Here is a 54,368-nt window from a genome sequence, read left to right on the forward strand (position 1 = left end):
GCTGTCGCGTGCGCCACCGCCCAGGTGAGCGCGTAGTCCGCGATCTCCTCCCAGCCGTCCTGGCTGACGAGGCGGTGGGTGCGGCCGGCGTACTCCTTGTACTCGACGACGGCGGGGCTGCCCGATGAGCGGTACTTCTTGACGATCGCGCGGCCGATGGCCGGCGGCACGACGTGGTCGATCTCGCCCGTGATCACGAGGAGCGGAGCGCGGTCGGCGCGTGCGTAATCGACGTGGGTGACGCCGCCCTTCTCGTTGAGCACCGAGGTCACGCCCTCGAAGAAGACCCTGTTGTAGGAGTTCACGGCGTATTCCTCCCAGAGGGCGTCGGATGCTGCACGCGAGAGGTCGTTGCCGAACGTGAAGTGGAAGTGGCGCTTCGACAGCGGCTTGGCGCCGTTGCGTCCGAAGGGGTGCGAGAGGATCGGCGTTCCCGTCCACAGGGTCGAGAGGGGGAGTGCGGTGACGCCGGCGGTCTGCCCGGGGGCGACCCCGACATAGGCGGCGCCGAGGCCGCGGTCGGCGAGCATCTGCGTGAGAACGCCGCCGAACGAGTGGCCCATGACGATCGGCTTCACCGGAAGCGCGCGGATGATGCGCTCGTAGTTGTCGGCGATCTGCGTCAGGCCGATGCCTTCGAGGGCGGACGGATCGCGGCGGATGTCATCGACCGAGCGATCGTCGATTCCGGGCCACCCCGGGATGATCACCTCGTGGCCCTGTGCGCGGAAGCGCTCGGCCCAGGTGTCCCAGCTCTTCGGGGTCATCCAGAGTCCGTGGATCAGGACGATCGGGGTCTTCTCGGTGCTGTTCATTTTCTCTTCTCCTGTCTCTGCTCCCGCTTAGTGCGGATGCGTTACGCTGATAGTAGACCGAACGTTCTATCTACCGCAACCTATTCCCGAAAGTCGCTTTCGGGTGACACGATGAGAGGGATCACCATGAAGACCATGACTCCTACCCCGGCCCCGACGACGACTCCGAAGCGGCCGAGTGCCGCGCGCACCCGACTCATCGACAGCGCCACCAGGCTCTTCTACGAGGAGGGGATCCATGCGGTGGGCGTCGACCGCATCATCGACGAGGCCGCGGTCACCAGGGCGACGCTCTACAAGCAGTTCGGCGGCAAGGAGAACCTGGTCCTCGCGTACCTGCGCAACGAAGACGAGATGCTGCGCGCGATGTTCGCCGACGCCGCAGAAGCGGTGACCGAGCCGTCGCAGCTGGTCGACGCCGTGATCGAGGGCATCACCGCCGACATCCGGCTCAGGCACACGCGCGGCTGCCCGTTCATCAACGCGGCGGCGGAGTATCCGGATGCCGACGGCGCCGTGCGACGGCTCATCGACGAGCACCGCGAGTGGTTCCGCTCCACCCTGCAGGCCGTCGCCGAGCAGGCTGGTCTCGAGCATCCTGCCGATGTCGCGGCATCCCTCGTCCTGCTGCGCGACGCAGCCCTCGTCGGCGGCTACCTCGACGGAGACGAGCGCGTCACCCCGGCGTTCGCGCGCACTGCGCGCTCGGTCGTCGGATCGCACCGCCCGCGCTGACCCGAGCAGCCCTCTCCCTGCCCGCATCCCCTTCCCTGCCCGCATCCCTCTCCCTGCCCGCATCCCCTTCCCTGCCCGCATCCCCGGGGAGGAAGACTGCGCCTTGGGAGGACCGAATCCGCAGATCTCTCCTCCCGAGGCGCAGTTCTCCTCCCGAGGCGCAGCGCGATGCAGAGGCGCAGCGCGATGCAGAGGCGCAGCGCGATGCAGAGGCGAGGCGCAGCGCGATCCCGGGCGAGGCGCAGCGCGATGCAGAGGCGAGGCGCAGCGTGATCCCGGGCGACGCGCAGCGTGATCCCGGGCGGGGCGCCGCGCGAGCGTGGAACGGCGGCGCTCAGCCGTCTGACAAGGCACCACAGGGGTCACATTCGTCACTTCTGCACCACGACACGCCGCCGAATACCCCAAAACCCGCGAAATGACGCGGAAATGTGGGTGGCGGTTGGTACATTCAAGGCGGTCACTCGACCAACGGAGGGCAGTCGCCCTTCGAACACCAACGATGCGACGGGAACCTCGTCGCTGGAGGATGACATGGCTGACAAGTCCATCACCAAGACCGAGCTCGTCGCGAGCATCGCTTCTGCCACCGGCCAGAGCCAGGCCACCGTCTCGGGTGTCCTCGACGCGCTGTTCTCCTCGGTCTCCGACGCTGTTGCCAAGGGCAGCAAGGTCTCGATCCCGGGCTGGATCTCGTTCGAGCAGGTCGCAACCGCAGCTCGCACGGGCCGCAACCCGCAGACCGGCGCCGAGATCAAGATCCCGGCCGGCCACCGCGTCAAGGTGACCGCTGGTTCCAAGCTCAAGGCTGCCGTCAAGTAAGACCGCACCTCTTCGAAGGCCGCTCCCGATCCGTCGGGGGCGGCCTTCGTGCTCCCTCCCCGGTTGCGCGGCTTAGGCTTGAGGGGTGAGTGCCCGCGCCGTGCAGACCCCGAACCGCTCCGCGTATCGCGCGGCCGGAGTCGGAATCCTGCTCGCGACCGGCTTGATCGGCGTGCTCCTCGCCCTCGTGATCGGCGGAGGGGCGGCGCCACTGCTGCTGCAGGATCCGGGTCCGTTCGTACGCTGGGCCACCCCGATCGTCAAGCTCGTGATGAACATCGCGGCTGCGGCGATGCTGGGTTCACTCGTGCTGGCGCTGTTCGCGCTGCGCAGCGAGGAGAAGTCGTTCGACACGGCCCTCAACACGGCCTCAGCGGGTGCGGCGGTCTTCACGGTCACCGCGGGCATCAGCGGATTCTTCACCTTCATGGCCGCCTTCAATCCGCAGCTGAGTGCCGAGCGCGAATTCGGCGAGCAGCTCGGACGATTCCTCTTGCAGCTGCCGCTCGGTCAATCGTGGCTGATCACCACGATCATGGGCTCGGTGATCACCGTGCTCGCGTTCGCGTGGCGCACGTGGACACCCACCCTGATCACGGCGATCCTCGCCGCGGCATCCTTCCTCCCGCTGGCGACCCAGGGCCACTCCGGCGAGCTCGCCGGGCACAACATCGCCGTGAACTCGATCCTGCTGCACACGATCGGCGCGGCGGTGTGGCTCGGCGGTCTGCTGCTCGTCGTGATCCTGCGCGACCGCTCGGGCGTGGGCACCGCCCGGCTGGTCAGCCGCTACTCGAGCCTCGCGATCGCCGCGTTCGCGGTCGTCGCCATCTCGGGCCTGGCGCGTTCCATCGTCTCCTTCGGTGACATCTCGCAGCTCTGGACGCCCTACGGCACGATCCTGCTCGCCAAGGTCGTGCTCCTGGTGGGCATGGGTCTGCTCGGCGCCTGGTATCGCCTCCGCCTGATCCCCCGTCTCGAAGGGGCTGGAGCGGCCCGCTGGTTCTGGATGCTGGTGCTCTGCGAGGTCGCGCTGATGGGCCTCGCCTCGGGTGCCGCCGCCGCGCTCGCGCGCACGCCTCCGCCGACCGGCGAGGAAGCCGCGTTCGTGCAGACACCGGCCGAGAACCTCACCCGTTCACCGCTGCCTCCCGAGTTCACGATCGACCGCTGGTTCACGGCGTGGGACATCGACGTGCTCTGGTTGGTGGCCGCCGGATTCGGCCTCTTCCTCTACCTCGCGGGGGTGCGCCGTCTGCGCCTGCGGGGCGACCGCTGGCCGATCCATCGCACCGCCTTCTGGGTCCTGGGCATGCTGATGCTGCTGTGGGTCACCGGCGGCCCGATCAACGCCTACCAGGAGTATCTCTTCAGTGTGCACATGCTGGGGCACATGATGCTGTCGATGGCGATCCCGCTGCTGCTGGTCTCCGGGGCGCCGGTCACGCTGGCCCTCCGCGCGATCCACAAGCGCGACGACGGCACCCGTGGCGGCCGCGAATGGATCATGTGGGCGGTGCACTCGCCGTTCTCGAAGGTCGTCACCCACCCGTTCGTCGCGGCGGGCATCTTCATCCTGTCGCTGTGGGCCTTCTACTTCACCGACCTCGTGCGCTGGTCGATGTTCGAGCACCTCGGTCACGAGTGGATGGTCGCCCACTTCCTCATCTCCGGATACCTGTTCGTGCTGAGCCTGATCGGCGCCGATCCCGTGCCGTACCGCCTGCCCTACCCCGGACGCCTCATCACACTGATCGCGATCATGGCCATGCACGCCTTCTTCGGTGTCGCCATCATGATGCAGGAGGGGCTCATGGTCGCCGACTGGTTCGGGTCGATGGGGCGCACGTGGGGTCCCTCGCCGATGGAAGACCAGTACATCGGCGGCGGCATCGCGTGGTCGATCGGTGAGATCCCGACCCTGATCCTCGCGATCACGGTGGCGATCCAGTGGAGTCGCAGCGACACGAAGCTGCAGAAGCGCCGCGATCGGCATGCCGACCGCACGGGCGAGGCGGAGCTCGAGGAGTACAACGAGAAGCTCGCGGCCCTCGCCGAGCGCGACCTCCGTCAGGCTCAGCGCGAAGCGCGCTGAACCCTGCAACAGGCGATCAGCCCGTCGACTCCTCGTCCGGAGAGCCGACGCGGATCGACACCTTTCCGTCGGGCAGGATCGTGATCGACCCGTTGACCTGGAACGGGACGTCTTCCGAGACCTCTTGCACGGATCCGTCGAACAGCGACCTGATCTCCACGTCGACGTGTGCGACCGCATCCGTCGGGGGAATCCTCCAGTGCCCGCCGTCAGGGGCCACGGTCACCTGGGGCTGAGCCGTGATCGACCACTTCGGCAGCGAGGCGAGACGGTTGGAGACCTCGATGCCGAACGGGCACGCTGTCGGCTGCAGCACCTCCTGTGTGGTGCACGCCGTGAGGAACTCCTCGACTCGCTGCTGCACCACGGCGACGAAGTCGGGGGTGGGCTCGGTCTGCACGTCGACGGGCGTGGTGGCGAGCGGTGTGTCTGCCAGGACGCCGACACCGTCGGAGTCGGCGATCGCCGTGTCGACGGTGACCGAGTACAGCCCCGGCGTGAAGACCAGCAGCGGCAGCGGATCGAGGGGAGCGGCCTGCGCACCCGCCGCCGACACCTGGCGGCGGTCCATCTCGAAGCCGTTGACGGCGAACTGATCGGCGCCCCGCAGCGTGAGCTCGACCACGGCCAGAGGGCTCGTCGTGAAGCGCCAGTTCGGGGTGACGCCCGCCCAGCCGTCCTGCTCGACGGTGAACGTGGTCGTGCCGGCATAACCGCTCGCCGTGTACGAGACGGTCACCTCGGTCTTGCCGGCGTCGTCGAGCTCCTCCGACATCACCTCGACGTCGGAGAGCGGGGCGAGGGCCGCGTGGCGCAGCAGAGCCTCCGACGCCGTGGCTCCGATGCCCGCGACCTCGAGCGTCTCCCGATCGATCGCGACACCCGGCACGCGAAGGGCATCGGCCGCTCGGCCTTCGGCGAGCAGATCGAGGTACCGCACGACGAAGGCCGATGGACCGTAGAACTGCTGATAGAGGGTGGCCCCGCCTGCGCCGAGAGCGGCGACGAGCACGAGGCCGACCACTGCGAGCATCGCGAGGTCGGCAGCGAGGCGCGAGCGCCGGGGCGCCTTCGTCTCGACCTGCTGCATGGCGCCAGTCTAGAAGCGCGGCCTGGGACGATGCCGTGCGCGGGCCTCCATGCGTCGACCACGATCGCTGTGTCCCTCGGATGCCGGGTGTGCGCCGCCACGTAGCATGGGGAGGCACGATCTCAACGTGCACTCCCGCCCCCAGCCGTGTGAGAGAACCGTGTCGCTTCCCGCCCTGTCCGAAGAGCAGCAAGAGCTGTTCCGGCTGATCGAGGACACCAGCGAGCACGTCTTCATCACCGGCCGCGCCGGCACCGGCAAGTCGACCCTGTTGCAGTACTTCTCGTGGAACACGAAGAAGCAGATCGCGATCTGCGCACCCACCGGTGTCGCCGCGCTGAACGTCGAGGGGCAGACGATCCACTCGCTGTTCCGGCTGCCGATCGGTCTGATCGGTGATTCGGACATCGATCAGAACGACAACACACGACGGATCCTCAACGCGATCGAGACGCTTGTGATCGACGAGATCTCGATGGTCAACGCCGACCTGATGGACGCGATCGACCGTTCGCTCCGTCAGGCGCGGGGCAAGCGCGGCATCCCGTTCGGCGGGGTGCAGATCGTGATGTTCGGCGATCCGTACCAGCTGGCTCCCGTGCCGCCACGCGGCGACGAGCTGCGCTACGTGAAGGACCACTACCGCTCGTTCTGGTTCTTCGACGCCAAGGTCTGGGCCGGCGCCGCCGGCGGCGAGGCGCCGGAAGAGGAAGAGGGGCTCTTCGCCGTCGACACCCGTGCCGAGCTGCACGTGCGCGAGCTCGTGCAGATCCACCGGCAGTCGGATGACGGCTTCAAGGCCATGCTGAACGCGGTGCGGTACGGCCGGGTCACCGCCGAGGTCGCCGGGGTGCTCAACACGCAAGGCGCGCGCACGCCCCCCGACCCGGAGCCGGGCGAGGTTCCGATGATCACGCTCGCCACGCGCAACGACATCGTGAACACCATCAACAGTCGACACCTCGCGGCGCTTGCGGGCAAGGAGCAGACCGCGAAGGCCGAGGTCAGCGGAGAGTTCGGCAGGGGCGAGGCATCGCTGCCCGCAGAGTCGGAGCTCAAGCTGAAGATCGGCGCGCAGGTGATGTTCCTCCGCAACGACACCTCGATGTCGGGTGAGCCGCCGCGGTGGGTGAACGGCACGATCGGCACGGTCGTGCGCATCCTCGGCGAGACCGTACGCGTCGAGATCGACGGAGACGAGGTCGACGTCGAGCCCGCGGTGTGGGAGCGGTTCCGCTATTCCTACGAGCCCAGCACCAAGAAGCTGTCGCGTGACGTCGTCGCGGAGTTCACGCAGTTCCCGCTGCGTCTCGCGTGGGCCGTCACGATCCACAAGTCCCAGGGCAAGACCTACGACCGCGCCATCATCGACCTCGGATCCGGCGCGTTCGCACCGGGACAGACCTACGTCGCGCTCTCACGGCTCACGTCCCTCGACGGGCTCTACCTCTCGAGGGCGCTGCGCCCGAGCGACATCCGCGTCGACGAGGATGTGCGCCGCTTCATGCGCGACGCGTGGCTCGCGGCGTCCACGCCCGAGGTGGGCAAGGGCTGAGCCTGCTGGTCGTCAGGCGGCGACGCGTGCGCGGTCGAGGTCCTCGAACAGCTCGGTGTTGAAGCGGTAGGCGAGGAGCACCTCGTCGATCACGCGCTCGCGCTCGGCGTCGTCCCACGGCGCCGCGTCCAGCTGCTCGCGGTAGACGTCCTTGAACGCGGACGGGTCGGCGATGTCGTCGAACAGGTAGAAGCCGATGCCGTTGGTCTCGAAGCCGAAGCGGCGGGCCATCACTCGTCCGATGAAGATGCCACCGGACAGGTCGCCGAGGTAGCGCGTGTAGTGGTGCGCGACGAAGCCGCCGACCCAGGTCGCGCCCACCTGACGGATGCGCTCGACGTAGCGCTGCGTGGTGGGCAGCGCGACGATCTCGTCGCGCCAGCCGGGGCCGAGCAGGAACTCGAGGTCGGCCTCCAGTGCAGGAAGACGGGTCAGCTTGTCGCTGATGAAGACGGATGCCACGGGGTCGCGGCGCATGCGCTCGCCCGCGCCTTCGAGGGCCTCGTAGATGAAGTAGTGCTGCGCGACGAGCGCGATGTAGTCCTCGCGCGAGCCCTCGCCCTTGAGCAGGTCTGACATGAAGCCGGCACCCTCACTGCGCGAGTGCGAACCGGAGGAGCGCTCACGGAGGGCTGCGGAGAAGGAGAGGATCTCGGACATGTGCCAAGTGTAAGGGTGACCTAACCTGAAGTGGAAGCCCGATATCTCAGGGAGTCACGCGTGCGGACGCGGCTCGACCCCGAGCTTCTCGCACGCGAGATCGTAGAGCGCGACGACTTCGCGGCGCACGGCGGGCCGCTCGTCGATGGGGCCGGAGGGCCAGGCGATGCGCATCTCGGAGGGGATGCCTGCGCGCGTGACCTTCCAGACGCCGCCGTCGCCGTCGAGGTCCGTCATCACGGCATCCGTGATCTCGTCGTCCTCGACGGCTGAGAAGGCTCGCGTGATGAGCAGGTTGTCGTCGGTGTGGTCGCCGTTCATGTGGCGCAGAATGGCGGAGACGACGTCGGCCTCGAAGATGTGGGGCATGCTGATCACCCTAAAGGGGCCCCGGCGATGCCTTCTTTCAGGAACGGCGTTCTAGACTCGGGAGACACGTCTTCCGGGGGTCCCCTTTCATGCAGCTTCTCTCGTCGCGCACGTTCCGCGCAGCAGCGGCCGGCGTCGCCGCGCTCGGACTCTTCCTCACCGGCTGCACCGCCGAGCCGGAGTTCAGCTACGAACCGCCGTCTCAGGTCGAAGGCGCACTGCCCGCCGACACCGTCGCCGCCATGGAAGCGGCCGTCGACAATGCGCTCGCCGCCTCAGGGGCGTCGGGTGCCGTCGTCGGCGTGTGGGCTCCCTGGAGCGGCAGCTGGGTCGTCGGGCGAGGCACGCAGGGCCCCGGTTCCGATGAGGAGATCAGCACGGACATGGCCTTCCGCGTCGCGGACATGACGCGGCTCATGACGTGCGATGTGCTCTACGGCCTCGTCGATCAGGGCGTGGTCGACCTCGACGACTCCGTGAGCGACTACGTCTCGGGCGTCGCCGACATGACGGACACCACGCTTCTCGACCTGTGCAACAGCACCAGCGGAGCCGGCTCGTCCGAGGCGACCGCTCGGACCGCATGGTTCACCACTCCCGAGCGCGTCTGGGCGCCGCTCGAGCTCGCCGCCTACGGCCTCGGCGCCCCGCGCGCCACGCCGAAGACGACCTACACCAACTCCGACGCCGGCTACCTGCTGCTGGGACTCGCCCTCGAGCGGGCATCGGGCCTGACGGCATCCGAGCTGATCTCCGAGTACGTGAGCCAGCCGCTCGGCCTCTCTGAGACGCGGCTGCCCTCGCCGGCCGCAGCCGCGCCCTCGACGGGTCCGGTCATGAACGGGTACTACCTGACGCCTATCGAAGGCGGGTACGACTGTGCGGCCCCGACCGACATCACCACGCTGTCGTCGAGCACCGGGTACACCGACTCTGGCGTCGTGTCGACGATCGAGGACCTCGGTCGGTACACCCAGGCCGAGGCCGCACAGAAGCTGCGGACGAAGGATGAGCCGAACCGCTTCGCAGCCCCGCTGCCGCAGAGCCCCGAGGCGCCCTCGTGGTTCCAGGCCACCGGCGGAGCGCTGCTCGTCGGCTCGATGGTCGGACAGTCGGGATGGACGCCCGGATATCAGACGTCCGCGTTCTCCGATCCGGAGTCCGGATTCACGGTCGCCGTCTCGTTGAACGACTCGACGACCGGCGGAACGACCGCGATGTACCTGGCATGGGAGCTCGCCGCGATCGCATCGAAGGCTCCGGCAGCCGCAGGAGAGACGGCGCCGGAATTCGGGCTCCCGTTCACGGCCGAGCAGTACCACCAGGAGATCACGGCCTCGGCGATCCCCTGCGTCGCGCCTCCCGCCGGCTGACCTCGGACGCGGACGACGGGTCCGCGGCTCGACCTATCGAGGGAGCGCCGATGGCGATCATCGACAACGCGATCTATGTCGACGGCATCCGCACCGAGAATCCGCGGAGCCTCAGCGAGACGTTCGAGGTGCTGCGCGAGCGCGGTGGAATGAGCTGGATCGGCCTGTATCGTCCGAGTGAGGCCGAGATCCGCGAGGTCGCCGACGAGTTCGGCATCCACGCGCTCGTCGTCGAGGATGCCCTCTCCGGTCACCAGCGCTCGAAGCTCGAGCGCTATGGCGAGGTGCTGTTCATGGTGCTGCGCTCGGCCCGGTATCTGGATGCTGCGGAAGAGGTCGAGTTCGGTGAGATCCACGTGCTCGTGGGTCCGGATTTCGTGGTGACGATCCGTCACGCGGAGTCGCCCGACCTCGGACGTGTCCGGCGCCGCCTCGAAGACGACCCGGCACTCCTGAAACTCGGCCCCGAGGCCGTGCTCTACGCGATCCTCGACGAGGTCGTCGACGAGTACGCACCCGTGCTCGCCGGGCTCGAGAACGACATCGACGAGATCGAGAGCCAGCTCTTCGAAGAGGGAGCCGACGCGACGCAGCGCATCTACGAGCTGGGCCGAGAGGTGATCGACTTCCAACGCGCAGTGCAGCCTCTGGCCGGAATGCTCGACGCTCTGCTGCGCGGGTCTGCGAAGTACGAGGTCGATGAGGAGCTGCAGCGGTATCTGCGAGACGTGCTCGACCATACGCTGCGCGTGTCGGAGCGGGCGAACACCTTCCGCACCGTGCTCGACAACGCCCTGACCGTCGAGTCGACGATCGTCGCGCGGCGGCAGAACGAGGAGATGCGGCGGATGACCGAGCTGAGCATCCGCCAGAACGACGAGGTGAAGAAGATCTCGGGCTGGGCGGCGATCCTGTTCGCCCCGACCCTCGTGGGCACGGTCTACGGCATGAACTTCGACCACATGCCCGAGCTGCACTGGGCGCTCGGCTACCCCATGGCGGTCGCTCTCATGGTGGGGATGGGTTTCGGGCTGTACTGGGCGTTCAAGCGCAAGGGCTGGCTGTAGCCGCGCGCGTCTGACGCCACTGCTACCCCCGGTCGCTCACCGCTGGGGTTGGTCGTCGGTCTCGGCCCCGGGCCCGGGGCCCGGGCGCACCGCAGCATCGGGGGCGATGTCGATGCGGGTGTTGCCGTCGTGCTCGGAGACCTCGATGCGGGGTGCGGCGTCGGCTTCGGTCGCGTCCGGTGCCGCGGTCAGCTGATCGTGGCGCTTCTCTTCGCTGGTCATGTCGGAGCTCATCCACGAAACCTATGGAGTCGGTGCGCGCACGGCGACGGGGTTGACATCCCGCGTCATATCGATATCCGCTCCTCGGGCGTCCGCGCGGTGAGCAGGTGGTCCTGGTCGTCATCGCTAGATTCGGCGCGTCACCATCCGACGGTGGGTCGGCCGGAGCGCCAGCCGGACGCCGTTGTCCTTCCTTCACTTCTCAGAAAAGAGCGGTTCTCATGTCCGGCACCCCACGCAAGGCACTCGCCGAAGCGATCGCCACGTTCCTCTTCGTCCTCACGATCATCGCGGCGATCAACAGCGAGAGCCCGCTGACCCCGCTCGCGATCGGCTTCACCCTCGCCGTGCTCGTCTTCTCCACCGGCCACATCTCGGGTGCTCACCTCAACCCGGCGGTCTCCGTCGGCGTCTTCCTCCGTGGCGGCCTCAGCGTCGTCGACTTCATCTCCTATCTCGTGGCGCAGTTCGTCGGTGGCGCGCTCGCCGCGCTGGTCAGTTTCGCCGTGTGGCCCGCCGGTGGCGAGGCCCTGGTCGTCGAGGTGGGACCAGCCTTCTTCGTCGAGGCGCTGTTCACGCTGATCCTCGTCTGGGTCGTGCTCAACACCGCGACCTCGAAGGACACCGAGGGCAACTCGTTCTACGGCCTCGCGATCGGTGCGACGGTGTTCGTCGGCGCGGCGACCGTGGGCTCGATCTCGGGCGGCGGCTTCAACCCTGCGGTGGCGCTGGGCCTTTCTGTCGGTGGCTACTTCGACTGGTCCTCCCTGTGGCTCTACATCGTCGCCCCCGCGGTCGGAGCGGTCATCGCGGCGCTGCTCTTCCGCCTGCTCAACGCCGATGACGCGAAGAAGATCGGGGCGTAAACCCCGTCATCGAATGCCGCGTCCGCCACTGTTCCGGAATCATCCGTCCGGGGGATGCCGGGGGGAGAAGGCTCGTCATAGCGTGGGTGCATGCTGATCGTCGAAGAACTCCACATGCTGCTCCTCCGGCCTGATGGCCGCGTCGAGAGCGCGGTGAGCGTGAACCGCCTCTACGGCGAGGTCGCCGCCGTCATCGTCGACCTCGCTCTGCACGGACGCATCTCGGTGTCGGACGAGAAGAACCCCGTCATCGACATCGTGTCGACCGAGCCGACCGGCAACCCGATCCTCGACACGACTCTGCAGCGCCTCGTGCCGCTGCGCGGCAAACGACTGCAGTCTCTCGTCGTGCGACCCAAGCTCGATCCGCTCGAAGTCGTGGTCGAGTCGCTCGTCGTGCAGGGCGTGCTCGTGCGCGGGGAGCGCGGATTCTTCGGATGGGGCTCGGCACGCACTCCCGAATCCGACTCGGCACCCGAGCAGATGCTGCGCTCCCGCCTCGCCGCCGTGCTGGCCGGAACCGCTGCTCCGACGCAGGCCGATCTGGCGCTGCTGTCGATTCTGCAGAACCTGAACTCGGCGCACGCGATCCTGCGCGACGAATGCGGCGGAATGTCGGCGCGCGACCTCAAGAAGCGGATCGAAGAGCTGACGGCAGGGTCGCCGGCGGGGGATGCCGTCGCCAAGGCCGTCAACGACGCGATCGCCGCGGCGATGGTGGCCATCATGACCCCGACCATCGTGGCGGCGACCATCACCTGACCCCGCCTGACGTCGCTCAGCGCAGCACGGCCACGCGCTCTGCGAGCTCGTCGATCACGGGGTTCGCGTCGGTGGGGTCGACGACCACGCCGGCGACGGCCTCGAGGTCGAGCACGGGGTAGCGTGACGTCGCGCCGATCTTCTCTTCGCTGCCGAGCACGTAGGTCTGCGCGCAGCGGGCGGCGATCGCGCGTTTGGTGACGGCGTCGTCGAGGTGGCCGGTGGTCAGGCCGCGCACCGGGTCGATGCCGGTCGCGCCGAGGAAGAAGACGTCGGCGTGGAGGTGCTGCACCGCTTCCATGGCGAGGGGGCCGCTCGCGACCATCGAGAAGCGAGCGAGCTCGCCGCCGATGATCACGATGCGCGCGTCGGAGTGCTCGGCGACCGTGAGGGCGATCGACGGGCTGGGTGTGATCACGGTCAGGTCGGCGCCGTGCGGCAGCATCCGGGCCATCGCGAGGGTCGTCGTGCCGGCGTCCAGCACGATCGTCGACGCGGGGGCGATCAGTTCGACGGCGCGGCGGGCGACGCGCTCCTTGCTCTCGGTCGCGAGCAGCGCCCGCTGGTCGACGGGGCGGTCCGCCGGCGGAACCGGCAGAGCCCCACCGTAGACCCGCACCATCTCCCCGGCGTCGGCGAGCTCGCGGAGGTCGCGACGGATCGAGTCCTCTGAGACGCCCAGATCGGCGGCGACGTCCTTCGCCACGACGCGGCCGTCCCTGCGCAGGATCTCTCGCAGGTGGTCCTTGCGCTGTGCGCCCAGCATCCGACTCTCCGAATCTTGTTCATTCACGAATTTGCACGTTCTTGCACGGTTAACGTTACAGTCTTCTCCATGACGACTCCACTCCTGATTCTGATCGCCGGCCCCTACCGCTCGGGCACCGGTGGCGACCCCGCGCTCATCGCCCGCAACCTCGAACGACTGGAAGAGGCCGCGGCGCCGATCCACCGCCTCGGTCACGTGCCGATGATCGGCGAATGGGTCGCCCTGCCCATCCTCCGGGGGATGGATGAGGCGGATGCCGCCGACGGCGACGTCATGTACGAGACCGCGCACCGACTGCTGCAGCACTGCGACGCGGTGCTGCGCCTGCCGGGCGACTCGGCGGGTGCCGACAAGGACGTCGAGATCGCCCTCGAGCGCGGCCTGCCCGTGTATCGGTCGATCGAAGAGATCCCGGCGGTCTCGATCGCTGCGGCGTAGGAGATCCACGTGGTCGGTGCGGCACGCGCACCGGACGCGCCGCGCGTCAGATCCTGAACCGCACGCCGGCCATCTGCTCGGCGACGGCCCACAGCTCAGTCCCCACGTCGACCGAGCGCACCTGCGCGCTCGCGGCGACGCGTGTCGGTGCCCCGCGGAACTCCAGCAGGCCGCCGGGTCCCCAGTAGTCGCCGCCGGTGGCATCGGCGGCGACCGCCGCATGCACGACGGGCGCCGCGCCCGCATCCTTGCCCTGCACGAGCGGGCGGCTGAGTGAGGCGAGAGCGCGCGTCGCCGCCGACACCTCGGTCAGGCCGTCGCGGTGCGGGGTCAGCGGGTCGACCGCGTAGCCCGGGTGTGCACACAGCGCGGACCGCGCTGAGCCCCTCCAACGCCGGTTCAGCTCGAACGTGAAGGCCATCAGCGCGGCCTTCGATCGGCCGTACTGCCGCAGCGACGGTCCGGTCCACGGCTGCGCGAGCGTGGCGGGGTCGATCTCGGCGAAGCGATGGGCGAGCGAACCCACCGCGACGACCCGGGCCTCGTCTGCGAGCACGTCGCCGAGCTGGGCGAGCAGGGCGAAGTGCCCGACGAAGTTCGTGCCGACCATCAGGTCGAGGCCATCCCCGGTGCGGTCGCCACGATCCGCCGCTTTCACTCCGGCGTTGCAGATCACGGCGTCGATGCGCTCGTCGACGGATGCCGCGGCCTCGGTGATGCTCGCGAGCGAACCGAGATCCATCGGGAGGATGCCGAGGTCGGCGCCGGGCGCGTGCGCGCGGATCGAGGATGCCGCGACCTCCGCCCGTTCGGTCGAACGGCATCCGAGCAGCACCCTGGCGCCATGCCCGGCGAGGATCTCGGCGCACCAGTAGCCGATGCCCGCGTTCGCGCCGGTGACGAGGATCGTGCGGCCGGCGAGATCGGGAAGCGCGAGCGAGAGGGACATGCCCTCCAACCTAGGCGGAGATTCCGACCCGATCGGCCGTGCGGATCACGGTCGCGAATCCGCGCGCGGCGAGGATGCTCTCGGTGCGCCGCATGATCTCGTCGCCCGAGACGGCCGCGAGCCGGTCGTTCGCCTCGATCGCCGAGGTCGTCGTGGCATCGGTCACGAACTCCACCGCGAAGCCCAGGTCGGACGCCATCCGAGCCGTCGTCTCACAGCACTGCTCGGTGCGGATGCCGCACACGATCACCCGCCCGACGCCGAGGCGCTGCAGCTGCTCTTCGAGGTCTGTCGACGTGAAGGCGTTGACTGTGGTCTTCGTCACGGCGATCTCGTCGCCCCGTGGATCGAGGTCGGAGATCACTCGGACGAAGCCGTTGACCGGGTCGAACACTCCGCCGCTGCCCGGCTCTGAATGCGTGACCCAGACGACATGATCGCCGACCTCGCGAGAGTGATCGACCAGCCGCGAGATGTTGCCGACGGCATCCGGGTTGGCGGTGGACGCCCACTCGTCCGGCCGCTGGCGGAAGGATTCCTGGGCGTCGATGACGAGCAGAGCGGTGGCGGGCGAGTCGCGGTTCATCCGATCATCTTCGCGGCCCAGGGCGGCGTCGGCCAGTCCGGGAGCGGCCAACGATCGCGCGATTCCCGCCGACGTCATCCTGCTCGTCTGATTCTCTGCGACGAGTTTGTGACGAATGCGCACCCCCGCACGTCCTATCTGTGAGCGACCGACACGCTCCCGGTGAGGCCGGAACGGTCTCGCAGCCGGCATCCGCTTTCAGGCAAAGGAATCGACATGGCAAACCAGGACCAGAACTCATCCACCAGCCCCGCCGAGAAGGAGCTGGCTCAGACTTCCGCAGCGCCGAAGCCGGCCGCATCCGCCTCGCGCGTCGACCGCAGCTCGAGCTTCTCGACCTCGCGGATCCCCGCCGACGCGGACGCCGCAGGCAAGACCACCATCGCCGACGGCGTGGTGGCCAAGGTCGCCGGCATCGCCGCCCGTGAGGTTCCCGGCGTGTACGCACTCGGCGGCGGTGGAGCGCGAGCCTTCGGCGCGATCCGTGACGCCGTCAACGCGACCGACCTCTCTCAGGGCGTCAAGGTCGAGGTCGGCGAGACGCAGGCCGCCGCAGACCTGACGATCGTCGTCGAGTACCCCGCCCCCATTCAGGAGGTCGCGGGCAACGTACGCGCCGCCGTCGCCGGTGCGATCAGCCGCCTCGTCGGTCTCGAGGTCGTCGAGGTCAACGTCGAGGTCAACGACGTGCACGTGCCCGGCGACGACAGCAACGAGAACGAGGAGTCGCGAGTCTCATGACCCCCACCACCACCGGCGCCCTGATCGGGGCGCTCCTCGCCCTCGCAGCTCTGCTGTTCGGGTTCTGGGGATTCCTCCTCATGGCCCTGTTCGCAGGCATCGGAGCGATCATCGGCCGGATCGCCTCCGGCAAGCTCGACGTCCGCGGACTCGCAGACGCGTTCACGGGGCGGCGCACCTCCTGATGCGCATCGACCAGAACCTCGCCACCGGTGGCGGCTCCTCGCGAGCCGCCACCGGAGAGACCACCGTCCCTGGGCGCATCGACGTGAAAGAGCGCGTCTACCGCACGGTCACCGAACAGGCGTCCGCAACCCTGATCGGTGTGCCACGCGGTGACGTGAAGGTCGATGTCGCCGAACACCCCGGAGGACTGGCGGTGCGCATCGCGACGCCGCTTCCGGTCCCCGATCTCGACGACACCGTCGCGATCTCCCAGAGCGTCCCCGTACTCGATCGGGCCCGTCAGCTGCAGGAGCAGTTGCAGCAGCGTCTGACGGGAATCATCGGCCGGGACGTCACCCGAATCACCCTCACCATCACCGGTGCCACCATCCCAGAGAGGAGACGAGTGCGATGAGCACCCCTGTTCTTCGTCGCGTCGTCCGACGCGAGACGCATTCACCGCGCACCGTCGCGATGTTCGTCGCGGTCATCCTCCTCGTCCTCGCCCTCACTTACATCGGGCTCGAGATCGTGCTGAGCCTCGCGGCGCAGCCCGCGCTCCTGCTCGGACCGGCCGCGGCGGGCGGATGGCTCGTGGGCCTGCCCACCGCGCAGCCCGCAGGCCTGGTGATCGCGGGCAGCGTCGTGCTGGCGCTGATCGGGATCGTCTTCGTGGTGCTCGCCCTCACACCGGGGCGCCTGTCGAAGCACACCCTCGAATCCGGCGACCGCGCCGTCGTCGTCGACAACGGCGTGATCGCCAGCGCCCTCGCACAGCACCTCTCGGAGGAGACGGGCCTGGCACGCGAGAGCATCACCGTGGGGGTCGGACACCGCAGCGTCGACGTCACCGTGCGTCCGGGCGTCGGCATCCCCCTCGACAAGAACGAGGTGCAGTCGGCCGCCGAGGCCGAGCTGCAGACCTACCGGCTCACACGCAGCGTCCGCACCCGCGTGCGCGTCGAGCGTCCGAGCGAGAAGGAAGACGAGCTGTGAACAACACGAATCGTGCGCTGAACCGCACTCTGCTGCTCATCATCGGCCTGCTCTTCCTCGGTCTCGGAGCCCTCGGCATCGCGATCATGAGCTGGCCCACCGCGACCGACATCTGGACGGCGGGCGGTGAGGACGCCCGCTCGTGGCTCGACCAGGCGATCGCGGCCACTGCGATCGCGGGCGGAAGCCTGTCGTGGATCGGCATCGGTGCGGTCGTGGCGATCCTCGTCGTGATCGTGCTGCTGATCCTCGCGCTCACCAGCGTCGCGGGCCGTCGGTCGAAGACGGCTCTCCGCTCGTCGGGAGCGCAGAACCCGCTCGGCCGTGTCACCGTCACCGAGTCGTTCGTGTCTGACGCCGTCAAGAACTCGCTCGCCACCCGCGACGAGATCCTCTCGGCCCAGGTCACGGCGAACGACATCCGCACCACGCCGGTGCTGCACGTGTCGGTCACGCCTCGGCAGAACACCGACCCCCGCGAGCTGATCGATCACCTCGACCGACTGCTCACCAACCTCGCCACCCTGACCGGGCGCGACACCGAGACGTACGTCTCGATCCACACCGGTCTGCGGGCGCGGCTCGCTCACGACCAGCGTCGGCTGTCGTGAACGCGGGCCGTCGCAGCCAACTCCAGGAAGCAGGAACCAGCATCATGCGAAACAAGATCCTCCTCATCGGCGCCGTCGCCTTCGTCGCCTACATCCTGGGCAGCCGCGCAGCGACCGTGCAGGTGAACAAGGGCGAGTCGGTGCGGCACCAGCTCGTGCGCATGTGGAACGACCCCAAGGCCAAGAAGGAACGCCAGAAGGCGGCCAAGAAGGCGGCGAAGGCCGCCGAGAAGGCTCTCGACAAGGTGCGCCGCTGACCACCCACACAGACTTATCGTCGGTCGCGCAGAGCAACGACGGTAAGACGCCGGGAATCCCCCGTCGTCACGATCACCCCTCACGAAAGGAGCTCCTCATGGGACTCGATGACAAGATCAAGAACGCCGCCCAGGACATCGCGGGCAAGGCGAAGGAAGCGATCGGCAACGCGACCGACAACGACAAGCTGGCTGCCGAAGGCAAGGCCGACCAGGTCAAGGCCGACGCGAAGAAGGCCGGCGAGAACGTCAAGGACGCGTTCAACAAGTAAGACCCCCGGCGCGGGCGGGGGGAGCGGAATCACGCTCCCCCCGCCCGTTGCTGTGCGCTGGTCGGATGCTGCCGCATCCGTCGTTCTCTCCAGCCATCCCGTCGCATCACCCCTGTCGCTCTCTCGGCGTCGGTGCGTACGGTCGAGTGATGACCTCCGCGACGACGACTTCGACCGGGGCGCGATATCGCGTCGAGCTCCCCCGACCGACGGATCCGGTGCCCGCGGCTCTCGACCTGGGCGACGGGGCGGACACCGCTCGACGCATCGAGGTGACCGACCGGTACCTGAGCCGCGACGGTCGCCCCTGGATCCCGGTGATGGGGGAGTACCACTTCGTGCGCGATCGTCGCGAGGTGTGGGAGCGCGAACTGCGCAAGATGCGCGCCGGCGGTATCGACGTGCTCGCGACATACGTCTTCTGGCTGGCGCATGAAGAGATCGAGGGCGAGTACCGCTGGGACGGCGATCGCGATCTGCGGGCGTTCGTGCAGACGGCAGCGCGCGTCGGACTCGACGTCATCGTCCGGATCGGCCCGTGGGCGCACGGCGAGACGCGGAACGGCGGCTTCCCCGACTGGCTGCAGGCTCGCGACATCGCGCTCCGCACCGACGACCCCGTGTATCTCGAGCTCGTGCGGCGCTGGTACTCGGCGGTCGCGGGGCAGGTGGCCGACCTCATGCATCGGCCCGATGATCCGGACGCGCCGATCATCGGCATCCAGATCGAGAACGAGCTGTACGACCAGCCCCAGCACCTGTCGACCCTGCGCACGATCGCCGAGTCGGTCGGACTCGCGGCGAGCCTGTTCACGGCCACGGGGTGGGGCGGCGCGCAGCTGCCACCAGGGCGCTTCCTGCCCGTGTATGCGGGATATGCCGACGGATTCTGGGAGGAGTCCGACACGGGGTGGCCGGAATTCGGGCGCCAGCACTTCACGTTCAGCGATGTGCGAGACGACCTCTCGGTCGGGGCCGACCTGCGCGCCACCCCGGCCGAGGTGTCCCCCGCCGCCGACCGGGGCACGGATGACGGCTGGCCGTATGCGACCTGCGAGCTGGGCAGCGGCATGGCGACCGCCTATCACCGGCGACCGCTCGTCGACGCGGAGGATGTCGCGGCGCTCGCGCTGACCAAGCTCGGCAGCGGATCGGCCTGGCAGGGCTACTACATGTTCCATGGCGGACTCCACTTCGAGGGGGCGCTCTCGACGACGCAGGAGTCGCAGGAGACCGGATATCCGAACGACGTCCCGGTGCGCGACTACGACTTCTTCGCGCCGATCGGAGCCGCAGGCACGCAACGCCGGCACTTCCACCAGCTGCGTCGTCAGCATCTGTTCCTCTCGGCGTTCGGCGACCGGCTCGCGACCTACCCGGCGCGAATCGGGTCGCAGGAAACCGGCGAGCTGCGCTGGTCGGTGAGAGGCGACGGCGACCGTGGATTCCTGTTCGTGAACACCCATCAACCGGCGCTGGCACCACTCGATGCCGTAGAGGATGTGCGCTTCGAGATCGAGGGTCCGGATGCCGTGGTGCGGATCCCGAGCGACCCGATCACCGTGCCCGTCGGCTCCTCCTTCTCCTGGCCGATCCGGCAGCCCCTCGGCGATCTGTCTGCCGTGAGCGCTACGGCGCAGCTGATCACCGAGATCCGTGTCGGCGACCAGCAGGTGGTGCTCCTGGCTACGAGCGAGGGGATCGAGGCGGAGATCCAGATCGACGGAGTGCGATCGCCTGTCGTCCGAGGCGCGCGCGCGGCCGTGAACGGCGAAGGGCGACTCGTGATCCGCCCCGACGCGGCTCCGGGAGTCGACTGCCGGGTGCGGGTCGGTCGTACGACCTTCGTGATCCTCGACGGCGACGCGGCGGATGCCGTCTGGCGCGGACCCGTGAACGGGATCGACAGCGTGGTGATCTGGCCGCACGGCGGCTGGTTCGACGACGGCGGCTTCATGGCTGAGAGGCAGGACGCTGACGCAGAAGTGCTCGTCCTGATCGACCGCGGCGATGGACGCGGCGTCGAGTTCGAACGCCGGATCGTCGAGGGGACAGACGCCCGTCATGGCCTGGAGACGCCGGTCTTCCGGACCGCGCCGGTGGTCGCGCCGAGGGTCGGTGGGCCCGCATCGCGCTTCGCCGCCCCGACGGAGGACGACTTCGTCGACGCCGCGACGGCCGAGATCCGCATCCCGAGCGGGATCGGCGACGGCGCCGACCAGGTCGTGCTGCGTCTCGATTGGGTCGGCGACGTGATCCGCCTGCACATCGGCGAAGAGCTGATCGCGGATCAGTTCTGGTCGGGGCGCCCGCTCGAAGTCGACCTCAGCGACCGTCGCGACGTGCTGGCCGAGCAGCCGATCCGGCTCACGGCATTCGCCTGGGATCCTGCGACAGGCGTGCACGTCGACCCTCGAGTCAGACCGACGGCCGACGATCCTGTGCTGCGGGTGGATGCGGCAGCACTGCTCGTGCGCCGATATGCGCGAGTGTCATGACGCGGATGCGAGTGCGTGCGATGCCGTGACGGCGCGCTCAGCCCTTGTGCTGGGCGCGGTAGGCCGTCGGACTCACGTCGTGCACCCGGCGGAACTGACGCGAGAAGTACAGCGGATCGACGTACCCCACCGACGCGGCGATCTCGGCGATCGACAGGTTGGTGGCGTCGAGCAGTGCGCGCGCCCTGCCCATCTTGAGCGAGGTGTGGAACGCTGCCGGCCCGCCGCCGGTCGCCTGACGGAACAGCGCGCTCAGGTGCGAGGGCGAGAGGCCGACGAGGGCGGCGAGATCGGCCACCTGGATGGTGCCGTCGATGCGCGTCTCGAGGTACCGCATCGCCCGCTCCAGTGGCGACCCCTCGGCGGGCAGCGTGCTGTCGACCGTGATGCGCGTGAGCAGGTTCCAGGCGATCCCCGAGGCCGCCAGCAGGTGCGCGGGCGAGATGCGACGCTCGAGCAGCGTGACGAGCTCGTCGAACAGCGCCACCACCCGATCGACCGCGCGCAGCCGCACCAGACGAGAGGCGCTCGCCGGCGTCGTCAGCTCTGCCGCATCGGTGCCTCGCACGTGCAGCCACCAGATCGTCCATGGATCGCGGTCGGAGCTGCGATACTCGTGCGGCGTGCCGGAGGGGATGGCGATGCTCGCGCCGGGGCTGAGCGCGTACTCGTCGTCGTCGAACGCCACCACTCCTGTGCCACCGACGCAGACCAGCACGATGGTCTCGGACGCCCCGTGCGGACGCCGGCGCAGGTGACCTTCGGCGTGGGGGAACAGCCCTGCATCGGTCACGGTGAGGCGCCGGGTGACGGGCGCGGCGAGCGCGAGCTCGACCTGGGGCCGCGGCACCACGCAGAGTCGCTGATCGGCGAAGCCTTCCGCCCGGTGCCCGTGGTCCGGTGACGGCGTACCGATGCCGCGATTCGTTGTTTCGTCCATGTCACCCCTCGTTCTCACCATACCGAGAGTCTCCGGGTGCTCCTAGCCTGGACGAGCGGCTGACGTGGGCCGCCGAGTCCGAGGAGAACCATGACGGTCGATCTTCCCGCGGTGCCGCAGAGCCTTCGCGGCACGCTCGACGACGGCCGACCCGTCGCCTGGCGCGAACCGCTCACCATCGCGACCTACGAGGCCGGGGCGCCGAGCCCGTACCCGATGTTCCTCGACCACCGGGTCTATCAGGGGTCGAGTGGAGCGGTGTATCCGATTCCGTTCATCGAGAGCGTCGATCATGAGGCCAGCCCGCGCGAGTGGGACGCGATCCACCTCGAGAACGAGTACGTGCGCCTCGTCGTGCTGCCCGAGCTCGGCGGGCGGATCCACGTCGGGTACGACAAGGTCACCGGCTACGACTTCTTCTACCGCAACAACGTCATCAAGCCGGCGCTCGTCGGGCTCGCCGGCCCGTGGATCAGCGGCGGCGTCGAGTTCAACTGGCCTCAGCACCACCGCCCCGCGACCCACCTGCCGGTCGAGACCCGCATCGACACCGACGCGGACGGCACCGTCACGGTCTGGTGCCACGACCACGACCCGTTCGCCCGCATGTCGGCGCAGCACGGCGTGCGCCTGCGTCCGGGCAGCTCGGTGGTCGAACTCGCGGTGCGGCTGCACAACCGCACGAAGGAGCGGCAGAGCTTCCTCTGGTGGGCGAACGTCGCCGCGCGGGTGCACGACGACTACCAGGCGTTCTTCCCCGAAGACGTCCGCTTCGTCGCCGACCACGCCCGACGCGCTCTCACCTCGTTCCCGGCGGCGGACCGCCCGTATTACGGCGTCGACTACCCCCTGCGCGCCGCCGAGACCCCGGGCGCCGATCGGATCGACTGGTATCGCAACATCCCCGTGCCGACGTCGTACATGATCGTCGACTCGCACCAGGACTTCTTCGGGGGGTACGACCATGCGGCAGGCGCAGGATTCGTGCACTGGGCCGAGCATCGCGTCTCTCCCGGCAAGAAGATGTGGACCTGGGGCGATGCGCCGTTCGGCCACGCGTGGGATGCGCAGCTGACCGACGCCGACGGCCCGTACGTCGAGCTGATGGCCGGCGTCTACACCGACAACCAGCCGGACTTCTCGTGGCTTCTGCCCGGGGAGACGAAGACCTTCACGCAGTACTGGTATCCGGTGCCCGCGATCGGAGCGGTGCACCAGGCGACACCGGATGCCGCAGTGCACATCGATCGCGAGGGCGAAGACCTGGTCGTCTCGGTGGCGGCGACCGCCTGCCGCCGGGGCGCGCGGGTACTGGTCTTATCGGCCGGCGAGACGATCGGATCTCACCCTGTCGACCTCGATCCGGGCGTGCCCGCGGTCGTGCGCACGCGGGGACGCGTTCTCGACGACGACCTCGAGGTGCGGGTGCTCGACGCCGACGGGCGCGTGCTGGTGCGATGGGCTCCGGTGGTCGTGGCGTCGGCAGAGCCCTGGGTCGCGGAGGAACCGCCGGCGCCGGACGCGACCGAATCGGTCGAAGAGCTGTACCTCACCGGCCTGCACCTCAGCCAGTACCGGCATCCGACGCGGTCGCCGATGCCCTACTGGCGCACCGCGCTGCAGCGGGATCCCGGCGATGTCCGCACCAACCTGGCCGTGGCCGATCGGCTGTATCGGCAGGGGCGCTACGAGGAGGCGCTCGCGCACGTGCGCACCGCCGTCGCCCGCCTGACCCGACGCAACGCGAACCCGGCCGATGCCGAGGCGTTCTATCTGCTCGGGCTCGTGCACTCGCGCCTCGGCCACGTCGTCGAGGCGCAGCAGGCGTTCGGCAAGGCCGGGTGGGATGGCGCGTGGTCCGCGGCCGCCGGATTCGCGCTCGCCCAGTCCCTCGCGCACCAGGGCCAGGATCGCTCCGCGATGCGCGTGCTCGACGAGCTCGACGCCGTCGCCGCGCACGATCAGCGCCGCATCGCACTGCGGGCGATCCTCCTCCGTCGTTCCGGGCGAGACGGCGAGGCGCAGCAGGTGCTCGACGACGCCCTCCGCGCAGACCCTCTCGCGGCCACCATCCGGTTCCTCGCCGGACACGCGATCGGCGACGCAGGCATCCTGCTCGACGTGGCGCTCGAGCTGAGAGACGCCGGTGACACGGCATCCGCCCTGCTGCTGCTCGACCGGGTGCAGTCGGCAGCGGTGACGCCGAGTGGGAACCTCGGACCGATCGCCCACTATCTCGCGGCGGGGATCCACGACGCGGAGGGCCGGCCGGCCGAGGCCGCCGCACACAGACGCAGCGCACGCCGAGCCGATCTCACCTGGGCCTTCCCCGCAGGACTCGACGCGCTCGACGCGCTCACCCTCGCGGTCGCCGCGGAACCCGACGACGCGACCGCCCGGATGCTGCGCGGAGCCCTGCTCTACGCATCGGGCAGACGCGTGGACGCCGCGTCCGAGTGGAACGCGGCGATCGAGCTGGGCCTGCGGCACCCCGTTCTCCTGCGCGATGCGGCGCTCGCCGCCTACTCCGTGGCGCACGACGACGACCGTGCCTGGACCCTGTACCGGCAGGCGGTCGAGGCAGCGCCCGGCGACGCCCGTCTGCGATACGAGCAGGATCAGCTGGCCGTGCGTCTGGGGCACGACGCCGCGTCGAGATACGAGCGACTGCGGTCGATCGAAACCCTCGTCCTGACCCGCGACGACTTCGCGATCGCCTATGTGCGACTGCTGCTGACCGTCGGCGAGACCACGCGGGCATACGCGATCCTCACCGAGCGCGAGTTCCGGCCGTGGGAGGGCGGTGAAGGCGAGGCGCTCGCCGCCTGGGACGCGACTCTCGCGGCGCTCGACCTGCCGATGGCCGACCCGCCGCCGAGCCTCGGCGAGGCCCGAAGCCCGTTCACGCCGCCCGCGGCACGTCACGATTCGGGTGAGACCGACTACTTCGCGACGAGCCTGCCCGAGCTGCTGCTGTTCACCCGGGGCACCGATGACGACTGACGAGGGAGCAGCGCGATGACCGAACGCTATCTGGGCACCGGACACGATTCGGATGTCGGGCGCCCGGTGCCGCTCGGAGTGCCCGCGCATCTGCCCGCACGGCTGTCGATCACGCTCTGGGACTTCTCCTGGTACACGCGGGCCGGGGAGGGTGAGCCCTACGACGACCTCGATCGTGCCTGCGCCGATGCTGCGGATCTGGGCTACAACTGCATCCGGATCTGCGCCGCCCCGCTGCTGCTCTTCGGCCACCCCGAGTTGTCGGGACTCGCGCGGGACCTCGAGATCGAGGGTCTCGGCGCAGCTCCCGACGGCGGGTACTACGGCCGGGGCACGCGCTGGTACGACGTGCCCGGCGGATACCGGATCGACGTGCTCGCGCGCCTGCATCAGCTGCTCGAGGCGGCGAAGCGCCACGGACTCGTCGTCATACTCGCCAGTTGGGAATATCAGCAGTCGACGAGCTTCGCCCGGTCGTCGAGATGGTTCGAGGCGATCGACGCCGTGCCTCTCGCCGAGCGGTACGACCACCTGGCCGCCGCATGGGGCCGGCTCGTCGACTGGGTGACGGAGCTCGGACTCCGCTCGCAGATCGCGATGGTCGAGTTGCACAACGAGGTGGACTTCTCGATCCTCCCGGCGCTCGCCGGGTCGGGGGAGCGCGCGCTGCGGGCTCTGCGCCGCAGGCACCCTGATCTCCTGATCACCGCGAGCTACGGCAAGCCACCGCATCTGGCGATGCACCAGGTGTCGGATGCCCTCGGCGCCGCGCAGTTCCACGTCTACAGCTACGGCGTGCTCGATGCGTTGCAGCAGCGCATCGACATCCGCTCCGAGCAGTCGGAGGGGTTCCCGAACGCGATGCTGCGGTCGCTGCTGGTCGACGATGCGCCCACGTTTGCCGAGTACGGCCGGCCCGCCGAGTGGAAGCTGCGCGCCACGGTCGTCACCGACCAGATGATCTACGGCTACGACTGGGTGGATCCGGGGCTGTGGGACGCGTGGCTCGACGAGCATTCCGGGCCGTATCGCCTGATGATGCGTCGAGAGATCGAGTCGCGGGTCGCGGCGGTCGCGGCCTGGGCGCACTGGCGACAGGTGCCCGCCGTGATCGGCGAGGGCTGGCTCGGCTACACGCCCCTCAACGCCTGGTATGAGGAGAGCGAGCACGGACTCGAGTTCGCGGAATGCGGAGTGGATGCCGCGCTGCGCGACGGCGTCTGGGGAGTGGTGCTGTGCTCGAACGCGGCGCCGCATCATCCGATGTGGCAGCTGCGCGACTGGCAGCGGAGCATGAACGAGAGGGTGCTCGCGAGCGGGGCGTGACGCGCAGGCGCGGTTCTCGGGCCTGTGCCGCGACGCCAGGCTCTGCTCTCGGCGTCATGGGTCGTCGTGTGACCGCGGGCACGGCGCTGGAGTTCGTGCTCGACGGCGACCGGGTCGGGGTGTTCCTCGACAGCGCCTCGGACTGGGCGCGAGGGCGGCGGTAGCAGCCGGGCCCCGTGGCCTCAGGCCGCGCCGCCGGTACGCACGACCGAGACGCCGAGTTCTTCGATGCCGTTCGCCGTGGCGTCGCTGAGACCGGCATCCGTCACGATCAGGTCGAGATCGGTGAGGTCGAGCACGCGGTACCGGCCGAAAGTGCCGTACTTCGAGCTGCCGGCGACGAGCACCGTCTCGCTGGCGCTCTCGAGAGCCGCCGTCTTGGGCGCGATCTTCGATTCGGTCGGAGTGGTGACACCGCGGCGCAGATCCCACGATGACGACGAGAGGAAGGCGATGTCGATCGACAGCTCGCGCAGGGTGAGGGCGGCGAGCCGACCGGTGGTCGATTGGTTGGCCTTCTCGACCCGCCCGCCGATCGCGATGATGTCGGCCGTGGGGTGATCGAGGAACGCCGCGATGATCGCCAGGTCGTTCGTCACGACGGTGAGATCCTGGATGCCCTCAAGGTGCGGGCGCATCGCCTGGATTGTCGTGCCCGCGTCGAGGTAGATCGTCATCGACTCGGTGACGAGGGACGCCGCGTGGCGGGCCATCCCGTCTTTCTCGGCGACGTCCTGGCGAGCCTTCTCGAAGCGCGAGGGCTCTGCGACCAGGCGCGAGGCGATCTTGGCGCCCCCTGGTGTGGCCAGCACGCGACCCGCCTCTTCGAGTACCGAGATATCGCGCCGGATCGTCATGTGACTCACGCCGAGCAGGTCTGTGAGCTGGCGATAGCTCAGCACCCCTTCGCGGCGGAGGTGCTTGACGATCAGCTCGCGACGCTGCTCGGGAATGAGCGGCGTCGATGCGGCAGAGGCGGGCTTCGTCATGTCGTGGTCAGCCTAGCGAACGAGGGCGGCGCTCTCGGTCCAGGGAGTGCCCCACCGCGCGGCCAGCGCGGCGACGTCCTCAGCGGGCAGCAGGCGCCGGGGCTTGCCGTCGGTGAGCAGGGTGATGCGGCACGCCTCTTCGAGCTCGATCGCGGCCTCCATCGCGGCATCCAGACCGGGCGCCGAGACGATCTGACCGTGGTTGGCGAGCAGTGCGCCGTGGAACGGATGCGGCAGCGCGAGCAGCTGTGCGGCGAGGTCGGGGTCTCCGGGCACGCGGAACGGGACCAGCGGGCTCTGCCCGACACGCATGACGAAGTACGGAGTGAGGGGCGGGATCGCGCTCGTGTCCGACCAGGGCTCGAGGCAGCTCGCCGCGACCGCGAACGGCGAGTGCAGATGCACGACCGCCGCGTGGGCGGCGTTCTTCTCGTAGAAGGCCAGGTGCAGGGCGAGTTCCTTCGAGGGCTTCGCGCCGCGTATGAACGCGCCGTCGCGCGTGAGGACCGCGATGTCCTCTTCCGACAGTCGGCTGAGATCGGTGCCCGTGCCCGTCATGTAGACCAGGTCGTCGGCGAGGATGCTGACGTTGCCGCTGCTTCCGGGGCTGATCCCCGCTGCCGCTACGCGGGCGCCCGCGGCGATCAGGTGGTCAATCGGTGAGGTCATCGAGCGCCCTCCAGGCGGTGGTGAACATGTCCTCGGAGCCGAAGTTCCCGGACTTGAGTGCGATGGTGAGCGGGCCGTGCGCCGTATCGGCGCCGCTCCAGCAGACGCCGGGCGCGATGCGAGGGCCGATGTGCAGGCGCTGGACGCCGAGGTGCTGGACGACCGCGCCCGAGGTCTCGCCGCCCGCGACGACCACCTGGGTGACGCCGAGGCTCTCGACGGCGCGGGAGACGATCTCCGAGAGCACTTCCTCGATGTGGCCCGCGACGGTGTGGCCTTCGGGCCCGCGGCGGATGTCGTCGAGCGAGCCGACCGAGTAGACGATCGGGATCTCGCCGGTGGCCAGGCTCTGCAGCCACGACACCGTCTCGGCGACGACACTGTCGGGGTCTGTCGCGACGGCTTCGATGTCGAGCTTGCGGGTGGGCAGGGTCTCGGAGGCATGGGCGATCTGCGCGCGGGTCTTCGCCGAGGCGCTCCCGCATACGATCAGGCGCCGTCCTGGCACCGGCTCGATCTGCGAGAGCATGCCGGGTCGTGGGCCGGTCATCCCGAGAGCCAGGCCCGCTCCTCCGCTCACCACGCGCCAGTCGGAGACGGCCGTGGCGATGGTCTCCAGGTCGGCGTCGGTGATCGCGTCGACGACGATGTAACCGGCGGGCGACGAGGCCAGGGCGCCGCGCAGCGCGGTCGAGCCAGCCCAGACGGTCGGGGCTGCGACCTCGTGGATCTCGCGGCCGGTCTGCGGGGTGAGGATGTCGCGCAGCCGCGACTGCGTCATCGGGGTGAGCGGGTGGTGGCGCATGGGGGAGTGCTCGAGCAGCTCCTCGCCTACGAACAGGTGACCGCGATAGACAGTGCGACCGTTGTCAGGGAAGGACGGCACGACGACGGTGCGCTGTTCGCCGAGCTCGTCCAGCACGGCGTCGAGGATCGGACCGATGTTGCCCTCGGGCGTGGAGTCGAAGGTCGAGCAGTATTTGACATAGAACTGCCGCGCATCGACCGCTTCGAGGGCCGCGACGGCGCGCGCGGTCTGCGCGACGGCAGTGGCGACCGGAGCGGTGCGGGTCTTGAGGGCGACGACGACGGCATCCGCATCGCCCAGCTCCTGCGGGTCGAGAGGGGCGTTCTCGATCGACACCACGGCGCGGAAGCCGCGCTCGCGCAGCGCGATGGCGAGATCCGTCGCGCCGGTGAAGTCGTCTGCGACTGCGCCGATTTCGATCACGCGTCCTCCTCGGGTAGGTGATCACCATTTGACCACGTGTGAATCCATGTGAACAAATTTGATAATTCTGTACGACTGTGGAAAAGTGATCGACGCCCACGGGAGAACCCGCTCCCCGGGCATCGCACGACCGCACGGAACGTCCCGTGCAGAGGGGACCACCGATGACCCGCACTCCCGTTCGCGTCGCTCTCACCGGCGCACGCGGAGGCTTCGGCCGCACCTTCCTCGCCCAGCTCCGGTCGATCGACCGCATGACGGCGACGCAGCTCATCGACCCCGACGTCGACGGGGTGCGCACCCTCATCGCCGATCTCGGCGGTCTTCCCGACGCCGAACCGATCCCCGGTCATGACGACGTCCGCTGGGACGAGATCGACGTGCTCGTCGAGGCTTCCGGCCGCGTCGAGGCCGGCTATCGGTATGCCGCAGAGGCGATCAGCCGCGGCATCCACGTCGTGATGGTCAGCAAGGAGATCGAGAGCGTCGCGGGCGTCTCGCTCGCGAAGGCCGCGCGAGAACGCGGTGTCGGCTACCTCCCCGGAGACGGTGACCAGCCCGCCAACCTGCTGCGCCTGCTCGACTGGGTCGAGAAGGTCGGGCTGCACGTGGTCGCCCTCGGCAAGTCCGGCGAGTACGACCTGGTGTTCGACCCCGCCACCGGCATCCTCGACCAGCAGGGCGAGCGGATCGACGCCTCGGGTCTCGGCGATCACCTGTTCCTTGCGGGCGACATCCACGAGACCCTCGCCGTGCGCGCCGCCATCGTCGCCCCGCTCAAGCGCGCTGCGGCTGCAGACTCGTGCGAGATGGCCGTCGTCTCGCTCTACTCCGGCGCCACCGCAGATACCGAGCGCATGCACTACCCGGTCGCGCGCCCCAGTGAGCTCGCCGACATCTACGCCCGCCGCTCCGACGGCGGTCTGATCGACACCGACCGCGCGGTCGACGTATTCTCGGCCCTGCGTCTGCCCGGTGAGACGAGCTTCGCCGGTGGCGTCTTCACGATCGTCACCACCGGAGACGACGAGGTCTGGGAGCTGCTCGCGGGCAAGGGGCACATCGTCTCGCGCTCGGGCGACTATGCCTGCATCTATTGGCCGTACCACTTCATGGGCGTCGAGACGCCGCTCACGATCGACGCCGTCGCCTCCGGCGCGACGCCGTTCGCCGAGCCGCGCCACCACACCGTGCTCGCCGCTCGCGCCTCCGAGCCGCTCGCGGCCGGTACGACGTTCGAGGTGCGGGGCCACCACCACGAGATCGACGGCGTGCGTCCCGTGATCATCGACCGCGCCGACGCCCTCAGTGACACCGACGATGCGCTCGCGGCCGCCTACTACCTGCTCTCCGGCGCGCGACTCGTGCGCGAGGTCGCCGAGGGCGAGCTCATCCGCATCTCCGATCTCGAGGGAGTCGCGGATGACGTGCGCGCCGCGTTCGTGGAGGGTGTGCGGCTGTGACCGTCGAGGCTGCTCGCCGCATCCGTGAGGCGCGTCTACCCGAGGGGTACGAGCTGCGGATCGTCGACGGGCATCACCACTTCTGGGATCTCGACGGCGATGGGCACTGGCCGTGGCTCCAGGAAGAGTACAACGAGGACTTCTTCCTCGGCGACTACAACGCGATGCGCCGCACCTTCCTGCCGCGTGAGTACCTCGCCGAGACCGCGGGCTGGAACATCGTCGGCACCGTGCATTGCGAGGCCGAGCGCAGCCGCAGCGAGCAGGTCGAGGAGGATGACTTCCTGCAGACGCTCAGCGACGCGACCGCCGGACGGTTCCCGCTCGCCGCCGTCGCGCACGTCGGATTCCTGCAGGCCGACCGCGACGAGGTGCTGGCCGCTCACGCACAGCGCTCGATCGTCCGCGGCATCCGCTCGAAGCCCGTGATCGCCGCTCGCGCCGACGAGCGTGCGACCGGTGAGGGCACGCTCCACGACCCGGAGTGGGTCGAGGGGATCGCCGCCCTTGCGGCGCACGGATTCTCGTGGGATCTGCGGGTTCCCTTCTACCACCTGGCCGAGGCGGCCGATGTGCTGGCCGACTTCGCCGATCTCCCCGTCGTCGTGAACCACTGCGGCCTGCCGCTCGATCGCTCCGCCGAGGGACTGCGTGTGTGGCGCGACGGCATGGAGCGCCTCGCCGCGCTGCCCGGCACCGCCGTCAAGGTGTCGGAGCTCGGCTTGTACCGCAACCGCTGGGATCGCCTGTCGAACGAGGTCGTCGTCAGAGACACCCTCTCGATCTTCGGCGCCGACCGCGCGCTTTTCGCCTCGAACCTGCCGGTCGCGACGCTCACCGCCCCCGACTTCGACGAGGTCATGGACACGATCCTCGCCGGTGCCGCGGGCCTCGACTCCGCGGGCCTCGATGCGCTGTTCCACGGCACCGCCGCGCGGGTCTACCGCCTCGATCTCTCTTCCCTTCCCTCCGACTCGCTCTCCAAGGACCACTGATGACCACCGTCGACCGGGGCACCGCCGCCCGCACCGCACGTCCCACGAAAATCCGCTGGTGGGTCATCGTCGTGCTGTTCGTCTTCTACACGATCAACTGCATCGACCGGGCCTCGCTCTCGGTCGCCCTGCCCACCATCAGCGCCGAGTTCCTGCTCGAACCCGCCGTGCAGGGCCTCATCCTCTCGGCGTTCTTCTGGACGTACTGCCTCTTCCAGATCCCCGGCGGCGCGGCCGCCGACAGGTTCGGACCGCGCAGGGTGATCGGCATCGCCGCCGTCATCTGGGGATCGTTCACCGCGCTGGCAGGGCTCGCGGTCAACGCGGTCATGCTCGTACTCAGCCGTCTCGGTCTCGGTGCCTTCGAGGCCCCGTACATGCCGTCGGCCAACAAGCTCGTCACCCGCTGGCTGCCGGCGAAGCACCGCGCCACCGGTGTCACCCTCATCGACTCCGGTGCACCGCTCGGGTCGGCCTTCGGCGCTCTCGTCGTCACCGGTCTGATCACGGCGACGGGGTCGTGGCGCTGGTCGTTCATCATCATCGGTCTCGCCACGGTCGTGATCGGCATCGGCGTCGCCCTGTTCATTCGCAACCACCCCTCGGAGCATCCGCTCGTCAACCGCGCCGAGGAGGAGCTGATCCGCTCCGGCGGCGTCGAGGAGCGTGTGGGCGAGGAACCGCCGGGCATGAGCCGGGCGACCGTCTTCTGGATGGTCGTCGGCCGCATCGGCTGGGCCATGGTCTTCTGGGGCTTGGTCACCTGGGGCCCGACATACCTCTCGCAGGCTCGAGGCCTCGACCTCGCGGCAATGGGATTCGCGACCTTCCTCATCTTCCTGTGCGGAGCCTTCGGCGAGATCCTCAGCGGCATCCTCGCCGACACCCTGCAGAAGCGCATGTCTCCCAACCGCGCCTTCAAGCTGCTGTTCGGCGGATCCGGCGCCCTCAGCCTGCTCGCACTCGCCGCGCTGCCGTTCGTGAGCGATGCGGCGACAGCGGTGACCCTGCTCTGCATCGGAGTCTTCTTCAACCTGTTCGGTGGCCTGTACTGGACGATCCCCGGTCGTCTGGCCAAGCCCGAGCGCGTCGGCATCGTCGGTGGCGTGATGAACTTCGCCGGCACCTCGGCGGGCATCGTCGTGCCGATCGTCGCGGGCCTCCTGGTGCAGTTCACCGGCGGCTACACCGCCGTGCTCGTCTACCTCGCGGTCTGCGCCGCGATCTATCTCGTCGGCTCGCTCTCGATCGACTTCGAGGGGCGCGGAGTGCGCAAGGCGGCCGTGCATGCCTGACCTCTACGGCGGGCCGATCATCGACTCGCATCACCACGTGTGGGATCTCGGCCTCGGCCGGCACCCGTGGCTGGCCGCGGGTGCGAGCGTCGCCCATCGCTACGGCGACTACGAGCCCATCAAGCGCGACTACCTACCGGCCGACTATCTGCGCGACATCGCGGGGACGGGCGTCGTCGCCTCGGTGTACATGGAGGCCGAGTGGACGCCGGGTGACGGCATGACTGAGGTGCGCACCGTCGAGCGGTATCGCGAGGAGTCGGGCGTACCAGGGTCGATGGTCGCGCAGGCCTGGCTCGACGCTCCGGATGTCGCCGATCGCCTGTCCGAGCTGGCAGCCGTGTCCGCCGTGAAGAGCGTTCGGCACAAGCCCGGTGGGGCGACGTCGCGCGCTGACGTCGAGGCGGGCGTGCGCTCGCTGCTGAGTGACGACTCCTGGCGTGCGGGCTATGCGCTCCTCGCCGAGCACGGTCTGCACTTCGACCTGCAGACGCCGTGGTGGAACCTCGACGAGGCGCACCGTCTCGCCGCCGACTTCCCCGGGACGACGATCGTGATCGATCACGCGGGCGTGCTCGCGTCTCGCGACGACGAGACGGTCGCCGCCTGGCGCGCCGCCCTCGAGCGGGTCGCCGAGGCACCCAACGTCGTGATCAAGGCGTCGGGGCTCTGCGTCGCCGGGACGCCATGGACCGTCGAAGCCAACCGCGCTCCGATCGAGGACCTCGTGCGAGTCTTCGGTGCCGAGCGCGTCATGTTCGGCAGCAACTTCCCCGTCGACGGCATGTTCATCGACTTCCGCGGCCTGGTCGACGGCTACCGCGAGATCCTCTCCGCCTTCGATTCCGACGAGCAGCGTGCGGTGTTCCACGACACGGCCCAGCGCGTGTACGACCCCAGGGCTCTCGCCGACCCGATCTCCTGACACAGACCCGATCCCGGACCAACGACCAAGGACCCCCATGAACGTCAACGACGACAAGCTCTTCCGCAAGGTGATGCTGCGCGTGCTCCCGCTCGCGATGCTCGGCTTCTTCCTCTCGTACCTCGACCGCGTGAACATCGGATACGCGCAGGCGACCATGAGTGCCGACCTCGGCTTCTCGAACGTCGTCTACGGCCTCGGTGCCGGGCTGTTCTTCATCGGATACTTCATCTTCGAGATCCCCTCGAACCTCATTCTCGCCAAGGTCGGCGCGCGTCGCTGGATCGCGCGCATCATGATCACCTGGGGCCTCATCTCGGGTCTCATGTTCATCGTCGACAGTGAGTGGATGTTCTACCTGCTGCGCTTCCTGCTGGGTGTCGCCGAGGCGGGGTTCATCCCCGGCATCCTCTTCTACATGGCGCACTGGTTCCCGGCCAGCCGGCGCGGCCGCGCCTGGGGCATCTTCTACATCGCCCTCGCATCGTCCGGCCTGATCGGCGGACCGGTCTCCGGGTTCATCCTCAGCGGTATGGACGGCGTCTGGGGCCACGCCGGATGGCAGTGGCTGTTCGTCATCGAGGCGATCCCGACCGTGCTGCTCGGCATCGTCATCCTGTTCTGCCTGCAGGAGGACTACCGCACCGTGACCTGGCTCACCGAACCCGAGCGCGATCGTCTCGGCGCCCTGCTCGCGGCCGAGCGCGTCGACGAGGCCGAGACCCCGCTGCGCAAGGTCTTCACGAGCAAGCTGATCTGGCTGCTCACCGCCGTCTACTTCTCATACAACTTCGCGCTCTACGGCATCAGTTTCTGGCTGCCGACTCTGATCGGCGACCTCGGCATCACCGACACCGTGCAGGTCGGTTTCCTCAGCGCCCTGCCGAGCCTCGCCGCGATCGTGTCGATGGTGACGTTCGGGTTCCTGTCGGACCGTGCGGGCGAGCGACGCAAGTTCATCGCCGCGGCATTCCTGCTCAGCGCCACCGGATTCGCGATCTGCATTATCGCGGGCACCGATCCGGTCTGGGGCATCATCGGACTCTGCCTGGCGAACGCCGGAGCTCTGTCGATACCCGCGATCTTCTGGAGCTTCCAGACGTCGATGCTCGCCGGAACCGCGCTCGCCGGAGGCATCGCGCTGATCAACTCGACCGGAAACCTCGCCGGTTTCGCGGCGCCGTACCTGATCGGCTTCGTGAAGGACACCACCGGAGTCGCGACGATCGCACTGTACATCACGGGCGCCATCATGATCATCGGTGCGATCCTCACCATGAGCGTGCGGCAGCATCGCGCGGTCAACAAGGCGGCGGATCTCCCCTCGGAGCTCGTCTCGAAGTAGTCCCCAGCTGCTCTCCCCCGGGACCGGTGAAGCCCCCGCACGCGACTGCGTGCGGGGGCTTCGTCGTGCGGTCGGGTGCAGGTCAGCGCCGGATCGGCAGCCCCAGCCGAACACCCGCGAGCTCTTCGAGCTGGTCCCACACGTCCTCAGCGAGCTCGGCAGAAGGCGTGCGAGTGCGGGCGAGGGGCTCGACCCGCACGGGCCGTCCGCGCAGTCGCCCGGCAGGAGAGTAGTACTCACCGCCCTGCGCTGCGGGATCCGTGAGCGCGCGGACCGCCGCCCAGGCGGCGGTGTCCTTGCCCTGCGTCCAGGGTGTGTAGGGATTGCGCTGGTACGGCGTCGACGCATCGCGGATGCCGGCTCGCTCGGGGGTCTTGGCGCCGACGCCCACTCGGGGCCGCACGACGAGTGAGGCGACCGGAAGGGCCGCGCCCCGCAGGCGGCGATCGAGTTCGAAGGCGAACTGGTGACGGCGAGGGTGGTCTGACGGCCTCTACCGTCTGCGACCGCCGCGGTTCGAGGACGCCCGGGGGATGAGCGTGGGCAGGATGCGTCGGATCTCGTTCCGCGCGGGGTCTCCGAGCAAGGACTCGGATCAGAGGGGCCGACCGGCATCACCGGTCGGCCCGTCCCGTCTGTCGTTCGTCAGCTGATCGCGGCGCGCAGCGCGGCCGCGGCGTCACCGACGTTGTCGGCGCTGTAGATCGCGCTGCCGGCGACGGCGACCTGCGCGCCGGACGCCTGCACTGCGGCGATGCTCGACGCGTTCACGCCACCGGCCACTGAGAACGCGACGCCGGACGCGGTGCCGTCGGTGAGCAGGCTGTCGAGCGAGTAGCCGTCCTGAGCCTGCTCGTCGAGACCGGCGTGCATCTCGACGAACTCTGCGCCGAGGCCGATGACCTGCTGGGCGCGGGCGGGCTTGTCGGCCACGCCGATCAGGTCGACGACGATGCCCTTGCCGTGCTTCTTCGCCGCCTTCACTGCGCCCGTGATCGTGCTGTCGTCGGCCACTCCCAGCACTGTCACGAGATCCGCTCCGGCGCCGAAGGCGATGTCGGCCTCGAGCTCCCCGGCATCCATGGTCTTGAGATCGGCGAAGATCACCTTGTCGGGGTGGGATTCTTTGAGGGCGGTGATCGCCGAGAGGCCCTCGCTCTTGATCAGCGGGGTGCCGAGCTCGAGGATGTCGACGTGCGCGGCCGCGGCGGCGGCCAGCTCCAGGGCCTTCTCGGTGCTGAGAGTGTCGATGGCGAACTGCAGTTTCATGGGTGTTCCGTTCGTTCTGCGGGGTGGATGGTGGGGCGGCAGCCGCTCATTCGAGGTTCGCGTGACGGGGCCACAGATCGTCGGCGCTGGTGCCCTCGCGCTGCCAGAGTGCGTGGAAGATCCCGTCGCCGATGACGACGACCGCCTGCTCGAACAGGCTCCCCGCGTACTGCTGCGAGGCATCGGCCGAGCGGTCGAGCTTCTGGGCGGCAGGCACCCGCACGACGACGTCAGCGAGCTCGGACAGCGGCGAGGTCTCGGCAGTGGTGATGGCGCCGATGCGCGCGCCGATCGCCGATGCGCGCTCCGCGGCGCGGACGATCGACTCGGTCGTCCCTGAACCGCTCGCGGTGAGCAGCAGGTCGCCGGCCGCGATCGCCGGGGTGGTGGTGTCGCCCACGACGTGCACGTCGAGCCCGAGGTGCATGAGGCGCATCGCTGTCATTCGCAGCGCGAGGCCTGAGCGTCCGGCTCCGAGCACGAAGACGCGGCGGGAATCGTCGACGAGATCTGCCAGATCGATGAGCTGATGCGCGTTCGCGACGCTGGTGCGCTCTGCGACGCGCAGCAGTTCGTTCGCGATGAGCGAGATGGCGGCGCCGGGCGACATGGTGGCGGTGAGGGGCATGAGTCCACACTTGCGGGCTTCTGCCCGCGGGGCGCTCCTGCCTCGGGACCGTTCCACCTATCCGAAAGGATGGGGCGGCTAGGGTAGGTGTCCATGAGCACTGAAGAGCATGCAGCGCAGGCGGCCTCACGTCGACTGGCCGCAGACCATGCGCTCGCTCTCGCCGAGCAGCGCGACCGCTACGCCCTCACCCTCGAATCGCTGCTTGCGACGCTGCGCTCGCAAAGGCTCGACGATCGGGCGGCTCGCACGATCGCGGTCGATGTCGCGGCCGGCGCCCTGGTCGGACTCCGAACGCTCAACGACGAGCAGGGAGCAGGACTCGAGCCGGTGACGGGCGCCTTCGAGCGTCTGCGCGGCGACCTGCGCCCGCTCGTGCGCTACAGCGAACTCGACGTGCAGTTCGTCGAGCCGCCGGCCAATGGACGGGCGCTCCCCGGGGTGATCGCACACTCGGCGCGGTCGATCGTCCGAAGCACCGTACTGGCGATCGTCGACCGCGGAGAGACGAGACGCGTGCGCATCCAATGGGATTGCGACGGACTGAACCTGCTGATCGCGATCCGCGATGACGGCCGGGGAGATCTGACGACGCATGACGATGCGCTGCGCCCGATCGCCGAGCAGGTCTCGGCACTGTCAGGCGACCTGTCGGTGGCATCGACGCCCGGATGGGGGTCGGAGGTCGGCATCCGCCTGCCTCTCGATCCGCCCGCCGAACCCGGCGAACTGCCGGATGCGATCGACGCGAGTCCCCGTGAGCGCGACGTTCTTCGTCTGGTGGCCGCGGGGCGTCGCAACCGCGAGATCGCCGAGACGCTCAACGTGAGCGAGAACACGGTCAAGTTCCACGTGTCGAACCTGCTGCGCAAGTCCGGAGTCGTGTCGCGCGTCGAACTGGCCGCCATCGCTCGTGGCTGACCACCCGGACGAGTAGGGGCGGGGCTGATCGAAAGGATGGGGCGGAGGTCGTCGTGCCGCCACAGCCTCTTGACTCCCGCGCTCAGCGATCTAGCCTGACAGTCATGTGCCGCAACATCATCCCGCTGAACAATCTCGAGCCGCCGGCGACCGACGTCGAGTGCCACGAGGCCGCCGTGCAGTTCGTGCGCAAGATCTCGGGCGCGAACGCACCGTCGCGGGCGAACCAGGATGTCTTCGACCGGGCTGTCGCCGAGATCGAGCGCTCCGTACGGCAGCTGCTCGACGGTCTCGTGACGACCGCACCTCCGAAGAACCGTGACGAGCAGCGCGAGAAGCGACAGGCGCGCTCGGCCGAGAGATACGAGGCGATCCGTGTCTTCCAGGAGGCGAAGCGCGCCGCGAGAGCAGAATGACGGGTCAGGAAGCGATCTGAGAAGAATCCTCATCCACCTGCATCCAAAACCCCGGTTCCCGGAGAACAACTCCTATGAAGGGCCGCGCAGGGCGGTCCGGGTATAGGAGGAACAGATGCGCAAGACAGTCGCCGCCGGCCTCGCCGTCGGAATGATCACCGCTCTCGGCCTGGCATTGCCGGCCAGCGCCGCCACCACCCAGTCAGCCCAGCTCTCGGTGCTGCACGCGATCCCCGACACCCCGGTCGACGTGTACGTCAACGGCGAGCTGACCCTCGACGACTTCACCCCCGGCGACCTGGCCGGTCCGCTCGAGCTGCCGGCCGGCTCATACGAGGTCGCCCTCACGGCTCCCGACGCCGCCGACGCGAGCGCTCCCATCCTCGGACCCGCGACGATCGCTCTCGACGCAGGCGCGAACTACACTGCGGTGGCGCACCTGACCGAAGCGGGCGAACCGGGCCTCAACCTCTTCACGAACGACATCTCGCAGACGGCACCCGGTCAGGGTCGACTGACGGTGCGCCACACGGCCGCAGCACCCGCGGTCGACATCCTCGCCGGCGGCTCGCCCGTGATCGAGAACCTCACGAACCCGAACGAGGCGAAGCTCGACCTTCCCGCGGGCACCGTGTCGGCCGCCGTGGCGCTCACGGGTACGACCGACCCGGTCATCGGCCCGGCTGACGTCGCGATCGAAGAGGGCGTCAACACGATCGTCTACGCCTGGGGCAGTGCCGAAGACGGCAACCTCGCGATCGCCGCGCAGACGATCTCGGGTCTGCACTCCAACCCCGACGGAGTGCCCTCGGGCACCGCGGGCTACCTCGCCCAGCAGGACGCATCGGTGACCACGCTTCTCTCGGCGGGTCTCGTCGCGCTGGCGATCTCGGCCGCCGTGGGTGCGGGCCTGATCGTCCGTCGTCGCCAGACGGTGCGCTGATGCTCCGAGGCACGCCGCGAGAGTCCGGTCTGCGCCGCGTCATCCTGACGCTCGGCGCCCTGGTCACCGCGGCGTGCCTCGTGGCATGCACACCGGGAGGGGCGGGCGCGGATCTCCCTCCTTCCACGGAGTCGCCCCCCACGACTCCACCGCCCGTCCCTCCCACTCCCACGAGAGACGTCGAGGTGCGGCCGGGTGCTCTCCCCACCCCGGTCGCGTCCGTCGCTCCCGTGAGTCTGGCCATCCCGTCGCTCGCCGTCGACATGCCGGTGACGGACGTCGGGGTGGCCGACACCGGACAGATGGAGCTGCCCGTCGACCCGGCCATCGCCGGGTGGTACAGATACGGGGCGGATGCCACGAGCACGAGTGGCCGGATTCTGATCGCAGCGCACGTCGACGCGGTCGACTATCCGATCGGACCGCTCGCTCGCCTGCGGGACGTGCCCGCAGGCGAGACCGTGCGCATCACCGCGGCCGACGGCACGAGTCGCGAGTTCGTGGTCGAGTCGCTGACCTATTACGAGAAGGCTGCGCTCCCGACTGCCGAGCTCTTCGAGCGCGGCGGGCCCTCCGCCCTGGTGCTCGTGACGTGCGGCGGCCCCTTCGACAGCCAGACGGGCCACTATCGCGATAACGTGGTGGCTGTGGCGGTCCCGCGATGAGGCGGGGTGATCACCATGGAGAGGAGACTCCGGGTGGATGAGACCACCGAAGCCGAGGCGGCGCTCGATCGCCGTTTCGTCGCGGGTGACGAGCAGGCGCTCGCGGAGCTCTACCGACGCTGGTCGCCCGTCGTCTTCACGCTTGCTCTGCGCTCGCTCGGCGACCGAGGAGATGCCGAGGATGTCACGCAGCGCACCTTCGTGTCGGCCTGGAACTCGCGCGCCGGCTACGACTCGTCGAAGGCGCGTCTGTCGACCTGGCTGATCACGATCGCCCGGCGCCGGATCGCCGACACGTTCGAGGCGCGGGCCAAGGTGCAGCAGCTGCAGGCCGAGATGGAGCGCCTCACCCCGCCGGACGCGCTCGTGTCCGAATCGATCGACCTGTCCGAGACCCTCCTGCTGTCCAGCGAGCTGCAGCAGCTCGCGCCCGATGCCCAGGCGGTCATGCGACTGGCCTTCTACGATGACCTGACCCACGAAGAGATCTCACGCAGAATGGGGATGCCGCTCGGCACCGTGAAGAGCCATATCCGCCGAAGCCTTGCCCGAATGCGCGACCGATTGGAGGTGAACCATGTCACATCTCGATGACGAGAAGATCGCCCTGATCGCGATGGGTGAACCCGCCGGCTCCGACGCTGACATGCAGCACCTCGTCGAGTGCGAGTCCTGCGCGGCAGAGGTCGCCGACATGTCCAGGGTCGCGCTGGTGGCGCGATCCAGCGTCGTCGAGGGCGACCTCGAGGCTCCGCCGGCGGACGTATGGTCGCGGATACACGGAGAGCTCAGGCTGAGCGATGCGGTCGAGGCCGATCCCGCGTCCGTGGGGGCCGAGTCAGAGTCCGAGTCGATCCCCGAGTCCGAGTCGATTCCCGAGCCCGAGCCGGTTTCCGAACCTGATGCGGTGGATGCCGAACCCCCGCGGCATCGCGCTCGCACACGCTCGCGTCGTCGCTCCTCCGCATCCGTCTGGATCCTCGCCGCGTCGATGGCGCTCGTCGTCGCGATCGGCGCCGGTGTCTGGATCGTCCGCTCGCTGACGCCGCCGTCGGCCGTGATCGCCTCGGCCGAGCTCGCGGCGTTCCCCGATCACCCCGACGCGGTCGGGCAGGCCGAGATCGACGACGACGGCGATGGCCGGCGCACGCTCACGGTGACGCTCGAAGGCGATGAGCTCGCAGACGGCGACTACCGCGAGGTGTGGCTGATCCGCGAAGACGGGCAGGCGCTGATCAGCCTCGGCGTGCTCGATGACGCATCCGGCACATTCCGTGTGCCCGACGGCGTCGACCTCGACGAGTACCGCCTGGTCGACATCTCCTTCGAGCCGGTGGACGGCGATCCGGCGCACTCGGGGGATTCGATCGTGCGGGGTGAGCTGGACTTCGCGTGAGGCGAGTGCTCGGCACGGCCGAGAGCGGATCAGTCCGCAGCAGGTGAGCTCGCGCCGGTGAACACGGCATCGACGGCCATCGTGAGCGTGTTCGTCTCCGATGTCAGGATCGACTCGTCCGACGGCAGCGCCCTCTCGAGCGCGAGCCCGGCGAGCACCGTGTTGAGGAAACGTGCGCGCCGCACATCGTCGCCCGGCGGCAGCGAGCCCTCCTCGCCGAGAACCGAGAGCCAGTGCTCGACGCGGCGCTGCCCCGCGCGCTCGTTCGCGAGATAGGCGTCGCGCAGCTCGCCGGTGAGCTCGGGTTCGATGAAGGTCTGGTGCAGCAGCGTCGCGGCGTGCCTGGCCTGTTCGCCGACTCCTGAGGGCGCGAGTACCTGACGCAGGCAGGCGAGAAGCCGTTCCCGAGGTGCGAGCGTCTCGTCGTGGATGGGGTCGTCTGGCGCGATGACCTCGTAGACGATGCGCAGCACCTCGTCGAGCAGCGCCCGCTGCGTGGGGAAGTGGAACCGCAGCGAGCCGGTACTCACCCCTGTGCGCGCTGCGACCGCGCGCACACTGAGTTTCGCGCCGGGATTCTCGCCGAACATCGTCAGGGCCGTCTGCAGGATGCGATCCCTGGTGTGCATGGTGCTCGGATCGACCGTCATCCTCCTATTCTCCCTCACACGCGCCAACACGGTGTGTTAGCGTGGTCGGCGTCCACAACTAACACGCCGTGTTAGTCGTCGAAAGGTATCGTTGTGAAGCTCTTCCGCAAGCCGGCCCAGATCGTCCGTGAGAATCTGCGCGTCTACCTGCTCCTGAACGCCCTTGCCTACGGCACGTTCGTGATCGGGTTCATCGTGGGGCTCCTCTTCCCGGATCTCGTCGCCGCGCGTGAGCAGGCGATGCAGGACGACGGCACGGCGGCTCTGGTCACCTCGCTGATCAGCAGCCCCTGGCTCTTCGCGCTCACGATCCTGGCGGTCAACACCCTTCGGCTCGGTGCGCTCACGATCCTGCTGCCATCACTCGCTGTGCCGTTCCTCGGACTCGCGACCTTCGCGATCTGGTCGGTCACCACGGGCGTGACCCTCGTCCCCGCCACGTCGGAGGGATGGGTCGCCCTGATCCCACACTCGCTGACCCTGGTGATCGAGCTGCAGGCGTACATCCTGCTGCTGCTCGGCGCGTTCCTCCTGGGCAAGTACTGGCTGCGCCCGCAGGCGGTCGAAGCGAAGAACCGGCGCCAGGGGTACCTGCGCGGCATCCAGCACATCGGCTGGCTCAGCATTCCCGCCCTCGCCCTGCTCATCATCGGAGCGATCTACGAGGCCTTCTCGCTTCTGTACTTCGTGTATCCGCTGCAGCAGTGGCTGCTCGGGTAGCGAGGGGTGAATCGGCGACGCAGGGTCACCGAGTGCTACTGCCCGTGGGGCGGTTACGCAGCTCGCTCCCGCACGGCGGGGCGAGTGAGGCGCGGTATCAATGAGGGAGTGTTCTCGCGGTATTCGACGTAGTCGGCACGGTCGCCCCACTTCTTCTCGGCGCGCGCCTCGAGCAGCGGGATGCCGCTGACGCGGGTGAGCAGCAGGATCACGAACAGCGGCGACAGGATCGCGACCCACTGCCACCCGGCGAGCACGGGTGCGGCGGTCAGGAAGACGCCCACCCAGATGACGATCTCGCCGAAGTAGTTGGGGTGCCGTGAGCGCGACCACAGTCCGGTGCGGATGAACTCGTCCTTGTTCTTCGGGTCGGCGCGGAACGCAGACTTCTGCGCGTCGGCGACGATCTCGATGGTCATGCCGAGCAGCCACACCACGATGCCCACGACGGTGAGCCACCCGAAGGGCGCGCGTGCCGCGGCATCCGTGCTGATCGCGATCCACGCGGCTGCCGCCGTGATCGACACCCACGCGCCCTGGATCACCCACACCTGCAGGAAGCGGACGGGGGAGCCCTTGATCTCGTCGAAGCGGCCGTCGGATCCGGCCTTGTGCACGCGCAGGGCGAGGAATGACCCGAGACGCACGGCCCACAGGATCACCATCGCGGCGAGGATCCAGCTGCGCGCGTCGGGCATGGGCGTCAGCAGCACGAGCGCGACCGAGATCGCCAGGAAGGTGAGGCTGCCGGTGAGGTCGAAGAACCGCTCGGTGCGCAGGATCATCGCCGGGATGAACGCGATCACCTGGATGGCGAACGCCGCGGCGACGGCGAGGGCGAACAGCGGGATGCCGCCGATCGTCGCGCCGCCCTGGCTGCCCGCGAGAGCCACGAGGGCTCCGATGACGAGCGCGACGATGATCGCGATCAGCGACGAGCGCGAAGACTTGGGGGTGGAGGAGGTGGGGGAGGACATCGTGTTCTTTCTGCTTCTCAGAGGTACAGGTCTTCGACGGTGACGGCGGCGCGATCGAGCACGACGCTCCGTTTGAGTTTCATGGTCGGCGTGACCAGCGCGCGGTCGTCGAGGTCGGCGAAGACCACGCTGAACCGGCGCACCTGCTCACTGCGAGCCACGAGCGCGTTGGCGGCGTCGACGGCCTGCTGCAAGCGGGTGCGCAGCGTCGGGTCGGTCACGGCGCGAAGGTCCGCGTCGGCGATCGGAGGGATGCTGACGCCCTGGGCGTCCGCCCACGTCAGGGTCTGCTCCGGGTCGAGCACGAGCAGAGCCGAGAGATACGGCTTGCCCTCACCCACCATCACCGCGTGCGAGATGAGCGGGTCGGATTCGACCGCGTTCTCCCACCGTGTCGGCACGATCGTCTTGCCGTTCGAGGTGACGATCACGTCTTTGAGGCGGCCGTCGAGAATCAGCCGTCCCTGATCGTCGAGTCGCCCGAGGTCACCGGTGCGGAAGAAGCCGTCGACGAAGGCCTCCTCGTCATGAGCCGGATTGCGGTAGCCGCTGAAGACGCCGATGCCGCGCGCGAGCACCTCTCCCTCGTCGCTGATGCGCACGGTGAGCCCGGGCAGCGGTGAGCCGACGCTCCCGGAGGCGATGCGACCGGGCAGGTTGCCGGTGAGGGGCGCCGTCGTCTCGGTGAGTCCGTAGCCCTCGATGACGGGAACCCCGATGCCGCGGAAGAACAGCGAGAGATCGGCATCGAGCGCTGCTCCGCCCGAGAGGATGTATCCGACCCGCCCGCCCATCACGGAGCGGAGGCGGCGGAAGAAGAGGGCGTCGAAGAAGCGGTGCCGCAGGCTGAGCCCCAGGTCTTTCGAGATACGGCGTCCGGCGTCGATCCGCTCGGCGCGGTGGCCCCAGGCGATCGCGGTCGAGCAGGCCTTCGCCCAGACTCCCGACAGGCCCTTGTCGGCAGCCTTGGCGGCCGCCGCCGCCTGGATCTTCTGCAGTACTCGGGGCACGACGACCAGGAACGTCGGGCGCAGCGTGTCGAGGGTTGCGACGACCGTCGAAGGATCGGAGAGGTGCGCGATGCGCATGCCGCTGGCGAGGCAGATCAGCTGGAGCCCGCGCGCGAGCACATGAGCGAGCGGCAGGAAGATGACGGTGTTGCCGTCTTCGTTCACGATCTCGCGATACGCGGCGGCGATGTTCAGCACCTGACCGAGGAAGTTCCGGTGGGTGAGCACGACGCCCTTGGGCTCGCCCGTGGTTCCCGAGGTGTAGACGATCGTCGCCGGGTCGTCCTGCGTGGCGGAGGTCCGTCGCGCCTCGACCTCGTCGTCGGTGACCTCGGCGCCGCGCGCCACCAGGTCCGAGAGGGTGCCGGATGCCGCGGCGTCCATCGTCCAGGCGCCGAGTGTGATCCGCTCGGTCTGCGCGAGCGCCGCCTGCAGGAGCACCGCGTGCGCCGTGGTGCCGCCGATCGCCAGACGCACGCCGGCATCGGCGACGATGGCGTTCACCTGCGACGGCGACGACGTCTCGTAGATCGGCACGACGACGGCGCCGGCGAACCAGGAGGCGAGGTCGGCGACCGCCCATTCGTAGCGCGTCGGCGCCATGATCGCGATCGCGTCACCGGCTCGCACACCCTGGGCGATGAAGCCCTTGGCCAGAGCGCGCACCTGGTCGAGGAACTCGCGCGTCGTGATCGGGCGCCACGCGTCACCGGCATTCGCTCCCGTGACCTCGAAGGCGACGTGGTCGGGAGCTGCGGCCGCGCGTGCGACCAGCAGGTCGGTGACGTTGCGATACCCGTCGAGGTCGGCATGCGGCGGGGTCGACGACTCGATCATCGGAACTCCTCTCGGGCGCGCGAGAACGGGCCCATCTGCATCTGTTCGGAGCCGAGGAGGAATCGGATGGCGCAGACACTGCTGTCTCGGCCAGCCGACGTCTCGGCAACCTCCCGTCGGTGTCCAGCCGAATGCGATGGGGGCGATGTCACCCGTCGATCCATCCCTGCATGTCGGTCCACACTGCCGTCAGGGCATTCTCGAGCGAGAGATCGGAGGGGCCTTCCAGCCATCGGTCCATCGCGAGGTCGAAACAGGTCACGGCGAGGGCGGCCAAAGTGTGTGCGTGCTCAGGGGCGATGCCGCGCTGGTCCAGTGACTGTTCGATGGCGCGCGCGAGGTAGTGACTGCGCAGAAGATCGCGTTCGTGCAGCGCGGGTTCGCTGCGGATGATGCTGCGTCGACGGGCGATCTGCTCTCGCCAGTCCTGGAGGCCTCGGCATGCGGCTGCGAGGCCGGCGCGCACGGTGGCCGTCCCGCCGCGTTCGTGCGGGATGGACTCCATGAAGTCGCTCACGGCGCGAGGGAACTCGCGATCTCGGAGGAACAGCACATCGCGTTTGTCGGAGAAGTGGCGGAAGAACGTCCGTGTGGTGAGTCCCGCCGCCTCGGCGATCTGGGGAACCGTGGTTCCCGAGTACCCCTGGTCGGTGAACAGGTTCATCGCCGCGGCTTCCAGCCGCAATGCGGCATCCGGTGACCAACGAGGCATAGAGCAATGATGACACGAACTGTCGTAAGCTCGAGCGTGATGACACGAGATGTCATCAGATTCGGAGAACAGAAGAATGAGCGACAACACTGCGGCGTGGATCGACTCCGCCTATGCGGACCTGACGATTCGAGATGCCCCGATGCCGAAGCCGGGGGCGGGGCAGCTGCTGCTCGCGGTGCACGCGGTAGCGGTGAATCCGCTCGACGCGATCATCCAGTCCAACGGCACTGTGATGTACGGATGGCTGCGCTACCCGGTGATCCTCGGGGAGGACGTCGCGGGCGTGGTCGTCGAGACCGGAGCGGGCGTGGACGACTTCGTCGTCGGAGACCGCGTCGTGGCGTATGCGATGGGATTGGAGAAGGGTCGGGATGCCGTCTCCGAGAGCGGCTTCCAGACCTACGTCGCCGTCGACGCGAGCCTGGCCGCGGCCCTGCCGGCCACCACCGCTTTCGAGGACGCTGCCGTCCTGCCGCTGGCGGTGTCCACAGCGGCGGCCGGGCTGTTCGAGAAGGAGCAGCTGGGACTGGACTGCTCCCGTCTCGGGGACGCGGCGCATCGCGATGAGGTCGTCGTGATCTGGGGCGGCGCGACAGCTGTCGGAGGCAATGCGATCCAGCTCGCCCGAGCAGCCGGTTATCGCGTCATCACGACAGCCTCGGTGAAGAACCATGACTGGATGAGGCGGCTGGGAGCAGAAGCCGCCTTCGACTATCGCGACCCGGAAGCGGCGAATCGGATCATCGAAGCGGTGGGCGGCTCCGCGGTGGCGGGGATACTCGCCGTCGCGGTGGGGTCGGCCGAGCCCTGCCTGAGGATCGCGCGCGCCACCGGCGCCACACGGATCGCGATGGCGAGCCCTCCCGTCTCGTTCTACGAACAACCCCGCCGTGGCGGCCTCTCCCTCGCCCGCATCCGCCTCTTCGTGACGCTCGGAACGCGAACGGCGCTCATGCAGGTGCGCAGTCGCACTCGCGGCATCAGGGCAACGTTCATCTGGGGAAGCGCCATCGCCACCTCTCCCGTGGGGCCGGCCGTCTGGGGCGGGTATCTTCCTGCCGCTCTCGCCTCGGGCAGCCACCAGCTCTACCCGGAGGCCCACATCGCAGGACACGGGCTTCCGGCCATCCAAGAAGCGATCGACACCCTTCGCCGCGGCGTATCGGCGAGGAAGCTCGTCATCACCCTCGATCACGCGCCGGCGAACCCGTGATGGATCCCTGAGGAGGTGTCCGAGCGCATCGCGGGAACAGTGAGCGTGGCGTCACATACGGAGGGGCTGACGGGAATCGAACCCGCGCTATCTGCTTGGGAAGCAGAAGTTCTGCCATTGAACTACAGCCCCGTACCCGCATCCGAAGAGCGGGTGAACGCAAGCCTACCCCGCCCCATCCGCCATGGCCAAAGTGCCGGCGGCGTGTGGTGACTAGGCTGGGGCCGTGCTTCTCAGCGACCGCGACATCAGAGCAGAACTCGCCTCCGGCCACATCGGTCTCGACCCGCACGAGCCGGAGATGATCCAGCCGTCGAGCATCGACGTGCGCCTCGACCGCTACTTCCGGCTGTTCGACAACCACAAGTACCCGTTCATCGACCCGTCGGTCGATCAGCCGGAGCTGACTCGACTGATCGAGGTCGATCCAGACGAGCCGTTCATCCTGCACCCGGGAGAGTTCGCGCTCGGCGCGACGTTCGAGCAGGTCTCGCTGGCCGATGACATCGCGGCCCGCCTCGAGGGCAAGTCGTCGCTCGGCCGTCTGGGGCTGATCACGCACTCGACCGCAGGGTTCATCGACCCCGGGTTCACGGGGCACGTGACGCTCGAGCTCGCGAACGTCGCGACGCTGCCGATCAAGCTGTGGCCCGGAATGAAGATCGGGCAGCTTTGCTTCTTCCGGCTGACCTCTCCGGCAGAGAACCCGTATGGCTCCGGGCCGTACGGCAACCGCTACCAGGGACAGCGCGGGCCCACGGCATCCCGCTCGTTCCAGAACTTCCACAAGACGGACGTCGGCACGACCGACGTCGGAGCCGTAGGGGGCTGACATGAGCGGTGACAGCAGAGATCCGTACATCCGACCGGAGGATGCTGTCATTCCCCCGCCTCCCGCTGAGTCTGCGATTCCGGATGCGGTGATCCCGCCGCCTCCGGCTGAGTCTGCGATTCCGGATGCGGTGATCCCGCCGCCTCCGCCGGAGGCGATGCTTCCGTCGACGCGCCGATCGCGGCCGAAGCCGGCGATCCTCACGGGCGACCAGCCTGCGCCGGTGGCAGACGACTGGGCGCAGCCGTCGGTCGCGCCCGAGGCGCCGACATCCGGCGGATACGGTGCGTTCTCGGTGGTGATCTTCGTGTTCCTCATCGTGCTGCTCGGGGCGGCGATCGCCGGAGCGATCTACCTCGGCACGAACGTGCCTTTCGCGTTGTCGGCCGGTGAGCCCGGCGCGATCGCCGTGTCGCTGTGGCATGCGTGAGCTGAGATACGACCCCGAGGTCGATGCCGCTTACGTGACGATCGGCGCACCGATCGTCGATGGTGGGGTCGCACGGACAGTCCCGGTCGACCTGCCGGATAGCATCGCGGGCGAGCTGTTCCTCGACTTCGACGAGCACGGTCATCTGCTCGGTGTCGAGGTCCTCGGCGCATCCGCACTGCTCCGACCGGAACTCCTGCGGGGTCGATAAAGCACCTGGAGTGTGGCGAGGTCGATAAAGCACCTGGAGCGTGGCGAGGTCGCTAAGCCTCCTGGGGCGTAGCGGGGTCAGAAAGGCACCCGCTTCCGCAGTTTCGGGTGCGTTTTCGACCCCGCAGCGGGATCGCTCGTGAAGGAATGCAGAAACGCCCCCCGACCGCAGTCGGAGGGGGCGTTTCGAGAGTCGGATGCCGTCAGGCGTCGCGACCCCGGGTGAAGCCGGCGTCGAAACCGCGCTCGTAGGCGTGCTGCGCCGCGCGGGCTACGCGGTGCTCGCCGTGGCGGGGCCCTGAGTGTCGGCCGTGCTGGTCGCCGTGGTCAGCGCGGCCGTGGTCTGGGCGACCGCCGTCTGCGTGACCGTGGTGTGCACGATCGTGCGCGCCCGCGAAGCGGTCGTGCCCCGAGTGCCCGCGGTGTCCGCAGTCGTGGTCGCGACGCTCGGCATCCGCTCCGTGCTCGTGTTCGTGTTCGGAGCCGAACCCGGGTGCGAAGCCGCGACCGCGTCCGAACGGGCGGCCGTGGCGGCGACCGAAGCCGCGTCCCGGGCCGAAGCCCGGACCGAACCCGTGGTCGGCGCCGAATCCGCGACCGAAGCCGCGGGGTTCGAATCCGTGGCGACGACCGCGTCCGCGGGGGAGCGTAGTCTCCTCGTCCCAGCCGAACGCGCGGGCGATCTGCTCGAGCGAGGTCAGCGTGGTGTCGAGGTCTTCGGGGCTCACGGCGTCGGTGACCTTGGCGCGGATGCCGTCGACGATGCCGCCGAGGCGCTCCTTGGCGGCACGGCCGTCGTCGGTCAGCGTCCAGCCGTCGCCGTCGGCGACGACCCAGCCGCGCTCGACCAGGCCGTGCAGCTTGTGGGCATTCAGGGGGCGACGGGCAGGTGCGGTGCCATCGACGATGTTGAGGATCCGCCAGTCGCGGCGGCTGGCGTGCTCGCTCTCGAATGCGGAGGCGAACTCGGCCGCCATCAGGCGGTCGACGGCCTTCAGCCAGTAGCCGAAGGGGCGGGAGGTGGTGTCTGTGTTCTGAGTGTCAGAGGTGTTCATGAGTGAAGTCCTTCGATGTCATGGGGCATGTGCTTGTCACTATGCATGTGTATGTAGTGTGACATGCAGTGACGATCCATGTCAAGTCGCATGTAAAATCGAACGGTGAGTGCCGAAGAGAACGACCCCGCCGAGGCCATAGCCCGCGCCCTGTCGCGCTTGCGGGGGCGACGTCCCGGCGAGCGTGGGCGCGATCCGAGAGGGATGGGGGGTCCGCATGGGTGGCACGGCGGGCCGCACTCCGATCATGCCGATCGCTCGGGCCATGTCGACCACCCTGACCACGCTGATCACGCCGACCACGCCGACCACGGGCATCGCGGTCACGGACGCCCTGGGCGCCCGGGGATGCCGCCGTGGATGAACGACCCGTCCGGACGCTTCGGCGGACCGGCTCGCCTGCGGATGCTCGAGGCGCTCGCCGCGGCATCCGCCCCGCTCAGCGTCAGCGATCTCGGCGCGGCGATCGGCGTCGACCAGCCCCGGGCGTCGAGGCTCGTGCAGCAGGGGGTCGCACACGGATTCGTGCGCCGCGAGGCGGACCCCGACGATGCGCGACGCACCCGCATCGCTCTGACCGACGACGGGCGCAAGGTCGCTCGCGGCATGCGGGGCGAGCGACGAGAGGCTCTCGGAAAGGCGCTGGCCTCATTCACCGACGATGAGCGCGATCAGCTCGCGACGCTGCTGAACAAGCTCGCTGACAACTGGGAGCGGTGAGCCCGGAGCGGTTCGAGTTCCTGGGGTGTGGTGACGGGGCTCGGTGGCTGATGCCTGATGCCCGGTGGCGAGGGCTGGTGACGAGGGCTGGTGCTGAGGGCTGGTGCCAAGGGGCTGGAGCCCGGCTCTGCTGCCCGGTGCGGATTCGCGCTCATCGGCATCCCGATACCTTGCATCAGTGTTCCGGAATATAGATCTGATCTGGGCTAAAAGAGCGGCAATTCGGGCTCGCAATGTCTGAGGCCGCGGGTTTGATGAAGGTATGTCATCCCGTAGCCGAGCTCTCCTCGATCAGGTCGTGTCCGACCTCGATCGAGCGCTCTCCGACGATGCTCTCGCGGGGCTGTCCGACTCCGAGCGCGTGGAGTTGCTGCAGGTGGCCGGAGCGGCATCGCGACGCGTAGAGGCTCTCCTCGTCGAGACGCTCGCGACCGGCGACGCGACGGACTTCCCACACGCTGCCGGCTGTCGCACGCAGAGCGAGCTGCTGCAGCGCACCGTCCTGACCGACGTGGCCGGTGCGACTCGAGTGGGCAAGGTCGTCGATCTGGTCCGCCGCGGTGTGAGTCTGGTTTCAGGAGAGCGGCTGCCGGCGAGGTGGCCGGCACTGCGCGAGGCGATGCTCGACGGCGCCCTGAGCTTGGCGGGCATGCTCGCGGCGACGCGACCGATCGAGAAGATCTCCGATCGCATCAGCGTCGACGAGCGGCTCCGTGCAGATCGGTGTCTCGCCGACGCGGCCCGGGGTATCCGGCACACAGCGGCCGGCGAAGAGATCCGCGGCCCGGCGCCGACCACTGACGAGCTGACGTTCCTCGCTGAGACGCTGGCGGCGCTGCTCGACCCCGACGGAGATGAGCCCGGCGATGAGCCGGCCCGCAGGCGCGGCATCACGATCGGTCGCCTGCGAGACGGGTTGCGGTCGATCAAGGGATGGCTCACGCCCGAGGTCGCGGCCCAGATCGAGCTGATCCTCGATGCCCAGAACAATCCGAAGGGCGATGGCCCGCCGAATCCGGGCGTGACGTTCTCCTGCTCCGAGGCCGGTAAAGAGTCCGAGGCGGGCGAAGAGTTCGAGGCGGGCAAAGAGCCCGAGGCGGGCGAAGAGTTCGATGCGGGCGGTGATCCCGGAGCGACGGAAGACGTCGACCCGTTCAACTCGGATCCTCGGTTCGTCATCGATGGTCGCACGGCGGCCCAGAAGCGGCACGACGCCCTCGCGGCTGCCGTCGCGATCGCCGCTCGGCACCGCGACATGCCGACTCTCGGCGGCGCGTCTCCGACCTTGGTCGTGACTGTCGAGGCGAAGGATCTCGCACAGGGCACCGGCCATGCGAGCGCCAGCGGAGCATGGCGGCAGGTGCCTCTCGGAGTCGCCGCTCATGTCGGATGCGTGGGCACGATCCAGCGTGTGCTGTTCGACGAGGGCCGCATCATCGGGATCACGACCACAGACCGGGTGTTCTCGGTGCATCAACGGCGCGCGATCGTCGCGCGCGACAAGGAGTGTCTGATTCCGGGGTGTCACGTTCCTGCGTCATGGTGCGAGATCCACCACGTCACCGAGCACTCCCGCGGTGGGCCGACGCATACGGACAACGGTGTTCCGTTGTGCTGGTGGCACCATCGCTCCCTAGGGACCTCGGGGTGGGAGATCCGGATGGACGGCGGTATCCCTCACGTGCGTGGGCCCCGGTGGTGGGACCCGGAACAACGGTGGCGCGCCCCGCGACTCAGCCTCGAACGAGCAGGAGTCGGCAGTGCGTCGGCGTTCGCTCGCGCCGGATGATCGGCCTACGACGTGCGCGGCGCGGGCGCGGACACGCCTGCGCCTGCGTCTGCTGGCGCGCCGAACTCCAGCGACTTCTCGTCGTCGACCGACAGCGACAGCACCCCTGTCTCGACGGCCGCGTGCGCTTCGATCTGCTGTTCGATCGCGCGCAGACTCCTGGCCACATCGTGTTCGCGGGCATCGCCGGTCAGATCGACCTCGGCGACGATGAAGAGCCGGTTCGGGCCCACGTACTCGATGTGCAGATAGGTGAGACGTTGGATCTGCGCCGACGAAAGCAGCGCGCGGCCGACCCGATCACGCAGTGCGGGCGACGCGTTCGACCCCACGAGAAAAGCGATGTTGCGGCGGATCAGGATGATCGCGACCACACCCAGCAGTACTCCGACGAGGATCGAGCCCACGGCATCCCACGTGGCGACCCCGGTGATCTGGTGCATCGCGATCGCACCGGCCGCGATCGCCAGCCCGATCAGCGCGGCCATGTCCTCGAAGAACACCGCCCTCAGTGTCGTATCGCTGGTTTCGAGCACATAGTCCCAGGTCGACGATCCGCGCTCGCGCGCCAGTCGCCGCGACTTCACCATCGCCTGCGTGAACGATGCCCCCTCGAGCACGAAGGCGATGCCGAGCACCGTGTATGCCACCGCGGGGCTCTCGACGGGCCCGGCCTCCGACAGCTCCTGCACGCCGTGCATGATCGACACGATCGAGCCGGCGGTGAAGATCCCGAACGCCGCGATCAACGACCACACGAACGCCGCGCGTCCGTACCCGAGCGGATGCCGCTCATCCTTCACCCTCGCGCCCCGCCGATCGGCGATGAGCAGGAACACCTCGTTGCCGGCGTCCGCCCACGAATGCGCAGCCTCCGCCACCATCGACGCCGAAGACGTGATCACCGCCGCGATCGTCTTGGCGATCGCGACGAGGATGTTGGCGAGAAAAGCGATGATGACCGTCACGCGGTCAGGCTACTCCCGCATCTGCGCTCAGCCCCGCTGCGTCGCCTTCACCGGCAGCAGCAACAGGAAGCCGGCGACCAGCACCAGCACGATGCCGAGGATCCCGTACGAGGTCGAGCCCGAGAGCACGATCAGCAGGGTCCACGCCCCCGATGCCATCCAACTCGCCGCGCGCCCTGTCGTCGCATAGAGGCCGAAGATCTCGCCCTCGCGCCCCGCAGGCGTGATGCGGGCGAGGAACGACCTCGACGCCGCCTGGGCGGGGCCGACGAAGGCGCACAGCACCAGGCCGCCGATCCAGAAGACGACCGTTCCGGCATCCACCAGGAAGAACACCGCGAGTCCGGCGATCACCATCGCGGCGAGCGAGAGGAGGATGATCCGCTTCGGCCCGAATCGGTCGTCGTAGCGGCCGGCGATGATCGTCGAGACGCCCGCGATGAGGTTGGCGGCGATGCCGAAGATCACGAGATCGAGGAAGCCGAAGTCGAACACCTGGCTGGCGATCACGGCACCGAAGGCGAACACGCCGCCGAGGCCGTCGCGGAACACGGCGCTCGACAGCAGGAACCAGAACGTCTGACGGGTGTCGGGGTTGCGGTAGAGGCCGACGACATCCTTGACGAGCAGGCCGTACGAGGCGAAGAAGCCCACCTTGCGCTCGGGGCGCCCGAGCGACGGCTCGGGCACGTTGAGGAAGATCGGGATCGAGAAGACGATCGCCCAGATCGCGCACGCGACAGCGATGATGCGGAACGGCAGACCCGCGTCATCGGGCAGGCCGAACCAGTCGAACATGTAGAAGATGACGACGAGCACCAGCGCGAGGATGCCCCCGATATAGCCGAACCCCCAGCCGAGTCCCGAGATGCGCCCCACGGTCTTCGGGTTCGCGATGCCGATCAGCATGGCGTTCGAGTTGACCGCGGCGATCTCCCCGAACACGGATCCCGCCGAGATCAGCGCGACGCCGAGCCAGAACAGCGTCGGCGTCGGCGTCGGTTCGACGAACCAGAGGCCGAACATGCAGGCGATGAGAGCTCCGGTGCCGATTCCGAGCCAGAGCTTCTGGCGGCCTGCAGCATCCGCGCGCTGGCCCAGCACCGGCGC

60 protein-coding genes and 1 tRNA gene (1 of these 61 running past the window's edge) are annotated in these 54,368 nt (G+C 68.8%); 38 read left to right on the top strand and 23 right to left on the bottom strand.

The window, feature by feature from the left end; translation table 11 throughout:
- The coding region (locus QMA07_RS13885) for an alpha/beta fold hydrolase (protein ID WP_290162845.1) at positions 1 to 815 on the bottom strand (815 nt) is incomplete at its 3' end.
- 135 nt (positions 816 to 950) lie between these two features.
- On the opposite strand from QMA07_RS13885, the gene QMA07_RS13890 reads away from it, so the two are divergent.
- The 3 genes from QMA07_RS13890 (at position 951) to QMA07_RS13900 (ending at position 4,467) form a co-directional block, all read left to right on the top strand.
- Entirely contained in the window at positions 951 to 1,550 is a 600-nt protein-coding gene (locus tag QMA07_RS13890; RefSeq protein WP_290162846.1) for a TetR/AcrR family transcriptional regulator, read from the top strand.
- Between the two features lie 534 nt (positions 1,551 to 2,084).
- Positions 2,085 to 2,372, top strand: a complete 288-nt coding sequence (locus QMA07_RS13895; protein WP_042541574.1) for an HU family DNA-binding protein — start codon at positions 2,085 to 2,087, stop codon at positions 2,370 to 2,372.
- A gap of 85 nt (positions 2,373 to 2,457) precedes the next feature.
- Entirely contained in the window at positions 2,458 to 4,467 is a 2,010-nt protein-coding gene (locus QMA07_RS13900; RefSeq protein ID WP_290162848.1) for a cytochrome c oxidase assembly protein, read from the top strand.
- A 16-nt stretch (positions 4,468 to 4,483) separates the two neighbouring features.
- Here the strand turns inward: QMA07_RS13900 and QMA07_RS13905 are convergent, their stop codons facing one another.
- Positions 4,484 to 5,557, bottom strand: coding sequence for a hypothetical protein (locus QMA07_RS13905; protein ID WP_290162849.1), 1,074 nt, complete (start codon positions 5,555 to 5,557; stop codon positions 4,484 to 4,486).
- Positions 5,558 to 5,717: 160 nt separating this feature from the next.
- Between QMA07_RS13905 and QMA07_RS13910 the strand changes: the two genes are divergently transcribed.
- Positions 5,718 to 7,112, top strand: coding sequence for an AAA family ATPase (locus tag QMA07_RS13910; protein ID WP_290162850.1), 1,395 nt, complete (start codon positions 5,718 to 5,720; stop codon positions 7,110 to 7,112).
- 12 nt (positions 7,113 to 7,124) lie between these two features.
- On the opposite strand, the gene QMA07_RS13915 is transcribed toward QMA07_RS13910, so the two are convergent.
- Positions 7,125 to 7,772 carry a biliverdin-producing heme oxygenase gene (locus QMA07_RS13915; protein ID WP_290162851.1) on the bottom strand — a complete coding sequence of 216 codons (648 nt, stop codon included), beginning with the start codon at positions 7,770 to 7,772 and terminating at the stop codon, positions 7,125 to 7,127.
- Between the two features lie 54 nt (positions 7,773 to 7,826).
- Positions 7,827 to 8,141, bottom strand: coding sequence for a DUF2470 domain-containing protein (locus QMA07_RS13920; RefSeq protein WP_290162853.1), 315 nt, complete (start codon positions 8,139 to 8,141; stop codon positions 7,827 to 7,829).
- 89 nt (positions 8,142 to 8,230) lie between these two features.
- Between QMA07_RS13920 and QMA07_RS13925 the strand changes: the two genes are divergently transcribed.
- Together QMA07_RS13925 and corA are read left to right on the top strand one after the other, a co-directional pair.
- Positions 8,231 to 9,514: a serine hydrolase domain-containing protein gene (locus QMA07_RS13925; RefSeq protein WP_290162854.1), complete on the top strand. Its 1,284-nt coding sequence runs from the start codon at positions 8,231 to 8,233 to the stop codon at positions 9,512 to 9,514.
- A gap of 50 nt (positions 9,515 to 9,564) precedes the next feature.
- Positions 9,565 to 10,581 carry a magnesium/cobalt transporter CorA gene (gene corA / locus QMA07_RS13930; RefSeq protein WP_290162855.1) on the top strand — a complete coding sequence of 339 codons (1,017 nt, stop codon included), beginning with the start codon at positions 9,565 to 9,567 and terminating at the stop codon, positions 10,579 to 10,581.
- Positions 10,582 to 10,617: 36 nt separating this feature from the next.
- Here corA and QMA07_RS13935 read toward each other — a convergent pair whose 3' ends face one another.
- On the bottom strand, positions 10,618 to 10,815 hold the full coding sequence (locus QMA07_RS13935) for a multidrug transporter (RefSeq protein WP_290162857.1): 198 nt from the start codon (positions 10,813 to 10,815) through the stop codon (positions 10,618 to 10,620).
- Positions 10,816 to 11,024: 209 nt separating this feature from the next.
- On the opposite strand from QMA07_RS13935, the gene QMA07_RS13940 reads away from it, so the two are divergent.
- Positions 11,025 to 11,669, top strand: coding sequence for an aquaporin (locus QMA07_RS13940; RefSeq protein ID WP_290162859.1), 645 nt, complete (start codon positions 11,025 to 11,027; stop codon positions 11,667 to 11,669).
- Between the two features lie 90 nt (positions 11,670 to 11,759).
- Complete coding sequence (locus QMA07_RS13945; protein WP_290162861.1) at positions 11,760 to 12,431, top strand: GPP34 family phosphoprotein; 672 nt, start codon at positions 11,760 to 11,762, stop codon at positions 12,429 to 12,431.
- Between the two features lie 16 nt (positions 12,432 to 12,447).
- Here QMA07_RS13945 and QMA07_RS13950 read toward each other — a convergent pair whose 3' ends face one another.
- Positions 12,448 to 13,197 carry a DeoR/GlpR family DNA-binding transcription regulator gene (locus tag QMA07_RS13950; protein ID WP_290162863.1) on the bottom strand — a complete coding sequence of 250 codons (750 nt, stop codon included), beginning with the start codon at positions 13,195 to 13,197 and terminating at the stop codon, positions 12,448 to 12,450.
- Between the two features lie 69 nt (positions 13,198 to 13,266).
- Between QMA07_RS13950 and QMA07_RS13955 the strand changes: the two genes are divergently transcribed.
- Positions 13,267 to 13,638 (top strand): DUF4406 domain-containing protein, encoded by a 372-nt coding sequence (locus tag QMA07_RS13955; protein WP_290162865.1) that lies wholly within the window; start codon positions 13,267 to 13,269, stop codon positions 13,636 to 13,638.
- Positions 13,639 to 13,684: 46 nt separating this feature from the next.
- On the opposite strand, the gene QMA07_RS13960 is transcribed toward QMA07_RS13955, so the two are convergent.
- Positions 13,685 to 14,587 carry an SDR family NAD(P)-dependent oxidoreductase gene (locus QMA07_RS13960; RefSeq protein ID WP_290162867.1) on the bottom strand — a complete coding sequence of 301 codons (903 nt, stop codon included), beginning with the start codon at positions 14,585 to 14,587 and terminating at the stop codon, positions 13,685 to 13,687.
- A 10-nt stretch (positions 14,588 to 14,597) separates the two neighbouring features.
- Entirely contained in the window at positions 14,598 to 15,296 is a 699-nt protein-coding gene (locus tag QMA07_RS13965; protein WP_290162869.1) for an isochorismatase family protein, read from the bottom strand.
- Positions 15,297 to 15,389: 93 nt separating this feature from the next.
- On the opposite strand from QMA07_RS13965, the gene QMA07_RS13970 reads away from it, so the two are divergent.
- From QMA07_RS13970 to QMA07_RS14005, 8 genes are all read left to right on the top strand, one after another.
- Positions 15,390 to 15,914: an Asp23/Gls24 family envelope stress response protein gene (locus QMA07_RS13970; protein WP_290162871.1), complete on the top strand. Its 525-nt coding sequence runs from the start codon at positions 15,390 to 15,392 to the stop codon at positions 15,912 to 15,914.
- The gene (locus QMA07_RS13975; protein WP_140038388.1) at positions 15,911 to 16,099 is read left to right on the top strand and encodes a DUF2273 domain-containing protein; all 189 of its coding nucleotides are present in this window, start codon (positions 15,911 to 15,913) and stop codon (positions 16,097 to 16,099) included. Before QMA07_RS13970 ends, QMA07_RS13975 begins: the two co-directional genes overlap by 4 nt.
- A complete protein-coding gene (locus tag QMA07_RS13980; RefSeq protein ID WP_290162872.1) occupies positions 16,099 to 16,494 on the top strand; it encodes a hypothetical protein in 396 nt (131 codons plus the stop codon). The genes QMA07_RS13975 and QMA07_RS13980 overlap by 1 nt, the downstream gene beginning before the upstream one ends.
- The gene (locus tag QMA07_RS13985; RefSeq protein ID WP_290162873.1) at positions 16,491 to 17,075 is read left to right on the top strand and encodes a DUF6286 domain-containing protein; all 585 of its coding nucleotides are present in this window, start codon (positions 16,491 to 16,493) and stop codon (positions 17,073 to 17,075) included. Before QMA07_RS13980 ends, QMA07_RS13985 begins: the two co-directional genes overlap by 4 nt.
- The gene (locus QMA07_RS13990; protein ID WP_290162874.1) at positions 17,072 to 17,686 is read left to right on the top strand and encodes a hypothetical protein; all 615 of its coding nucleotides are present in this window, start codon (positions 17,072 to 17,074) and stop codon (positions 17,684 to 17,686) included. The genes QMA07_RS13985 and QMA07_RS13990 overlap by 4 nt, the downstream gene beginning before the upstream one ends.
- Before the next feature lie 44 nt (positions 17,687 to 17,730).
- On the top strand, positions 17,731 to 17,943 hold the full coding sequence (locus tag QMA07_RS13995; RefSeq protein ID WP_290162876.1) for a hypothetical protein: 213 nt from the start codon (positions 17,731 to 17,733) through the stop codon (positions 17,941 to 17,943).
- A 98-nt stretch (positions 17,944 to 18,041) separates the two neighbouring features.
- A complete protein-coding gene (locus tag QMA07_RS14000; protein WP_290162878.1) occupies positions 18,042 to 18,215 on the top strand; it encodes a CsbD family protein in 174 nt (57 codons plus the stop codon).
- A gap of 149 nt (positions 18,216 to 18,364) precedes the next feature.
- Positions 18,365 to 20,713: a beta-galactosidase gene (locus QMA07_RS14005; protein ID WP_290162880.1), complete on the top strand. Its 2,349-nt coding sequence runs from the start codon at positions 18,365 to 18,367 to the stop codon at positions 20,711 to 20,713.
- 37 nt (positions 20,714 to 20,750) lie between these two features.
- On the opposite strand, the gene QMA07_RS14010 is transcribed toward QMA07_RS14005, so the two are convergent.
- Positions 20,751 to 21,653 carry an AraC family transcriptional regulator gene (locus QMA07_RS14010; protein ID WP_290162882.1) on the bottom strand — a complete coding sequence of 301 codons (903 nt, stop codon included), beginning with the start codon at positions 21,651 to 21,653 and terminating at the stop codon, positions 20,751 to 20,753.
- Between the two features lie 90 nt (positions 21,654 to 21,743).
- Here QMA07_RS14010 and QMA07_RS14015 point away from each other — a divergent pair, with 90 nt between their 5' ends.
- The gene (locus QMA07_RS14015; protein ID WP_290162884.1) at positions 21,744 to 24,656 is read left to right on the top strand and encodes a DUF5107 domain-containing protein; all 2,913 of its coding nucleotides are present in this window, start codon (positions 21,744 to 21,746) and stop codon (positions 24,654 to 24,656) included.
- A 15-nt stretch (positions 24,657 to 24,671) separates the two neighbouring features.
- Positions 24,672 to 25,982, top strand: a complete 1,311-nt coding sequence (locus QMA07_RS14020; protein ID WP_290162886.1) for a cellulase-like family protein — start codon at positions 24,672 to 24,674, stop codon at positions 25,980 to 25,982.
- 182 nt (positions 25,983 to 26,164) lie between these two features.
- On the opposite strand, the gene QMA07_RS14025 is transcribed toward QMA07_RS14020, so the two are convergent.
- Genes QMA07_RS14025 through otnK form a run of 3 tightly spaced genes read right to left on the bottom strand, consistent with a single transcriptional unit; the run spans position 26,165 to position 28,871 of the window.
- A complete protein-coding gene (locus QMA07_RS14025; protein WP_290162888.1) occupies positions 26,165 to 26,971 on the bottom strand; it encodes a DeoR/GlpR family DNA-binding transcription regulator in 807 nt (268 codons plus the stop codon).
- Positions 26,972 to 26,983: 12 nt separating this feature from the next.
- Positions 26,984 to 27,640, bottom strand: coding sequence for a class II aldolase/adducin family protein (locus tag QMA07_RS14030; RefSeq protein ID WP_290162890.1), 657 nt, complete (start codon positions 27,638 to 27,640; stop codon positions 26,984 to 26,986).
- Positions 27,624 to 28,871 carry a 3-oxo-tetronate kinase gene (gene otnK, locus QMA07_RS14035; protein WP_290162892.1) on the bottom strand — a complete coding sequence of 416 codons (1,248 nt, stop codon included), beginning with the start codon at positions 28,869 to 28,871 and terminating at the stop codon, positions 27,624 to 27,626. Before otnK ends, QMA07_RS14030 begins: the two co-directional genes overlap by 17 nt.
- A 164-nt stretch (positions 28,872 to 29,035) precedes the next feature.
- Here otnK and QMA07_RS14040 point away from each other — a divergent pair, with 164 nt between their 5' ends.
- Genes QMA07_RS14040 through QMA07_RS14060 form a run of 5 tightly spaced genes read left to right on the top strand, consistent with a single transcriptional unit; the run spans position 29,036 to position 34,894 of the window.
- Positions 29,036 to 30,334 carry a homoserine dehydrogenase gene (locus QMA07_RS14040; RefSeq protein ID WP_290162894.1) on the top strand — a complete coding sequence of 433 codons (1,299 nt, stop codon included), beginning with the start codon at positions 29,036 to 29,038 and terminating at the stop codon, positions 30,332 to 30,334.
- Positions 30,331 to 31,329, top strand: coding sequence for an amidohydrolase family protein (locus tag QMA07_RS14045; RefSeq protein WP_290162896.1), 999 nt, complete (start codon positions 30,331 to 30,333; stop codon positions 31,327 to 31,329). The genes QMA07_RS14040 and QMA07_RS14045 overlap by 4 nt, the downstream gene beginning before the upstream one ends.
- Positions 31,329 to 32,624, top strand: a complete 1,296-nt coding sequence (locus QMA07_RS14050) for an MFS transporter (RefSeq protein WP_290162898.1) — start codon at positions 31,329 to 31,331, stop codon at positions 32,622 to 32,624. The genes QMA07_RS14045 and QMA07_RS14050 overlap by 1 nt, the downstream gene beginning before the upstream one ends.
- Entirely contained in the window at positions 32,617 to 33,549 is a 933-nt protein-coding gene (locus QMA07_RS14055) for an amidohydrolase family protein (protein WP_290162900.1), read from the top strand. Before QMA07_RS14050 ends, QMA07_RS14055 begins: the two co-directional genes overlap by 8 nt.
- Positions 33,550 to 33,586: 37 nt before the next feature.
- Positions 33,587 to 34,894, top strand: a complete 1,308-nt coding sequence (locus tag QMA07_RS14060; RefSeq protein ID WP_290162902.1) for an MFS transporter — start codon at positions 33,587 to 33,589, stop codon at positions 34,892 to 34,894.
- An 82-nt stretch (positions 34,895 to 34,976) separates the two neighbouring features.
- Here the strand turns inward: QMA07_RS14060 and QMA07_RS14065 are convergent, their stop codons facing one another.
- The 3 genes from QMA07_RS14065 to hxlB all read right to left on the bottom strand — a co-directional run bounded on the left by QMA07_RS14065 (position 34,977) and on the right by hxlB (position 36,791).
- Positions 34,977 to 35,297 (bottom strand): hypothetical protein, encoded by a 321-nt coding sequence (locus QMA07_RS14065; protein ID WP_290162904.1) that lies wholly within the window; start codon positions 35,295 to 35,297, stop codon positions 34,977 to 34,979.
- Between the two features lie 242 nt (positions 35,298 to 35,539).
- The gene (gene hxlA / locus QMA07_RS14070) at positions 35,540 to 36,163 is read right to left on the bottom strand and encodes a 3-hexulose-6-phosphate synthase (protein WP_290162907.1); all 624 of its coding nucleotides are present in this window, start codon (positions 36,161 to 36,163) and stop codon (positions 35,540 to 35,542) included.
- A gap of 46 nt (positions 36,164 to 36,209) precedes the next feature.
- The gene (hxlB, locus tag QMA07_RS14075) at positions 36,210 to 36,791 is read right to left on the bottom strand and encodes a 6-phospho-3-hexuloisomerase (protein ID WP_290162908.1); all 582 of its coding nucleotides are present in this window, start codon (positions 36,789 to 36,791) and stop codon (positions 36,210 to 36,212) included.
- A 93-nt stretch (positions 36,792 to 36,884) separates the two neighbouring features.
- Between hxlB and QMA07_RS14080 the strand changes: the two genes are divergently transcribed.
- The 6 genes from QMA07_RS14080 (at position 36,885) to QMA07_RS14105 (ending at position 41,132) form a co-directional block, all read left to right on the top strand.
- Positions 36,885 to 37,712 (top strand): LuxR C-terminal-related transcriptional regulator, encoded by an 828-nt coding sequence (locus QMA07_RS14080; RefSeq protein WP_290162910.1) that lies wholly within the window; start codon positions 36,885 to 36,887, stop codon positions 37,710 to 37,712.
- A gap of 104 nt (positions 37,713 to 37,816) precedes the next feature.
- Complete coding sequence (locus QMA07_RS14085) at positions 37,817 to 38,128, top strand: DUF2277 domain-containing protein (protein ID WP_290162912.1); 312 nt, start codon at positions 37,817 to 37,819, stop codon at positions 38,126 to 38,128.
- 115 nt (positions 38,129 to 38,243) lie between these two features.
- The gene (locus QMA07_RS14090) at positions 38,244 to 39,071 is read left to right on the top strand and encodes a DUF4397 domain-containing protein (RefSeq protein WP_290162913.1); all 828 of its coding nucleotides are present in this window, start codon (positions 38,244 to 38,246) and stop codon (positions 39,069 to 39,071) included.
- Positions 39,072 to 39,301: 230 nt separating this feature from the next.
- The gene (locus tag QMA07_RS14095) at positions 39,302 to 39,736 is read left to right on the top strand and encodes a class F sortase (RefSeq protein WP_290162915.1); all 435 of its coding nucleotides are present in this window, start codon (positions 39,302 to 39,304) and stop codon (positions 39,734 to 39,736) included.
- 33 nt (positions 39,737 to 39,769) lie between these two features.
- Positions 39,770 to 40,330 (top strand): sigma-70 family RNA polymerase sigma factor, encoded by a 561-nt coding sequence (locus tag QMA07_RS14100; RefSeq protein ID WP_140038378.1) that lies wholly within the window; start codon positions 39,770 to 39,772, stop codon positions 40,328 to 40,330.
- Positions 40,314 to 41,132 (top strand): anti-sigma factor, encoded by an 819-nt coding sequence (locus QMA07_RS14105; RefSeq protein WP_290162917.1) that lies wholly within the window; start codon positions 40,314 to 40,316, stop codon positions 41,130 to 41,132. Before QMA07_RS14100 ends, QMA07_RS14105 begins: the two co-directional genes overlap by 17 nt.
- A gap of 29 nt (positions 41,133 to 41,161) precedes the next feature.
- On the opposite strand, the gene QMA07_RS14110 is transcribed toward QMA07_RS14105, so the two are convergent.
- On the bottom strand, positions 41,162 to 41,782 hold the full coding sequence (locus tag QMA07_RS14110) for a TetR/AcrR family transcriptional regulator (protein ID WP_290162918.1): 621 nt from the start codon (positions 41,780 to 41,782) through the stop codon (positions 41,162 to 41,164).
- A 93-nt stretch (positions 41,783 to 41,875) separates the two neighbouring features.
- Between QMA07_RS14110 and QMA07_RS14115 the strand changes: the two genes are divergently transcribed.
- On the top strand, positions 41,876 to 42,502 hold the full coding sequence (locus QMA07_RS14115; RefSeq protein WP_290162920.1) for a stage II sporulation protein M: 627 nt from the start codon (positions 41,876 to 41,878) through the stop codon (positions 42,500 to 42,502).
- 53 nt (positions 42,503 to 42,555) lie between these two features.
- Here QMA07_RS14115 and QMA07_RS14120 read toward each other — a convergent pair whose 3' ends face one another.
- From QMA07_RS14120 to QMA07_RS14130, 3 genes are all read right to left on the bottom strand, one after another.
- Positions 42,556 to 43,479 carry a DUF1295 domain-containing protein gene (locus QMA07_RS14120; protein ID WP_290162922.1) on the bottom strand — a complete coding sequence of 308 codons (924 nt, stop codon included), beginning with the start codon at positions 43,477 to 43,479 and terminating at the stop codon, positions 42,556 to 42,558.
- Positions 43,480 to 43,496: 17 nt separating this feature from the next.
- Positions 43,497 to 45,326, bottom strand: coding sequence for an AMP-dependent synthetase/ligase (locus tag QMA07_RS14125; RefSeq protein ID WP_290162923.1), 1,830 nt, complete (start codon positions 45,324 to 45,326; stop codon positions 43,497 to 43,499).
- 148 nt (positions 45,327 to 45,474) lie between these two features.
- Positions 45,475 to 46,038, bottom strand: coding sequence for a TetR/AcrR family transcriptional regulator (locus QMA07_RS14130; protein WP_290162926.1), 564 nt, complete (start codon positions 46,036 to 46,038; stop codon positions 45,475 to 45,477).
- A 76-nt stretch (positions 46,039 to 46,114) separates the two neighbouring features.
- On the opposite strand from QMA07_RS14130, the gene QMA07_RS14135 reads away from it, so the two are divergent.
- Positions 46,115 to 47,254: a zinc-binding alcohol dehydrogenase family protein gene (locus QMA07_RS14135; protein WP_290162928.1), complete on the top strand. Its 1,140-nt coding sequence runs from the start codon at positions 46,115 to 46,117 to the stop codon at positions 47,252 to 47,254.
- Between the two features lie 61 nt (positions 47,255 to 47,315).
- On the opposite strand, the gene QMA07_RS14140 is transcribed toward QMA07_RS14135, so the two are convergent.
- A tRNA-Gly gene (locus QMA07_RS14140) sits at positions 47,316 to 47,386 on the bottom strand.
- 94 nt (positions 47,387 to 47,480) lie between these two features.
- Here QMA07_RS14140 and dcd point away from each other — a divergent pair.
- From dcd to QMA07_RS14155, 3 genes are read left to right on the top strand one after another with little or no spacing between them, the layout of a single operon-like run.
- On the top strand, positions 47,481 to 48,086 hold the full coding sequence (dcd, locus tag QMA07_RS14145; RefSeq protein WP_042536862.1) for a dCTP deaminase: 606 nt from the start codon (positions 47,481 to 47,483) through the stop codon (positions 48,084 to 48,086).
- 1 nt (position 48,087) lies between these two features.
- Entirely contained in the window at positions 48,088 to 48,516 is a 429-nt protein-coding gene (locus QMA07_RS14150; protein WP_290162932.1) for a hypothetical protein, read from the top strand.
- Positions 48,509 to 48,727 (top strand): DUF2283 domain-containing protein, encoded by a 219-nt coding sequence (locus QMA07_RS14155; protein WP_290162934.1) that lies wholly within the window; start codon positions 48,509 to 48,511, stop codon positions 48,725 to 48,727. Before QMA07_RS14150 ends, QMA07_RS14155 begins: the two co-directional genes overlap by 8 nt.
- 202 nt (positions 48,728 to 48,929) lie before the next feature.
- On the opposite strand, the gene QMA07_RS14160 is transcribed toward QMA07_RS14155, so the two are convergent.
- The gene (locus QMA07_RS14160; protein ID WP_290162936.1) at positions 48,930 to 49,781 is read right to left on the bottom strand and encodes a hypothetical protein; all 852 of its coding nucleotides are present in this window, start codon (positions 49,779 to 49,781) and stop codon (positions 48,930 to 48,932) included.
- 217 nt (positions 49,782 to 49,998) lie between these two features.
- On the opposite strand from QMA07_RS14160, the gene QMA07_RS14165 reads away from it, so the two are divergent.
- The 3 genes from QMA07_RS14165 (at position 49,999) to QMA07_RS14175 (ending at position 52,290) form a co-directional block, all read left to right on the top strand.
- Positions 49,999 to 50,145, top strand: a complete 147-nt coding sequence (locus tag QMA07_RS14165) for a hypothetical protein (RefSeq protein ID WP_290162938.1) — start codon at positions 49,999 to 50,001, stop codon at positions 50,143 to 50,145.
- Positions 50,142 to 50,501, top strand: coding sequence for a MarR family transcriptional regulator (locus QMA07_RS14170; protein ID WP_290162940.1), 360 nt, complete (start codon positions 50,142 to 50,144; stop codon positions 50,499 to 50,501). Before QMA07_RS14165 ends, QMA07_RS14170 begins: the two co-directional genes overlap by 4 nt.
- A gap of 262 nt (positions 50,502 to 50,763) precedes the next feature.
- Entirely contained in the window at positions 50,764 to 52,290 is a 1,527-nt protein-coding gene (locus QMA07_RS14175) for an HNH endonuclease signature motif containing protein (RefSeq protein ID WP_290162942.1), read from the top strand.
- 5 nt (positions 52,291 to 52,295) lie between these two features.
- On the opposite strand, the gene QMA07_RS14180 is transcribed toward QMA07_RS14175, so the two are convergent.
- Positions 52,296 to 53,258: a cation diffusion facilitator family transporter gene (locus tag QMA07_RS14180; RefSeq protein WP_290162943.1), complete on the bottom strand. Its 963-nt coding sequence runs from the start codon at positions 53,256 to 53,258 to the stop codon at positions 52,296 to 52,298.
- A 27-nt stretch (positions 53,259 to 53,285) separates the two neighbouring features.
- Positions 53,286 to 54,368: the 3' portion of an MFS transporter gene (locus tag QMA07_RS14185; protein WP_290162945.1), read on the bottom strand. The gene runs 336 nt beyond the window's last position; 1,083 of the gene's 1,419 nt are visible here — the last part of the coding sequence; the start codon falls outside the window, past its right edge; it ends in the stop codon at positions 53,286 to 53,288.

Origin of the sequence: Microbacterium sp. APC 3901, assembly GCF_030407765.1 — a bacterium.
Taxonomy (GTDB): Bacteria; Actinomycetota; Actinomycetes; order Actinomycetales; family Microbacteriaceae; genus Microbacterium.

Coding starts and splice junctions, on each gene's coding strand:
- QMA07_RS13890 (WP_290162846.1), top strand. CDS start 951: ATGACTCCTACCCCGGCCCCGACGACGACTCCGAAGCGGCCGAGTGCC.
- QMA07_RS13895 (WP_042541574.1), top strand. CDS start 2,085: ATGGCTGACAAGTCCATCACCAAGACCGAGCTCGTCGCGAGCATCGCT.
- QMA07_RS13905 (WP_290162849.1), bottom strand. CDS start 5,557: ATGCAGCAGGTCGAGACGAAGGCGCCCCGGCGCTCGCGCCTCGCTGCC.
- QMA07_RS13915 (WP_290162851.1), bottom strand. CDS start 7,772: ATGTCCGAGATCCTCTCCTTCTCCGCAGCCCTCCGTGAGCGCTCCTCC.
- QMA07_RS13920 (WP_290162853.1), bottom strand. CDS start 8,141: ATGCCCCACATCTTCGAGGCCGACGTCGTCTCCGCCATTCTGCGCCAC.
- QMA07_RS13925 (WP_290162854.1), top strand. CDS start 8,231: ATGCAGCTTCTCTCGTCGCGCACGTTCCGCGCAGCAGCGGCCGGCGTC.
- corA (WP_290162855.1), top strand. CDS start 9,565: ATGGCGATCATCGACAACGCGATCTATGTCGACGGCATCCGCACCGAG.
- QMA07_RS13935 (WP_290162857.1), bottom strand. CDS start 10,815: ATGAGCTCCGACATGACCAGCGAAGAGAAGCGCCACGATCAGCTGACC.
- QMA07_RS13940 (WP_290162859.1), top strand. CDS start 11,025: ATGTCCGGCACCCCACGCAAGGCACTCGCCGAAGCGATCGCCACGTTC.
- QMA07_RS13945 (WP_290162861.1), top strand. CDS start 11,760: ATGCTGATCGTCGAAGAACTCCACATGCTGCTCCTCCGGCCTGATGGC.
- QMA07_RS13950 (WP_290162863.1), bottom strand. CDS start 13,197: ATGCTGGGCGCACAGCGCAAGGACCACCTGCGAGAGATCCTGCGCAGG.
- QMA07_RS13955 (WP_290162865.1), top strand. CDS start 13,267: ATGACGACTCCACTCCTGATTCTGATCGCCGGCCCCTACCGCTCGGGC.
- QMA07_RS13960 (WP_290162867.1), bottom strand. CDS start 14,587: ATGTCCCTCTCGCTCGCGCTTCCCGATCTCGCCGGCCGCACGATCCTC.
- QMA07_RS13970 (WP_290162871.1), top strand. CDS start 15,390: ATGGCAAACCAGGACCAGAACTCATCCACCAGCCCCGCCGAGAAGGAG.
- QMA07_RS13975 (WP_140038388.1), top strand. CDS start 15,911: ATGACCCCCACCACCACCGGCGCCCTGATCGGGGCGCTCCTCGCCCTC.
- QMA07_RS13980 (WP_290162872.1), top strand. CDS start 16,099: ATGCGCATCGACCAGAACCTCGCCACCGGTGGCGGCTCCTCGCGAGCC.
- QMA07_RS13985 (WP_290162873.1), top strand. CDS start 16,491: ATGAGCACCCCTGTTCTTCGTCGCGTCGTCCGACGCGAGACGCATTCA.
- QMA07_RS13995 (WP_290162876.1), top strand. CDS start 17,731: ATGCGAAACAAGATCCTCCTCATCGGCGCCGTCGCCTTCGTCGCCTAC.
- QMA07_RS14000 (WP_290162878.1), top strand. CDS start 18,042: ATGGGACTCGATGACAAGATCAAGAACGCCGCCCAGGACATCGCGGGC.
- QMA07_RS14005 (WP_290162880.1), top strand. CDS start 18,365: ATGACCTCCGCGACGACGACTTCGACCGGGGCGCGATATCGCGTCGAG.
- QMA07_RS14010 (WP_290162882.1), bottom strand. CDS start 21,653: ATGGACGAAACAACGAATCGCGGCATCGGTACGCCGTCACCGGACCAC.
- QMA07_RS14015 (WP_290162884.1), top strand. CDS start 21,744: ATGACGGTCGATCTTCCCGCGGTGCCGCAGAGCCTTCGCGGCACGCTC.
- QMA07_RS14020 (WP_290162886.1), top strand. CDS start 24,672: ATGACCGAACGCTATCTGGGCACCGGACACGATTCGGATGTCGGGCGC.
- QMA07_RS14025 (WP_290162888.1), bottom strand. CDS start 26,971: ATGACGAAGCCCGCCTCTGCCGCATCGACGCCGCTCATTCCCGAGCAG.
- QMA07_RS14030 (WP_290162890.1), bottom strand. CDS start 27,640: ATGACCTCACCGATTGACCACCTGATCGCCGCGGGCGCCCGCGTAGCG.
- QMA07_RS14040 (WP_290162894.1), top strand. CDS start 29,036: ATGACCCGCACTCCCGTTCGCGTCGCTCTCACCGGCGCACGCGGAGGC.
- QMA07_RS14050 (WP_290162898.1), top strand. CDS start 31,329: ATGACCACCGTCGACCGGGGCACCGCCGCCCGCACCGCACGTCCCACG.
- QMA07_RS14055 (WP_290162900.1), top strand. CDS start 32,617: ATGCCTGACCTCTACGGCGGGCCGATCATCGACTCGCATCACCACGTG.
- QMA07_RS14060 (WP_290162902.1), top strand. CDS start 33,587: ATGAACGTCAACGACGACAAGCTCTTCCGCAAGGTGATGCTGCGCGTG.
- hxlA (WP_290162907.1), bottom strand. CDS start 36,163: ATGAAACTGCAGTTCGCCATCGACACTCTCAGCACCGAGAAGGCCCTG.
- hxlB (WP_290162908.1), bottom strand. CDS start 36,791: ATGCCCCTCACCGCCACCATGTCGCCCGGCGCCGCCATCTCGCTCATC.
- QMA07_RS14080 (WP_290162910.1), top strand. CDS start 36,885: ATGAGCACTGAAGAGCATGCAGCGCAGGCGGCCTCACGTCGACTGGCC.
- QMA07_RS14085 (WP_290162912.1), top strand. CDS start 37,817: ATGTGCCGCAACATCATCCCGCTGAACAATCTCGAGCCGCCGGCGACC.
- QMA07_RS14090 (WP_290162913.1), top strand. CDS start 38,244: ATGCGCAAGACAGTCGCCGCCGGCCTCGCCGTCGGAATGATCACCGCT.
- QMA07_RS14105 (WP_290162917.1), top strand. CDS start 40,314: ATGTCACATCTCGATGACGAGAAGATCGCCCTGATCGCGATGGGTGAA.
- QMA07_RS14110 (WP_290162918.1), bottom strand. CDS start 41,782: ATGACGGTCGATCCGAGCACCATGCACACCAGGGATCGCATCCTGCAG.
- QMA07_RS14120 (WP_290162922.1), bottom strand. CDS start 43,479: ATGTCCTCCCCCACCTCCTCCACCCCCAAGTCTTCGCGCTCGTCGCTG.
- QMA07_RS14125 (WP_290162923.1), bottom strand. CDS start 45,326: ATGATCGAGTCGTCGACCCCGCCGCATGCCGACCTCGACGGGTATCGC.
- QMA07_RS14130 (WP_290162926.1), bottom strand. CDS start 46,038: ATGCCTCGTTGGTCACCGGATGCCGCATTGCGGCTGGAAGCCGCGGCG.
- QMA07_RS14135 (WP_290162928.1), top strand. CDS start 46,115: ATGAGCGACAACACTGCGGCGTGGATCGACTCCGCCTATGCGGACCTG.
- QMA07_RS14150 (WP_290162932.1), top strand. CDS start 48,088: ATGAGCGGTGACAGCAGAGATCCGTACATCCGACCGGAGGATGCTGTC.
- QMA07_RS14155 (WP_290162934.1), top strand. CDS start 48,509: ATGCGTGAGCTGAGATACGACCCCGAGGTCGATGCCGCTTACGTGACG.
- QMA07_RS14160 (WP_290162936.1), bottom strand. CDS start 49,781: ATGAACACCTCTGACACTCAGAACACAGACACCACCTCCCGCCCCTTC.
- QMA07_RS14165 (WP_290162938.1), top strand. CDS start 49,999: ATGGGTGGCACGGCGGGCCGCACTCCGATCATGCCGATCGCTCGGGCC.
- QMA07_RS14170 (WP_290162940.1), top strand. CDS start 50,142: ATGAACGACCCGTCCGGACGCTTCGGCGGACCGGCTCGCCTGCGGATG.
- QMA07_RS14175 (WP_290162942.1), top strand. CDS start 50,764: ATGTCATCCCGTAGCCGAGCTCTCCTCGATCAGGTCGTGTCCGACCTC.